Origin of the sequence: Prosthecomicrobium sp. N25, from assembly GCF_037203705.1 — a bacterium.
Taxonomy (GTDB): Bacteria; Pseudomonadota; Alphaproteobacteria; order Rhizobiales; family Ancalomicrobiaceae; genus Prosthecodimorpha.
Window position 1 is genome coordinate 2,429,651 of the sequence record NZ_JBBCAT010000001.1, and the last position, 55,455, is coordinate 2,485,105.

The window sequence follows — 55,455 nt, forward strand, 5'->3', positions numbered from 1 at the left end:
AAGGTCCAGCAGGCCAAGGCCAAGCCGACCATGATCGGATGGTTCGTCGGCCAGGTCATGAAGCAGACCGGCGGCAAGGCGAACCCGCAGGCCGTCAACGAGATCCTGAAGGGCAAGCTCGGCATCGAGTGAGCGTTGTCCGGCCGGGCCGTGCCCCCTTCGCGGGACACCCGAATCTCGCCCGCGGCCCGCGGCTGCACGGCCGCGCGCCTTGCCTCACCGATCCTTAACCACGGCGGCCGATGGCCCGGACGTGGTAAATCCCGGCCGCCCCCTGGGTAACGCTTCCTTGTGGGTTAATGGGGAATATCGGCGTCGACGAAAACTGTGCGTGTCGGACGGCGTCGGGTAGGCTTCATGGATTTCGCGACCTTCATCGGCATCGGCGGCGGCTTCGGCGTGCTGGTCATCGCCATCTTCATGGAAGGGTCGAAGCTCAGCCAGTTCATGGACCTGCTGGCCACCAACGTCGTCATCGGCGGTGCGCTCACCACCACCATGGCCCGCTTCACGCTGGGCGGGTTCATGGCCGCCTTCACGGCCGGCCTCAAGGCGGTGACCTTCAACCACCATGTCTCCGCCCGCGACATGATCGAGAAGATCGCCGAGCTCGCCGACGTCATGCGCAAGCAGGGCCCGCTCGGCCTGGAGCAGGTCGAGATTCACGACGAGATGCTCGCCAAGGGGATGCGCATGGTGGCGGACGGCTTCGACCTCGCCGTCATCCGCGAGAGCCTGGAGCGCGAGCGCGACCTGCAGCTGGAACGGCTGGAGGACGCCCACAAGCTCTTCAAGTTCCTGGGCGATGCCGCGCCCGGCATGGGCATGGTCGGCACCATCATCGGCCTGATCTCCATGTTCAGCCACATGGACGACCCCAAAAAGATCGGCCCCGGCATGGCGGTGGCGCTGCTGACGACACTCTACGGCGCCGTGCTCGCCAACGTCGTGGCGCTGCCGATCGCCGACAAGCTGTCCATCAAGTCGACCGAGGAGGGCATCAACATGACCCTCGTGATCGACGGCGTCCTGATGATCCGCGAGAACAAGAGCCCGGCGGTCATCCGCGACATGCTGCTGGCCTACCTGCCGCAAAAGCACCGCGCCGCCATGCAGGAAGCGGCCTGAGGAGAGTTCCGCCATGTCGGGCAAGAAGAAGGGCGGAGGCGGCGGTCACGGCGGCGCATGGGTCATCACCTTCGCCGACCTGATGGCCCTGCTCATGGCCTTCTTCGTCATGCTCGTCGCCTCGGCCAACCAGGACAAGCAGAAGCTCGCCGACGCGGCCGGCTCCCTGCGCGAGGCCTTCGGCGTCCAACCGGAATACCGCAAGGCCGGCATCCTGGAGCGCGACGGCCTGCCGGTCCGCCAGTTCCTGAAGGAGTCGAGCCCGGTCGAGAAGAAGCTCGACGCGTCACACGCCTCCGAGCGCAACGACCAGCACGCCAAGCAGGGCCCCGAGTCCAACACCCACGACTTCGAGCGCGCCGCCGAGGAGAAGCCGCGCCAGTACCTGACCGCCGCCGCCTCGCTCCGACAGGCCCTCGCCGACATGCCGGATATCGCCGAGATCTCCAAGCACGTGCTCTTCGAGGAGACCGACGAAGGGCTGAACGTGCGCATCGTCGACCAGGACGGCCGGTCGATGTTCCCCGAAGGCTCGCGCACGCCCTACGACTACACCCGCAACATCGTGGCGAAGCTGGCCCCGGTCATCGCCCGCATGCCGCATCGCGTCCGGGTCAGCGGCCATACCGCGGGCGGACGGCGGGGTATCGGCAACTCCGCCTCGCCCTGGAGCCTGTCGGCCGGCCGGGCGGTCGCGATCCAGGAGATCCTCGCCGCCAACGGCGTGGGGCACGACCGCTTCGATTCGGTCGTCGGCCGCGCCGACTCCGACCCGCTCTTCCCCAATGAGCCGTTCCTGGCGGCGAACCGGCGCATCGACATCCTGCTCGTCCACGAGCCGCCGCCGATGCCGAACAGCAGCCTGCGCTGACCGGCCCTGCGCCGCCGGGCGATTGATCCGGCGCTCGCCCCCGGCGCATTCTGCCGGCTCGCCAGTCCCCGCGTCCCCGCCCCGGTGATCCGATGTCCGACCTCGTCCTCCGCCGCGCCACGCCCGACGACGTGCCGCGCCTCGTCGAGCTCTATGCCGAGGACATGCTCGGGCAGGGGCGGGAGGCGACCGGCGCCGACGACCTGCCGGTCTATCGCGAGGCCTTCGCCCGGGTGGACGCCGACCCCTCGACGACGCTCTTCGTCGCGGAGCGGGAGGGCCGCGTGGTCGGCACCTTCCAGCTGACCATCACGCCCGGCCTCGCCAGCCGCGGCGTCGTGCGCGCGACCGTCGAGGCCGTGCGCATCGAGGCCGCGCAGCGCGGCCGGGGCCTGGGCTCGGCCATGATGCGCCTCGCCGTCGAGGAGGCCGCCCGCCGCGGCGCCGACGCCGTCCAGCTGACGTCCAACAAGGCGCGCACCGAGGCCCACCGCTTCTACGAGACGCTCGGCTTCAAGCGTTCCCACGAGGGCTTCAAGCTCGACCTGCCCCGTCGCCGGTGACGGCCGGGGCGGCGCTCGACCCTCAATTCTCGAGATCGAAGAAGTAGTCGTCGTCGTCCTCGTCGGCGGGCGCCTGCCGCCCGCCCGCGCCGATCGCCGGCTGGGGCTCGCCCGGCCGCGGCGGCCCGGCCAGCGGCCGCTCGGGGCCGCCCTGATGGCGCGGCTCGACCACGACCGTGTCGGACCCGACCGGAATGCGGTAGGCCGCGATCAGCTGCGCGGTGACGCAGGACTTGGCGAACACCCGGAACTCGTCCGTGAGCTTGGTCAGGCCCTGAGCCTTGGCGTCGCGCTTGCAGGCCTTCCGGTAAGGCTTGGTCCGCTCCTTGATGCAGGTCCGGAGCACGGACGCATCCTCCGCGCGCGGGCCGAGTTCGCTCCGGCACTGGCCGGCGACGTACCGGATCGCCACCCGCGTCCGAGACTTCTCGGCCTGGACGCGCGGATCCGCCGCGGCGCCCTGGGCGGAGGCGCCGGACGCCATCGTGATGGGGAGGGCGAAAAGGAGGGCACCGAGGACGAGGCCTGACTTGCGCATGGTCGGATGGATCCGTTCGGAGGCGGGGCGGGCGGATGCGCCAAAGGCCGGCCCGTGCCGGGGCGGCGGACCGCGGTCGCATGCAGGGAGGCGGATCCGCCGGACGTGGACCGTCCGGCGGGCCCGCTCGCGATCACATGCACTTGGCCATGAAGGTGAAGTAGGCCTTCCAGCCCTTGGCCCCGGTCTTCTCCTTCTCGGTCTTCCACTTGGCGTCGCAGGCCTTTTTCTGGTCGGCCGTCGAGGGTTCGTCCTCTTCGTCGGCCTTGCTGGCCGCCGCCTTGGTGGCGGCGGGCTTGGCCGGCTGCGTGGTGGCGGCCGGCTTGGTCTGGGTCTGGGTCTGCGCGAAGGATGCGGTCGGCGCGGCGGCGAGCGCGGCGGCGAGGACGGCGATCAGGATGCGGGTTGACATGCTGCTTCCCCCTGAAGCTTGCGACGGCCGCGTTTCCCTCGTCCTGCCCCCGCCGGACGCCGCGACCGCGAACCATGAGACGCGGACGATGGTGTCGAACTCGTGGCGAATCGTGTCCACCCCGCGCAGAAGATCATAGCCCTCCGCGGCCGGCATTGACCCCCGGCGTCGCTTATGCCGTGGAGGAAGCCCTGGTCCTGGCGAATGCGCGGCCCTTCGCGGCCCGAACGCCGTCAAGACTTCCTGTCATCGTCAACGAATCCCTATCGCGTATCGCCAGCGATTCTGCCCGCACTACTGCAATCATTGATGAATTCGGCCCGAAGGGGTAAACCGATCGTGAAATGAAAGAAAGGTTTCCGCTGGCTTCGGACAAAATTAATCCTGCACATTAACTGCCGTTTCAAGGGATCAGTCCAGATTTTCACGTGAGAGCGGCGCCATGGATCACCTGGTGACGCTGACAATGAAAGTATAGAGAAAGTACAGGAGTACGACGATGGCCCGCTACGAAGTCCGCGAACCCGATCTCGCCGTCATGGGGCAGCAGAACGTCACCCCGGACATGTTCTTCAAGCTCGGCATCGACTATTCGGTCGGCCGCGGCGTGTGCCCGGATCGTGTCGCGGCACACAAGTGGTTCAACCTCGCCGCCGCCCGCGGCAACCGCGACGCCGCCCGGCACCGCCAGGAGATCGCGGCCGAGATGACCGCCCACGAGATCGCCGAGGCCCAGCGCCAGGCCCGCGAGTGGCTGAGCCGGCACTGAGGCGGATCTTCGGATCGTCGGTCCGCGGGCCGTCCCGCGAGGCCCGGGGTCGAAGCCCTCAGTAGGCCTGGCGGTCGTTGACGACCTTCAGCGCGGTCATCACGATGATCCTGAGGTCCAGCCAGATGGACCAGTTGTTGATGTACCAGAGGTCGTGGTCGACCCGCGCCTCCATCAAGGCCACATCCCTCGTTTCGCCGCGCAGGCCGTTGACCTGCGCCCAGCCCGTGATGCCCGGCTTGACGTGGTGGCGATACGCGTAAGTGGCGATCAGTTCCTCGTACTGGTTGTCGTGCGCGATCGCATGCGGACGCGGCCCGCAGATCGACATCTCGCCGCGCAGGACGTTGACGAGCTGCGGCAGTTCGTCGACCGACGTCTTCCGCAGGAGGCGGCCGAGCCTCGTTACGCGCGGATCGCCGCGCTGCGCCTGAAGCACCGTCGGCCCGTTCTCCTGGACCGTCATCGACCGGAACTTGAGGATCTCGAAACGGCGCCCGCCGAAGCCCCGCCGATGCTGCCGGAACAGGATCGGCCGGCCGGTTTCGAGGAGGATCGCGAACCCGGTCAGGACCAGCAACGGCGACAGGATGAGGAGCGCCAGCGAGGCCACCGTCAGGTCGAGCAGGCGCTTGGCCGCCCGATCCGTCCGGTCGAGCGGGGCGCGCTGCATTTCGAAGCCGAACAACGGTCCGAAGCGCAGCCGGTTCTGCCGCAGGATGCGCCCCGCCGGCTTGTCGGCCATCAGAAGGACCGGGAGTGGGAGCGGCGCCAGAGCCGCGAGCAGCTCGCCCGCCTGGCGCTGGTCCGACCAGGGAGCGAAGACCATGATCAGGTCGCAGCGCGTCGCCGCCAGTGCGGCGCGGACGGTCTGGCAGGCCCTGAGCGCCTCGACCGAGACGGTGCCGAGGTTCGGCGCGATCAGGTGCGCCGCCACGACCTCGATGCCCCGGTCGACGAGAACCCGCCGATGGTGGTCGTATTCGCTCGGCTCCGCGATCGCGACCACCACCGCACGGCGCAGCGAGACGAGGCCGGCGTCGATCCGGCGTCTCAGCCAGACGGACACGGCAAGATGCCAGGCGACCAGCGTGACGCCGCCCAGCGTGAAATAGGAGAGCACCGCGACCCGCGAGTAGCTCGACCCGATCTTCAGCAGGAACGCCGCCCAGGCCGCGATGCCGAAGGCGACGAGCCACGCCCGAGCGGTATGCCGGATCTGGTGGCCGGCGTCCGGAAGGCCGTCGAGCCGATAGCCGCCCTTCGCCAGCATGGCGGCCGGGAAGATCAGCGCCACCGTGCAGAAGACGGACCACAGGTCGTCCTGAACGTCCGGCTGTCCGCTCAGGAGCGCGGCGAGAACCAGCCCGGCTGCGCCGATCAGCACGAGATCCGAGGCCAGCAGGAGGCATTGCAGCAGTTCCGCCCGCAGGCGCAGCTTCGGGAGGGGGGAAGACTCGCCGGCCCGGGAACTGAAGGGCAGGTCTGGACGCGGAATGTCGCTCATGTCTTCCAGTCTCGCTGGTCCGGCCCTCGGCGAAGGGAGGCGGCCGGGAGGACGAAAAGAGGTGCGAATCGAACCGGCAGCGCGGTCACGGTGGCGGTCGCGCGAAACGTCCGTCAAGGCGGGGGCGGTCGGGCGGGCCCGGCCCCGGAAAGGCGCGGACCCGCCTTGAAAGGGGGTGCCGAGGTCGTGCGGCCTCGCCGGCCGTCGGCGCGGCTTCCGGCCTCTCTCGGGCCGTCCCGCATCAGGCAGGATCCGAGCCCGCTGCCGAGCAGTACCGCGAGGTAGACGGCGAAGCCGGGGATCTGCAGGGAGAAGTCGACGAGCGCATGGGTGGCCGCCACCGCGACCATGCCGCCGGTCGCGGCGGCCACGAAGCGGTAGCGCTTGCGGCTGCGCCACCCGTGCCGCACCGCCCAGACAAGCGCCGCGAGCCCGGTCCCGAGCAGCGCCCCTCCGGCGAGCCCCGCCGACTGCAACGCCTCCAGATAGGTGCTGTGCGCCTTGTCCCAGTAGCCATGGATGTCGCAATCGAGGTCGCGATAGGCCGGGAAGACGTCCTGGAAGGTCCCGAGCCCCGTGCCGAGGATCGGATGCTCCAGGAAGATGGCGATCGTCGCCGCGAAGGTGCAGGCCCGGCTGCTGTCCACCGTGCCCTCCGCATCGAAGCGGGAGAGCACGAGCCCGCCGAAGATCCAGACCGCGGCCGTTGCGATCGCCCCGAGAGCCGCCAACGCGGGCCCGCGCGCCCGCCCGGCCAGGTGAGAGGACCACAGAACCGGCACCCAGAAGACCGCGAGGCCCAGGAGCGTGGCCACGAGGCCGGCGCGCGAGCGGGTCGAGACCAGCGCCACGAAGAGCAGGGCGAGCGTCGCCGCGTGCAGCACCAGCAAGGGTCGCGGCCGGCTCCCGCCGGGCCCGGCATCGGGAATGAGCGCGCCGAGGTCGAACCCCGTTCGGCGCCAGTCCCGGTAGAACAGGGCCGACGCCGCCAGGAGCGTCACCCCCAGGTGCGTCGCAGCGGTGTTCCGGTTGATGTAGGTGAGGGTGAAACTGTCGGTGTAGTAGAGCTTGGGCGCCCAGAGCAGGGTGCCGGGCGTCAGATGGCGCTGCGCCAGGGTCACGAGGGCGAGCGCCGCTGTCGTATGGACGAGGTGTCGCCAGGTCGCGAGCACCGCCTCGTCGTTGCGCGTAAGCGCCAGCGCGGCGGCGAACAGGCAGACCGGCGCCGCACAGCCGGGAAGCGCGCGCAGGGGCTCGCCCGCGACCGCGGCGATCGATCCCGGCACGGGACCCAGCACCGCGCGCGCTTCCGCCCAGGCCGGGTGCTCGGGTCCCCCGATCGGGGTGGGACCGGATTGCAGGAGGGCCAGTCCCGCCAAGAGGAGCACCAGCAGCATCGACAGCGCGAACAGGCGGCGCGCGAGCCGGCTCGACGGCGCCGCCAGGGCCGTGACGACCAGAGCGAGACCTGCCGCGACAGCCAGCATACCGGCGCCGAGGGGTGTGTTGGAGCCGAAGAAGAAGGGTCCGAGGACGGCGATGACGGTGAGCAGCGGTCGACCGACCGTGGTTGCGGCCTGATCCGGGAGGCCGCTCCAGGACGGCGTCGGGGCGCTGCGGGCCACGCTCACGGACCGACCCCGCCTGTCGCCGGACGGCCCGCCGGCGCGGCCGCAGGACGGCTATGGTGTCCGGTAGACGCCATCGATCTCGGCCTGTCGTTGGATCCGGCTCATGCGGTCTTCGCCGAGTGCGGCCCACATGGCTTCCTGCGCGGCCCGCGCCGCCGGCCCCGCCGCCGCGTAGAGGGCGACGATCTCGTAGACCCGGGCTCGGCGCATGTAGGTCTCCGCCTCGGACGCGAAGAGGGCCTCGGCCTCCAGGATCCCGCTTTCCACCAGCGCGCCGAGGAAGCGCACCCGCGCCGCCATGATCCAGTCCTCCGCGGGCGCGAGCCGGATCGAGCGGCGGAGCAGGTCCTCCGCCGCCGGCGTGAAGCCGTCGCGCGCGACCGCCACGACCGCCAGCCTCAGCCAGAGATTCCCGTCGATGGGGCGGCAGGCCAGCGCGGCCCGCAGGGTCCGGTCCGCCGCCGCGATGGCTTCGGTCGCGTCCTGTGCCTGGACGGCGGCCGTCTCCAGCCGCGCAACCCGGAGCGTGGCCGCCGAACGCACGAGATCGCGGCTGCATCCGGGGGCGTCGAGAACGGTGCCGCTGCGCCTTTCGGCCCGCTCGAAGAAGCTCGGGTCACCGACGCCCTTGCGCTCGATCTGAAGGGCGACGTCCCGCAGGGGAGCCGTGGTCGCCTCGCCGGACACCGCCGAGACGCCGCCTGCCGCCAGCGCGAGCCCTACCGTCACCGCCAGGGCGCGCAGGACATGCCACCCCGCCGAACCCGCCATCAGGCCCGGTCCACGTAGTAGTCGGTGTAGCGGCCGTAATAATACTCCTTGGAGCGGTCCGCGGCATAGAGCTTGAGCTTGGCCGCGTCCACCTTGTTCAGGACGCCGCCGAGGCACTTGCGCTTGATCAGCCGGTCCTGGTCGAGCGCCGCCCTCACCACCCGGCGGGCCGTCTTGCCCCACTCGGCCACGAACAGGAAGGCGTCGATGTTGCCCTCCGCCGCGCGCGCGTCGACCACCGGGCCGATCGGCGGGAGATCCAGGATGATGTAGTCGTGCGATGCCCCGGCCTCGGCCAGGAAGGCCTTCATGCCGGTCGAGGAGATGAGCTCGGCGGTATGCGAGATCCGCGTCCTGACCACGGCGGGCAGGAAGCTCAGGTTCGACCCCGGTTCGGACAGCAGGACGGACCCGTAGGGCTTGTTCTCGAGGACGACTTCGACCAGGCCTTCCTGGGCATGCGGGGCGAGCGCGCGGGTCATCGAGGGGTTGCGCAGGTCGGCGTCGACGAGCAGCGTGCGCGCCCCCTGGTGCGCGAGGAGCGAGGCGAAGTTCTTGGCGACCGTCGTCTTGCCTTCGCCCGGCAGCACGGAGACCACGCCGATGATCTTGGGCGAGCGGTCCATGAGCGCCAGGTCGGACGCGAGCTTTGCCGACCGCAGCGTCTCGGCGAAGCTCGACAGCGGCTTGTCGAGCACGTGCCGCATGATCGCCGCGTCGTTCATGATGCGGTGCGACTCCGATCCGTCCTGTCGTCGCTCGGACCGGGGCGCGTCTCCCTCCTTGACCGCCTGCATCATCCCGAGGAACTCGATGCCGAGCATGGAGCGGACCTGCTCGCCGGTCCGGAAGCCGCGGTCCCGGTACTCCCTGTAGGCACCGAAGCCGATCCCGGCGACGCCGCCCAGGAAGCCGGAAAGCGCGAGGATCAGGATCTTCTTGGGGTGGCTGGGCCGCTCGGGCACGCTCGCCCGGGAGATGATCCGCGCTTCGGTGATCGGGAAGCTCTGCTGCTGCAGGGTCTCCTGATAGCGCTGCAGGAAGCTCTGGTAGAGGTTCCGGAAGGTGTCCGCCTCGCGCTGCATTTCGCGGAGCTGGACCTGGTCCTCGTTCTTCTCGGCGCTCACCGTGATGAGGCCGGCGAGACTCTCCTCCAGCGCCTTCTGCTTGGACTTGGCGATCTCGACGTCGCTCTTGTAGCTCTGGGCGATGCGCGTCATCTCCAGGAAGATGAGGCGCTGGTACTCCTTCATCTCGTTGCGCAGGTTCGCGGCCTGGATGTGGTTCGGCCCGAGCACGGAGGAGATCTCCGACTCGCGCTTGGACGCGGTGACGAACTTGGCCCGGAGCTGCTCGATCACCGTGTTGTCGATGCTGTCGCTCACCGCCGCATCCAGCTGGCGCGTCTCGACGATCGTGGCGATCCGCTGGTAGCGGGCTTCGGCGCGTGCCGTGTCGCCGCGCGCCGTCACGAGCTGGGTGGTCAGCTCCGCGAGCTGCTGTTCGCTGAGCAGGTTCCCGCCCGCCGACACCAGACCCTTCTCGGTCTTGAACCTCTGGACCGCGAGATCGGACTCCACGGCCTTCTGCTTCAGTTCCGAGAGCCGCTCCTCGAGCCAGGTGCTGGCCCTGCGGGTGGCGTCGTATTTCGATTCGAGCTGGTCCGTGAGGTACGCGTCCGCGAAACCGTTCGCCACGCCCGCGGCGGTGCGGCGGTCCGGCGAGGTGAACGAGATCTCCAGCGCGAGGGTCCGGCCGACGCGCCGGATCGCGAGCCCGTCCCCGAGCGCCCCGGCGATCTCCTCGGTCCGCCGTTCGTCCTCGTCGAGCACCAGGTCTTCCGCTTCGCTCCCGGCCACCTTGCGGAAGTCCAGGGCCGCCATGACTTCCGCCAGAATCTTGGCGGCGAAGCCGGGAGGACGCGGCGCGAAGGCGGCATCCTTCTTCAGCTCCAGGCCGTTGATCACGGACACCGCAAGGCTCTTGGACTTGAGCACTTCGACCTGGCTGTCGACCGAGGTGCTGTCCAGCGCCGGCGCGGTCAGGTCGTAGGCGTCCTGCACGGGCCGAACCTTGCGGTTGTCGATCAGCAGGGTCGCGGTCGCCGTGTACATCGGCACGGCCGTGATCGCGTAGGCGAGGCCGGCCGTCACCCCGAGGATGCCGAACAGGACCACGATCCGGCTTTGCCGGCGCGCCGCCGCGAGCAACTGGTCGAGCTTGATGTCGTCCTTGGAGTCCTCGTCGCCCTCGGGTTCGAAGGCGGACGGGGTTATGTCTCGGATGATCCGGGTCATCAAGCTGACAAAACTCGCTGTGCAACGCAGCCCGCGGCTGCCTTGCACGCACAGGAGGGTCCGGACGGCGCCTGTGGCGCACATCCGGCGAGGCGGGGCTCGGCGGTCCCGGAGGAGGGCCGCCTCCGCAGGCGGACCTCGGGGTCAGCCCCGGGCAATGGGCGAACGAGACCGTCCGGGATCGTCAGTTCGGGCTGACCTGCTCCGGATGCACGCCACCCTTGTCGGCCGGTCCCGGACGGACGCCGCCTTCGCCGGTCTTCGGCTTGCCGGGGTCGACGAACACGACGCGCGTGGCCCGCGTCGCCGGCGGGCGCTCGCGCGGGGCGGCGACGCGCGGGACTTCTCGGCTTTCCCGCGGCGCGGCGGTCCGAGGCACTTCCCGGCTTTCGCGCGGCGCCGCGGCCCGAGGCACTTCCCGGCTTTCGGCGGGCTTCTTCACCGGCACGGCGGGCTTGGGCACATCCGCGAGAGCGGGCCCGCCGAAGGCGGCCAGCAGCGGAACGACGAGGGCGAGGCGGACAGTGTTCATCATACGACTCCTTGTCTAGACGGATTACTACCGTAACGGAAGCTATAGTGCAACCTTCACAGTGATCAATCATTACTCACCTGAAGATCTAAGGATGCTGCATGTCTCGGCAGAACAGCCAAGAATGGTGGTATCTCGCATAGTGGATAACTTTTACGTGTAACCTGTTCGACCGCCTGCCTCGGCGGCCCGCGCCTCGAGGGGGCTGCCGGGTCCCGGCCGCCATCGAGGCGTCAAGGCGTGGCCGCGCAGTCGGCACCCGCCACGCGGGTGATCTCGAAATACGTCGAAGGCCCTGTTGGTAGCCGCGCCGTGTCGATGTCCGCTTCCGTCCGCCCCTGCCGGTCCGTCAGGGCCACGGGTGCGGTGCGCCGTCCGTCCGGCCCGAGCGCGAAGGCCCGCCAGCAGCCGCCGTCCCCGGTGCGGCCCGCCAGCGCGACCCGCACCACCCCGGCCCGGACGAGGATCGGCGCGGTGCCGACCGCCACCAGTTCGGACCGGCCCGGCCCGGCGAAGCGGGCGCCCGTGTTGATTGCATCGGTGGCGTAAATCAGGAGCAGGCGCCGCGCCGACGCCAGGTCCTCGCCGTCCAGGCCGATCAGGAAGGCCGACCCGTCCCCCTCCACGAGGTCCAGCATCGCGCCGCCGGCCTCGACCCGCCCGCCCGCGCGTCCGGCCACGCCGATACTGCGCGGCGTGACGACGGTCAGGATTCTGGACCGACGGTCGAGCCGGATTTCCCGCGTCCGGCTGACGAGGCGGCCGGACCCCAGGTCTGCCGGGACATCGGCCGGCAGGGCGCCTCGGGTCTGCAGCGCTTCGAGCAGTGTGCGCCCGCCCGCCTCGGCCTCGCCGAGGATCACGTCGGGTTCGCCGGCGGCGTTCGCTTCCGGAGCGTCGCCGCTCGCCGAGGCCCCATCCTCGACCAGCCGGATCCGCACCGGTCCGAGGAGCGCGACCAGCGACAGCGGCTCGGGAACGCCGCGCTGCGCGGCGGCCCCGAACGCCGTTTCCCGCCGGAAGCCGACGGTGACCGGCGCTCCGCCGTCCGTCGCCACGTCGCCCCGCCGGTACAGGAACGCGATCACGGTCTCGCTCGCCCGCAGCACCGGGTCGATGGCGACCTGCCCCGGCATGAGCTGCCGCGTCCGCTCCGACCGGCCCGGCGTCTCCAGCCCGACCGCGAGCGGCTCGCTGAACCGGCAAAGCGCGCTCCATCCGTGCAGCGCCGCATAGGCGCCCGCGACGGCCCCGAACTCGTGGCGGTGGCTGTTCCAGTAGGGATGCCCGATCTCGCTCACGATCAGCGGGGCGCCCGCGTGCTGGCCCCAGGCGAGCCGCCGGATGTAGCCGGCCGCCGTGTCGAGGGAGCTGGTGTCCTCCATCCGCCCGCCCGGCTCCAGCGAGGAATGCACGGTGTGGTACTCGTGCAGGTCGAGCGACGCCATCCGGCTCCGCCCGAGGTCCGAGTGCAGGCCGGTGTTGGTGTTGTAGGTCGCGACCGGGCCCCGGTAGCCGAGCCCCCGCAGGTGGGCCTCCTGTTCCCGGAAGAGGTCGAGTTCGAGCTCGGCCGTGAAGCGGTGGAAGTCGCGCGAGCGGGCGGACGTCTCCCGCCGGCCCGGCAGCGAGATCCGGCCGGCGGCCAGCGACTCCCCCTCCGGCAGCGCCCCCCAGGCCGCCCGCAAGGCCGCCTCGCTCCCGTATTGCCCCGCCAGCCACCGGGCGAAGGCGGGGCCGAGCGTCGCCTCGAAGCGCTCCGGCTTCATGACCAGGCGCTGGAAGTCGAGGCCGTTCTCGTTGGCCAGGTTGACCCCGGCGAGCGCGGGGTCGGCGAGCGTCGTGGCGCCCGTGTAGGGATTGACCCGATCGTGCAGCGTCTCGACCAGCCCGCGCCAGTGCGCGCGCGCCTCCGCGGACACGAAGGCCTCCGCGTGGCTGTGCGCGCCCACCCAGCGGTGCGGGAAAATGTTGCCGCGCGCGCCGTTCCACGAGCTCTGCAGGTCGACGATCCAGTAGAGGCCCGCCGCCTTGGCCTCCGCGAGGAAGTAGAAGTAGCGGTCGAGCAGGACGGGATCGTAGTCGAAGTCCGCGCGCCGCCCGCCCATCAGGACCGCATCGATGAAGTGGATGCGGACCGCGTCGTAGCCGCCGAGCTTCAGCTGCCGCACCAGCCTGGCCAGGGTCGGCTTGTCCGGCAGCCCGCCGGCCGGCGGCACGAAGGTGGCCTGGCTGCAGTTGAACCGCACCGGCCGGCCCGGCTCTCCGGCGAATTCGAGGAACCCGCCGCCCGCCGCCACCCGGACGGGCCCCTGGGCGCCGGCCGGCCCCGGCCGCGTCAGGCCCGAGAGGTCGAGCGGGCTGCCCGGCACGACCTCCAGGGACGCCGCCGGCATGGGGAGCCATTCCGCCGCTGCCGCGGCCACGGCGACGGCCGGCACGGCCAGCATCGCGGCCGCCGCCAGGGCGAGACGGACGACCGCCCTCACTCGCCCTGCACCGCCGCGACCGGACGGGCCCCGCCCGCCGCGCCCGCGGGCGCCCCGACGAGCGCCCGGTAGCGCGCCGCCAGCCGGGCGGCCATCGCGGGATAGCTCCGCTGCGCCAGCACATAGGCGGGCCCCGCCGCGCCCATGGCGCGCCGCATGTCCCCGTCGCCGAGGAGCCGCGCGGCCGCCGCCGCCAGCGTCTCCGGCTCGAAGGCGGTGCAAAGGCCCGCGCCGCTCTCCGCCAGGACGCGACTCTGGTCAGGATGCGCGTTGGCGACCACCGGCAGTCCCATCGCCAGGTATTCGACGAGCTTGGTCGGCGTTGTGGAGTCGAGCAGGGGATCGGGCGCCATGGGCGCGAGCGCCACCTCGGCTCGGGCCATGGCCGCCTGCGCCGCCGCGCTCGGCAACCAGCCGGTCCTGAGCACGTGGCCCTCCACCCCGCAGTCGCGGATGCGCGCGTCGAGCCAGGCCCGGTCCTCCGCCTCGATCGCGTCGCCGACGACGAGCAGGAAGGCGTCCGGCACCGTCCGCCGCAGGATCGCCAGGGTCTCGAACAGGACGTCGATCCGCCGCACCCGCTCGCAGGTGCCCAGATAGGCGATCACCCGCCGCCCCGCCAACGCGGCGTCGAGCGCCGGGTCGGCCGGCCCGGCCGGTCCGGTGAAGCGCTCCGGGTCCACGCACATGGGCACCGCCGTCATCCGCTCGCGCGCGATCCCGAGCGCGGCGACGTCGTCGAGCATGCGCTCGCTCTGGACGAAGACATGGTCCGCCCGCGGCAGGACGAAGCGGTAGAGCAGGTGCCGCCCGCCTGTTCCGCGCAGGCGCAGGAAGACATAGCGCGCGAGCCCGAGCGACAGCCCGTGCGTGCGCGCCACCGCCTCGGCGGCCTCCGCCATCGGGAAGGACATCCAGTAGAAGAAGGGGACCCCGAGCCGTCGGGCCTTCAGGAGCGCCAGGGCGGCCAGGAACGGCTTGTCGCGCACCTGCAGGGCGTCGCAATCGCCGCGGCCGAGCCGCGCCAGCACCCGGAGGCAGCCGGCCGCTTCCCCCATCTGCCGGCGAAGCCGCCCGCCGCGAGTCCGCAGGCCGATGAGCGCGCCCCCCGCCCACGGCGCCCCCGCCTCCGCCCCCTCCGGAACGACCGCCACGAGATCCGTCGCGACCCCTTCCGCCGGCAGCGCCTTGCCGAACAGCACCGCCACGTCCGGCCGGTAGGTCGGCCACCCGTCCGGGATGAACTGCAGGATGCGGAGGGGAGTGGTCATGGGCGCGCCTCCGCGACGGCCGCCGTCCGGGCGCCGGGGCGCAAGGCGGCCGCGCAGTAGCTCGCGAACCCGCCGAGGAGCGGGAGGAGGGAGGCCGCCTCGCCTTCGGCCCATAGCCAGCGGGCATGCCGGAGCATGGCCCGCGCCGCGATGGCGGAGTGCCCGGCGAAGACCAGGTGCTTGGCGAGCAGGGCGCCGTAGCCGCGCGCGTAAAGCCGCTTGTGCCGCCCGATCCCGTCGGGCTTGCGGCCATGGTGGTGGCGGACCGTCGGCGCGGCCAGGTAGCCCCCGCCGAAGCCGCGGCAGTTCAGGCGGTTGCAGAGGTCCGCGTCCTCCCCCGTGAAGGCCGCCCCGGCCCCGAACATCGGATCGAAGCCGCCGACCGCCAGGAAGGAACGCCGCCGCACCATGAGGTTGGCGCCCTGCACCAGGGAGGGAATGACCCACCCTCCCGGCGGCACACGGACCGGGACGCTGGACTCGTTGATCGTCAGGGGCGCGTCGGTCGGGTCGTGCAGGACGATGCGGCCGCCCGCGAAGTGCAGGTCCGGATCCGCGAAAAGGCGCCGGACCTCGTCGACGTGGTCGGGCTGGACGTAGCAGTCGTCGTCGACGAAGGACAGGACCTCACCGTCCGCCTGCCGCGCCCCCGCATTCCGGCCCGCACCGTTGCCCGGAGCCTCGCAGGGGACGAGCCGCGTCGGGACACCGGGATGCCGCGCCGCAAAAGCTTCCACGACCGCCGCCGTCCCGTCCGTCGAGCCGTTGTCGACGACGATCAGGTCCCACCGCACCGCCGACCGGATCGCCCCGACATGCTCCAGGGTCGTCCGAAGCCGCTCCGCGCGGTTGCGGGTGCACACGATCAGGGTCACGACCGGAGGCATGGCGGTTCAGCCCTTCGGGTGCCGGCTGCGGCGGTCATCCAGCGCGGCCGTAGGTCTTGAGGATCCGGCCGGCACTGGTCTCGAGCTTCTCCAGGGCGCGCTCGAGCGAGGCATCGGAGCTGAGCACCGGGTCCTGGCGGGAGAGCCGCTCGAGGCTGCGGGCGGCTCTGTCCTCGAGACGAGGATCGATCGCCGGCGCCGCCAGACGGGTCGCGGCCGCGATCAGGGACGCGCCCTTGCCGCCGGGCCTGAGCCAGATGCGCGCCTCTTCCGCCGAGGCGGGCGGTAGCCGGTGCTGAACCAGGTTCAGGTCGAGTGCAAGAGCCCAATCCTGCCACTTGAAATGATGCCGGCGATGGAACGGGAGGACGGCGAGCCAGGGGGTTCTGAGGGCATCAGCCACGATGGCGCCGTGCATCGCCTCGGCGATCACCATTTCGCAGGCCTGGATCATGTCGAGCACGCGCTCCACCGGCCAGCGCGGGTCGATGAAGGTCACGTTCGCCATCCCGCAGACCTTTGCCCAGTCCGCCCGCATCAGGCTCTCCCAGTGCGGGATGTAGCCGGCGCGGTATCGCTTTCCGGTCGGTTGCCTGAGGTGCCTGTTGGCCAGTATGGCGGTGTCGGCGGCGACGCACTCCGGCGGCAGTCCGAGAGCCTGCGCCGTCAGGGGGCCGCGCACACAGTGGACATCCCAGGTCGGGTCTAGGTCGGGCGGGGGAGTATAGCGGCCGTAGCCGGAGCCGAACACGACCTTCCGGGCGCGCCTAGGAAAGTCGTTGAACAGGACCGAACCGATCGCAAGGAGAATCTGGTCTTCGTTCTCGTCGAGCAGACCCGGCAGCACCTTCGGGATGAGCAGGCGGTTCAGTTCGTCGCCGAAGTTCGGGAACTCTCCCCGGAATGCGTAAAGCTTCATGTTCGCGGCTCGGGTCCGGTCATTCGGTCAGGGGGACGGAGAGCCCGGCCTGGCGAGACCGCCCGAAACCATGGTGCGGGCAACCCCGAAGACGATCGGTCCGGCTATGGCCGCCGCACCGCAAAGGCTCATCGCCAACGTGAGGACGGGGGAGAGACCTGTCTGCAGTCTCATGATCTGATCGGCCGCCAGCGCCGCCCCTCCGGCGGCAAGCAGGCCCGGGCCGAGGGCGCGGGCGTAGCCGGCGGGGCCGGGGGCGGAGACGGGGCGGGCGAGGCGGGCGCCGAGGAGGAGGAGGACGAGGCCGCGGACGGGCTGGAGGGCCGCCACCCCGAGGAGGCCCCACCAGGTCCCGGCGGTGGTCAGCGCCACCGTCGAGGCGAGGCTCGCGAGGCTCAAGAGGACGGCGTTCCGCTTCGCCCCGTTCGCCAGCAGGAGGCAGTTGAAGTAGACGACCACCGTGCCGAGGATCGGCAGCAGGCAGAGGAGCTGCATGGCCGGCACGGCGGGCGCCCATTGCGGGCCGAAAAGGAGCGGCATGTGCAAGGGCGCGGTCGCCGCCGCGACGGCGATCGCGGGGGCGGCGAGGAGGGTCGTGCCGGAGAGGAGCCGCCGGTGCAGCGCCGTCGTCCGCGCGAGGTCGCCCGCGCAGGCGACGAAGTGCTGGAACGCCACCGTGTAGATGATCCCGTTCGTCATCTCGGCGATCAGCTGCGTGATGCGCACCGCCACCGCGTAGTAGCCGAGCGTGACCGGGCCGAGGATCGAGCCGACGATCACGAGGTCGATCCGCTGGCTGGTCGCGTCGAGCAGCCGGCTCGCCAGGACGCTGCCGCCGAAGGCGATCGCCTCCCGGCCGAGCGCGTAGCGGAAGCGGAGCCGCGGGCGGAACCCGCTCAGCCGGAACGCCAGCGCGACCCTGAGCACGATCTCGAAGAGCTGCTTGGCGACGAGGCACCAGACCCCGAAGCCGGCGAGCGCCAGCCCGATCCCCACCGCGCCGCCCGCAAGCGATACCATCAGGGTGCGCACCGCCAACTGGTCGAAGCGGAACCCCCGCCGGAGCAACGCCTCCGGCACGCGCTCCATGGCCGAGAGCGGCACCACCAGCGCCAACCAGGCCGTGATGGCGGCGGCGTCCGGCCGCCGGAGAAGCGCCTCGCCGGCCAGGAGCCCCCCGGCGGCCACCACCGCCCCGACCAGCGCCCCCAGCCCGACCTGCGTCCAGAAGACGGAACTCTCCTCCTCCGCCGTCGTGGCCGGCTGCCGCACGATCCATTCCCCGAGCGCCCCTTCCGCGAAGGTCTGCGCGAAGAACAGGAAGGCCCCCACATAGGCGAGCGCCCCGATGTCGGCGGGCGGCAGCAGCCGCGACAGCACGACGAAGACGAGCAGCGACGTCAGCCTCTCGCCCCAGGTCCGCAGGGCGGACCAGGCGAAGTGCCGGAAAATGGAGGCGGAGGCGGTCAGGGGCTCGGATGTCGCGGCTGAATGGACAAGGCTTCGGGGGAACGGCAGGTCAGGACGCGGGCGCCGGTACGCGCGCCGGCCGCCCGGATGCTTGCATTGCGTCCTTGACCAGGGCCTGGAAGGCCGTCTCGCTTCTGATCCAGAGATAGGCGGCTCCGTCCCGCGCGGCGGATTCGGCGAGCCGCCGCCGCTGCGGACCGAGCGCGGCGAAGCGCAGGATGGCTGCCGCGAAGTGGTCGGCGTCGTAGTCGAACACCAGCCCGTTCTCGCCGTCCCGAACATAGGCCGTGTGGGTCCGGATCCGGCTCGCCAGCACCGGCACGCCCGCCACCAGGAACTCGAAGAGCTTGGTCGGGGGATTGAATCGCCAGTACGGCCTGTCCTCCCAAAGACAGATTCCGCCGTCCGCCTCCGCGATCCGGTCGGGCACCGCGGAGATCGGGATGCGCCCCTCCACCGAGACCGCCCCGCCCAGGCCCAGCTCTTCGATCCGGGTCCGGCAATAGTCGATCTGGTCGGAACTCGCCCCGATCAGATCCAGCCGGACGTCGACACCCCGGCTGCGCGCGCGCGCCAACCCTTCCAGCATGACATCCCGGCCTCGCTCCGGCGCGACCGTGCCGGCGTAGAGCAACCGGATCGGCGACCCGGCGTCGCCGCGGGCGGCCCGCCGCCCCGGCCTTGCGCCAAAAGCCTCGACCACGCCCATCGGTACGACCGGGCAGCGGTCGCCGGGCACGCCGTGGTCCATCAGGTCGTCCCGCATCATCGCGCTGATCGGCATGGCGAAGCGCGCCCGTCGCGCCCCCGCGAAGCAGAGGCGCCGGGCGGCGTCCTTGGCGAATTGCTTCAGCCGTCCGGCACGGGATTCGAAGATGTGCAGCGGGTGCTCGTTCCAGTAGACGAGCGCCGGGGTGCCGGGGATCAGGAGCGGCAGCATGGAGACCTGGGTGCCGAGGCAGACGACCACCCGCGGCCGGGCGCGCCGGACGATGCGGGCGGCGGCGGCGAGATAGCGGACGATGCCGGCGAGCGACTCGCTGGGATTGTCGATCACCTGCTGCACGAAGGGGATGTCCCGGAATTCCGGCAGTTCGGCGATGTCCTGGCGGGACACGAGCAGGACGCGCCCCAGGCCGGCGAGGCTCGCCACGCGCTGCGCGAAGTCCCCGAAGCCGACCTGATGGGGATAGAAGTAGGTGACGACGACGATGTCGGTCTCCGTCGGGGCGCCGGGCAGGGGCCGCGGGGTCGGGGAGGCGGGGCAGGGGTGCGACATCGTCCGGACGGTTCAGGCCCTGAGAAGGCTCGCGACCGGCACCGCCGCGGGGACGCGTCGCCGCGCCCGGGACGGGAGAGAGGTCAGGAACACGAGGGCCATCAGGAACGCTACGAGGAGTTGTTCGGACGGGCGGTCCGTGAAGTAGCGATTGTAGATGCAGGACAGCAGCGGATAGAGGCCGACCGCGTAGAAGGTCATCAGGGAACCGCCGAGGTCCGCGTTGGCCTTCTGCCCGGCCAGCCGGTAGAGCGCCGCCGGGATCGCCGCCAGGAAGGCGAGGAACAGGGCGGCGCCGATCACCCCGCTGTCCCACAGGAGCTGCGTCAACATGGTGGAGGCCACGTCGATGCCCTCGAAGAGCGCCGCGGTCCGCCCGTTCGCGATCGTGCTGTCGGCCCGCGTCGACCCCGCGCCGTTGCCGAGCAGCATGACGACCGGATCCTTCGTCGCCGACGACCACCAGACCGCCAGGGATGCCCCCCGGCTGACCTCGCCGGTGTCGTAATTGATGTAGTCGTCCTCGAAGAAGTAGCCCAGGAACTGCTCCAGGCGAGTCCCCTCTCGCGTGAAATACTGGTCGTTCTGCGACCAGTAGCTGTTCTCGTAGACCGCCATCCCGATCGCCGAGAAGAGCAGGACGGGCAGGGCGAGCATGGGCAGCAGGAGCGGGTTCTTCAGGATCAGCCTCTGGTTCGCCAGGACCAGCAGGACAGGCAGAAAGAGGAAGACCGCCTTCACCTCGCCGAGGAGGATGTTCGCCGTCGCCACCCCGCAGACGAGGCCGAGAGACGCCGCGCCGAGCCGCCCGCGCCGGAAAAGATCGATCGCGACCAGGATCGAGATGATGGAGGCGAGCATCAGGCTGGCGTTCGACCCCCCGCCGTTCATGTTGCCGCCGAACGTGCCCACGATCGCGTCGAAGGACGACACCCCGCGCGTCGGCGCGACGAAGAAGTGCTGGTGCGCCGCGAAGGGAAACTGCAGGAACGGTAGCGCCAGGAAGAATCGCTCCGCCCCGGCGATCAGCCGCTCCGCGCTGCCGACCGCGATGAAGGCGAAGGTGGCCAGGAACATCGGCACATAGATCTTCAAACCGACCGCCAGGCCGCCGGCGCCGTTGAAGTTGGCGAGCGACACGACGACGAGGTAGACGACGAAGAGCCCGTAGAGGAAGAAGCAGGCCGGGATGTCGCCTCGCCGCAGCCCGCGGCTGCCGAGGATGTCGAGGAGGCCGAGCGCGCCGAAGCCGGCGGCCGAGAGGAAGGACAGCCAGAGTATGGCCCGGTTGTCGAGGTAGTACTCCCCGAGGCCGACCACGACCGTCACCACCGCGACCAGGGCCAGGCAGCGCAGCGACGGCGGCGCGATCAGCATCAGGAACCCGAGCACAGGGACCAGGACGGCGGCAGCCGCGATCAGCACGGACCCGACCCCCTGCCCAGGGACGCGTCCGGCCGGGGCGTCCCCGGCAGCCTGTCCCGGCCGGGCGTGGGGCTCGGACGGCCCTGCTGGAGCATCCCGGCCGCGATGGCGTCGATCGCCGCCTCCCAGGCGACGGCCTCGCCCCGGACCAGATCCCGCGCCCGCGCGGCGTCGTAGCGCACGCGGCGGCCGAAGAGCCCGGCGAGCCCGGGGGTGATCGGCGGCGGCACGGCGTCGGCCCGACCGACCCGGCGCGCCGCGATTTCGGCCGCCCGCAGCACCGGCGCGGCGAGCGCCCGCTCGAGCGCCAGCCGCCGCGGTGTGATCCGTTCGACCGGCACGGCGCCGAGCCGGCGTGCGAAATGCATGAGGTACCGGTTCCAGGTCGGCGGGTCCTCCGGCGCCAGGTTGTAGACCCGGTGCGCCGGGGCCGGCTCCTCCAGCGCCGCCAGCACCGCCGCCGCAACCGTGTCCACGTGGACGAGGTTGCAGAAGCCGTCGCCCGACGCGCCGAGGTCGCCGAGCCGGCGCGCCTGCAGGAGCCGGGCGATGCGCGTCACCCAGAGCGGCGACCCCGGTCCGTAGACGAGGGCCGGCCGCAGGATCACCGCATCGAGGCCGCGCCCGCGGGCGGCCGCCACGATCCCCTCGCAGCGCGCCTTGGCGCCGCCGTAGCGATCGTGGGCTGCGAGCGGCGCGTCCTCGCCGACAAGGCCCGTCTCGGCGCCGTAGACCGCGATGCTGCTGATATGCACGACGCGCGTCGCCTCGCCCGCCAGGGCGCTCTCGCAGACCGCATGGGTCGCCTCCGCCATGCTGCGCGGATCGGCCATCACGCAGTTGACCACCGCGTCCGCGCCGTCGACGGCCGCCGCCACCGCCGCACGGTCGGTGGCGTCGACGGAGAGGACCTCGCCGGCTCGCAAGCCGCCGGCGCGTCGCGGATCCCGGACCGCGGCCACGGCCCGGTGCCCCGAAGCGGCCGCTCGCTCGATCACCGCCCGGCCGATGAAGCCGGCGGCGCCCAGCACGACGATCCTCATGCGGCCACCCGCGGCAGTCCGGCGAGATGGTCCGCGAGGCGCAGCGCCAGGGCCACGATGGTCAGGGTCGGGTTGGCCTGGCCCGAGGTCGGGAACACGGCCGAACTGGCGACATAGAGGTTGGCGAGGCCGAACACCCGGCAGTCCGCGTCGACCACGCCCCGCTCCGGCGTGTCCGCCATGCGGGCGGTGCCGATATGGTGGCCACCGAAGGCCCCGTCCCGCAGCATGTCGGCCTCGACGGCCTCCGGATCGAACGTGAGGTCCGCCAGGCCGCGCGCCGCCAGGTCCTCGCCGAGTGCCCCGATGGCGGTCCGCACCGTCGCGATGTCGACGGGCAGATACCGCCAGTCGACGCGCACCCGGGGCATGCCGAACGGGTCCGTGCGCGTCGAGAGCGTCACCCGGCTGTCGCGGTTAGGGGCCTGCTCGGAATGAACGTCGATCGTGTAGGCCCCGTTCTGCGGCTGCACGACGAGCGAGGGGAACTTGCGCGCCGCGAAGGTGCGCCGCCGTGCCCAGCCGGCGAGGAACCGCCCGACCTCGACGCCCTCGCCGAGAACGTTCAGCGCGTGCCGCACCGCCAGCCGGGCCGTGAGGGGCGTCCCCCCGTGCAGCCGCTTCGCGTATTCGTAGCCGATGAAGGGCCGCGCCAGGTAGATGAGGGAGAGGATCCCGCGCCCGTGGGCCGGATCGGGCAGCCGGGGATGGTGCAGGCGCAGCACGATGTTGCCGACCCTGAGCCGCCGCTGCGCCTCGGGGGCGAGGTGCAGCCGGCGGCGCACGTAGACGCCGTCCCAGGTCCGCGCATAGCCGTTGTCGATGCCCGCGCCGCGTGGCTTGAAGCGGACATCGGCCGTGGATCCGGCGATGTGGCACATGTAGGTGCGCCCGACCCAGTCCCGGGCGTTGCCGATGCCGCGCGGGTCGTATCGCCGCGAGGCGAGGAGAAGGCGCGGCACCTCGAGCCCCCCCGTGGCGAGCACCACCCGGGCGGCCGCCAGCGTGAAGGCTTTGCCCGCCAGGGTGCGGATCTCCAGGTGGTCGACGCGGGTCCCGTCGGGGCTGGTCACGATTTCGGTGACGTTGGCGTCGAGCAGCACCTTGAGCCGCGGGTTCTCCGCCAGGCGCCCGGCCCAGCGGCGGCCGAAGTCGGTCGGGCAGCTGAACCGCTCCAGGTTGCCCTGGTCGAACACCTCGGACCGGTACCCCTCGATCATCGGCGACATGCCGCCATCGACCGCCGTCTCGGGCCGGTAGTCGCAGTCGCCCGCCTCCGCGAGCGCCAGCGCGTCGGGATAGTAGGCGGCCACCGTTTCGTAACGGATCGGCCAGCCGCTGTAGGGGATCCAGTCTCGCGCCTCGAAGTCGATCGGGTCGAGCGGCACGCAGCGCCCGCCCCAGGTGGCGGTCGACCCGCCGAGCACCCGGTGCCGGTAGTGGTCCGTCGGGCTGTGCAGAGCGGGGGCCGCCACCTCGCCGGCATAGAGCCCCTGGGCGGCGCTCGACCGGCGCCGGCCGCCGGCTTCCAGGAGCACCACGTCGAGGCCCCGACCTTCCAGTCGCAGCGCGAGGGCGATGCCCGCCGCCCCGCCGCCGACGATGCAGACGTCCGCCCGCAGCCGCGCCCCGCTCGGGAGCGTGTCGATGGAGGCGATCACGACGCCGCGCCCCGGTCCTTGCGGTCGGCCGCCTCGAGGCCGAAGCTGCGGTAGATCGCGAAAAGCGCGCCCAGGAAGGCGTCGATCGAGAAGCGCCGCTCGTAGAGCCGCCGGCCCGCCGCCGCGACATCCTCGCGCAAGGCGCGGTCGCGGATCGCCGCGTCGAGGGCGCGCGCCAGGCTGTCCCTGTCGCCCGGCCGGCAGAAGAGCGCCGTGTCGCCGTCCGTCAGGACTTCCGGGATGCTGCCGACCGGGGTGCAGACCACCGCCGCCCCGGATCCGAGCGCCTCCAGGATGACGAGCGGCAGCCCCTCGTCGTAGGAGGGCAGCACCAGCACGTCCGCGCAGCCGAGAAGCCGGCGTGCCGCGTCCTGGTCGACCCAGCCCTCGAACGAGACCCGGCCCGCGACGCCGAGTTTCTCGGCCAGCGTCCGATAGCGGGCGACGTCGCCCCCGCCCGCGAAGGCGAGCCGCCAGTCGGGCAGGGCCGGGTCGAGGCTCGCCGCCGCAGCGATCAGGTCGGAGACGCCCTTGCGCTCGAGCAGGTTGCCGAGGAAGAGCAGGCGCACGGGCTCGCCCGCCGACGCGCGGTCGCGCCGGTCCGCGGCGTCCACCGGAACGCCGTTCCAGAGGACGTCGACCCGATCCGCCGGGACGCCCAACTCGACGACCACCCACGCCCGCCAGGCCTCGCCGAGGACGGCCACCCGCGTCGCCGCCCGGAACGGCAGCCGGATGAGCGCGCGGAGCAGGCGGCCGCCGCGCGCGTAGGCGTGGTGCAGCTCGACGGCGTGGAGATGCAAGAGCGCCGGCCCGCCGACGAGCCGGGTGGCGAGCACGACGGCGCCCTTGCGCGCCGCGCTCGCCTTGTCTCCGAAGTTCACGTGCACCAGCCCCAGCCGGCCGGTGAACCGCGCCGCCCAGATCAGCGCGATGGCGCGCAGCGTGAGGAGCAGCGACCGGACGAAGCCGCCGTCGTCGCGCGTCACCAGGGGCACGATCCGCAGGCCGGCGTACCGGCCGGCGCCGTGCTGGACGATATAGTCCTTCACCCGCCCCATTCCGCCGCCGGACTGCCCGTCGGGCGCGACCACGAAGCAGATCCGCTCCGCGGCGTGGCCCGGGGCGACGCCCCGCCCGGCCGGGCGCTGTCCTCGACGGGGCTCGGGGCCCCCCCGGGACCCGGCTCCGTCCAAGGCGCCCGTAGGACGGCTCGTCATCACGCCGCCGGAACCGGGTGGGCGATCGTCCCGCTCTCCGGGGCCGGGAAATGCCGCGCGATCGCGGCCGCCGTCTTGCGGATGTTCTCCCGCCCCGACGCCCCGAAGACGATCGCCTCGACCCGCTTCAGCCCCGCCACATACGCGATCGCCTCGTCGGCCGGGATCGCCCCCGAGGCCAGCACCGACATGGCGATCGGCCGGAAGCGCCGCGTCGCGATCGTCTCCTCGTAGAGCGCGATGCCGCCGCTCATGCGGAAGCCGATCTTGTTGATGTTCGAGCAGACGATCGGGTTGTCGATGCCGAGCCGGTCCAGCACGTCGAGCAGGCGCGGCGTGTTCATGGTGATGAAGCCCGGCTCGGCGCCGTAGGCCTCGCCGACATGGTCCGCGAAGATCCTGAAGGCCTGGTCGAAGCCCATGCCCAGGAGAAGGTCGGTCACCACGTTCTGGATGAAGATCACCGGGGTGCTCAGCCCGCGGAACATCGACATCTCGGCATCGATCAGGAGCTTGGCGATATTCGTCACGTCCTTGGTGGCGAGCGAGGTCGCGCCCCTCAGGAGCCCGGAGAGCGCGCCGCCCTGGGGAAGGAACCGTCGCAAGGCCTCCAGCATGCCGTGCTCGGTGACGGCGTTGGCGTATTTGTGCGCATAGGGCATGCAGGGGTAGAAGACGAAGTCCCGGTACCGGTCCGGGTTGGCCCGCACGTGGTCGCAGATCTGGGCGATCCGGTCGTGGGTCGTGCACATGAAGGTGCGGATGCCCTCGTCATAGGCCATGTCGAGAACGCGGATGATCTCGCCGAAGTCCTGGAACCGCATCGCCTGCGCGCGCGCCTTCTCCTCCGACATGTGGTTGACCCCGAAGAACTGATTGTCGCCGAACAGGATTCGGTCCACGGGCTGGCCTCCGGATGGGATCGACGATGGATCAGGAAAAACGGAAGACGCGCTTGACGAGCCCGCCTCGGGCGGGGCGCGCCGCCGCCGGTTCCGCGCGCTCGCCGAGCGCATCGCGCTGGATCTGGTGGATTACCGTGTCCGTCAGCAGGGCGGAGGAGAAGGGCGAAACGTTCTCGATCGACCGATTCTCGATCGACGAGAAGAAATGGTCCATCTGTGCGGAGTATTCCTCGCCCCGCAGATAGTAGCTGACTTCGGAGGTCAGATCCGTCGTGTAGCGGACGTTCCAGCCGCTGTTCAGCCCCAGGGCGGCGCCGTTGCTTCCCCGGTAGAAGACCTGGATCTCCTGCCGGTCGGCCGTGATGCGGCCGTCCGTTCCCCAGACCGTGATCTTCATCGACATCTTGCGGAAGCTCTCGTCGCTCCAGTTGGCGGCGAGCTGCCCGCGCATGCCCTGGCCGTAGTCGAAGGTGGCGTAGACCTCGTCGTCGACGTCCGCCGAGTAGATCCGGTTCAGCACCGACCCGGAGACTGCCCGGGGCGGACCCACGAGGTAGTTCATCAGGTCGATCGCGTGCGAGGCGTAGTCGTAGAGGCAGCCCCCGCCCTCGCGCTTGTTGGCCCGCCACGTCGCCCCCTTCGGCTGCAGGACCACCGGTCCGTAGGCCTCCGCGCGAACATGGTGGACGCTCCCGATCGCGCCGGCCTGGAGCAGACGGTGCGCCTCCTGGAAAGCACCGACGAAGCGGTAGTGATACCCGACCTGGTTGACCACGCCCTGTGCCCGCGCGAGATCGACGAGCGACCGTGCTTCGTCGAGGTCGAGGCAGAACGGCTTTTCGCAGAAGACGTGCAGGCCGCGCTCCAGGGCGGCCCGGACGATCTCGCCGTGGTAGCGCGACGGCGTGGAGATCACCACCGCGTCGAGCGCCTCGGAGGCGAGCAGCGTCTTGTAGTCCGTATAGGTCTTCAGGCCGGTATACTTGGACAGCACGTCCAGGAGATAGCCGGCCGTGTCGCAGACCGCGACCAGCTCGACCGACGGGTGCGAGCGGACGATGGCGAGGTGGGAGATGCCCATCTTGCCCAGCCCGATCAGGGCGACACGGATCATGGCTCAGCCTCGCGTCAAGGTGGAGTTGGAGGAGGGTTTCGGCGGGTCCCTGCGGACCGCGTCCGCGATGGCGCGCCGGAGGCGGTCCGTGAAGGCTCGGGGCGCGGTCTTCGAGAAGCCGTCCCCGCTGGGTCTCAGCCCCCGCCCTTCCGCGATCTTGGCGGCGAGGTCCTCGTCCTTCTCGCAGACCACGATCCCCGGCTTGCCGCGCAGCCAGGCGGCCGTGTGCAGCTGGTGGTCGGTCGTGTGCTCGCGGAGCGCCGCGTAGCGGGGCACGATCACGATCGGCTTGGCGTGCTCGAAGGCCGCGAACACCGTGCCGGTGCCGGCATGGGAGACGATGAGCGAGGCCGAGGCGACCTTCTCCTCGAAGCTCCGCCCGTCGAGCATGCGGCTCCAGGGCACATGGACCGGCTCGTAGCGACCCGTACCGATCTGGATGTGCGCCTCCTCTTCCGGATGGGCGGCCGCCCATGCGTCGAAGCTGCGCACCAGCCGGTCGAACGGCAGCATGGAGCCAACGGTTACGAAGATCAGAGCACCGCCCCCCAATGCTGGGGGCCCTTCGGGCCGGCGAGATGGGGCCATTGGGTCAGCCACTCGTCCGCGAACCAGCGCGCGGCCGACCCCGAGGAGGACAGCCGATCGCAATTCGCGATGCTGTCGATCCAGATGGTCTTCGACCGCAGGAGCAGCTTCGCCAGCGCCATGCACAGGAGGGCGGGCGCCGACCCGGTGGTGACCACGACCGCCGGGCGCTCGCTCCAGAGGATCTTCAGGAGCCGCAGGGTCAGCAGGGGCAGGGAGCCGAGGGCGAAGCGGCTGAAGTCCGGGAAGGTGTGGAAGCGCATGCCCGGCACGTCGGCGCGGGAGGTCTCGAGGACGGTCGCGTAGGCGACGTCGAAGCCCTCGAAGGCCGGCATGATCCGCCGCATCTCGATCCAGTGTCCGCCGCCCGATGCGATCGCGAGCACGGTTCCTTGACGGGATGTCCGAAATGGCATGGGGCGAGGACGAGGGGATCTGGCGAGGGGGCCGGGCGGCGCGGTCGGCCGCGGGACGGAACGGGGGTGTCAGGCCGGGATGAGCGCGTCGAGGGTTGAGGTGACCCGGAAGCCGCCATTGAGGACGTCGAGGAGCAGCTTCACCCGCCCCTTCCCGTCGAGGGATTGCAGGACGCCGAGCGCGTCAGCGAAAGGCCCGGACACGAGCCGGACGCGATCGCCCTCCTGCAGACCCGACCGGAAGCGGATCAGTCCGCCGTCGTCCGCCGAGGCGATCAGGCTCTCCACCACGCCGCCGAGCACCGGCTTCGGGCCCTCGCCCTCCATGATCAGCGACGTCACGCCGATGGTGCCATTCACGGACCGCCAGCGCTGCCGGCCGGTGTCCAGTTCCACGAAGACGTAGCGGGGAAAAAGCGGCGCCCGGATCTGCTCGAAGCGCCGGGCATGCCGGCGCGTCGCCGTGATGCGGGGCAGGAAGGTCCGGAAGCCCTGGCGGGCCAGGTTCACCTCCGCGACCGCTTCCTTGTGGGGCAAGGTCGCCGCCACGTACCAGCGTGTCGTCCCGAGGGCCACGCCGGGCGCCGCCGGCCGGCCGTCCTCCGTCTCGCCGCTCATCGCATCCCTCCGGTGCCGTCCGCCCGGGTGCCCGAACCACCTCCTGCGCCCCTGTCGCGGTCGACTCGCCGGGCGACCCGCGACGCCTGGACAGTGCAGCGAGTCCCCGGCCCGTCCGGTGCGCGAGGGGCTCGGCGGCGCGCTCGCCCGCCGCTGGCAGCAAGCAAGGTTGCAGTAATCATGATCTACGAACGCGTGAAAACGAAGTTGATCGCATCGGCGGTCATAGGCGCCCGCGGGCTCGTCATGAGATGGATCGACCCCGCCGTTGTGGTCCTACGGGGCGATTCCCGACATCCCGGGGACGCCCGCGTTTGCAATGCAGCATGGCGCAAGGTTCGGCGTGGATCGGTGGTCCGGCGCTCCGTCCCAGTCCGACTTCGCGCCACCGACCGCTTTCGCCACGCTACCGCCATCGGGGTGACTGCCCTCCAGCCGCCCTGTGTGACGCGCAAAATTTCAGGCCGGAGCCTGCCGAAAAAGGGACCGGGATCACCCGTTGTGGAGGCGTGGGCCGCCTCATTCTCGGGAGTTCCCGACGCAGCCGTATGCAAGAAGGCCCGTGAGGAACCTCCATTACGTTACGGTAGCAGCAAGAAAAGCGGCCTTGGCGCTTCGACACAATACCCCAAACGGTGTAGAGCTGGCTAAGAATTGGGCGCGGTCAAGAATTAAGCGGTCGATTGGCTCGCCGCGGCCCCGTGACAGGGCGGCTGCCGCGCGCCGGCGGGTGACCCGGCGTCGGCTCACACGGGGCGCCCGGCCCTGCCCGACGGCGGGTTCAATGCCGCAAGACCCTGGCGAGGGTCCGCGTCGACGGCGGGTGACGAGCATCGCCACCCGAAGCCTTTCGGTCAAGCCGCGTCGCTGCGTCGCAGCATTGAAAAGCCCCGCGTCTGACGCGCGACGTACAACTCAGGCGGGATTCAGAGGATAAAGCATCCATGGCGAGTTATTCTCTGTCACATCTTGCATGTGAGAAAAAGGGACCTTGTCTTTCGAGGCAATCCGAAGAAAATGAGGGAACGACAGAGATGTTGCTTCAGAATTTGCGTGAAAAACTTTAGGCAAAGTGGAATATGTTGAGGGATACGCACTCCGTCACGGCGCGATCGCGGCCGGCAGCGATGGCCGGGTCGGCTTCGCCGTCGAACGAACGGGACGGTCCGACGGGTCAGGCTCCGCGGGGTCTCCGCGCCGGCGACGGGACAAGGTCGGTGGGGCAGGGTGCGGGTCTCCCGGAGGATGCGCGTGTCCGGATCGATGCCGCGGACGACCTCCAGATCGTCGCGGAGCTGTCTGAGGCCATCCTGGCGGTAGGGGCCGATCCGACGCGGGCGGACGCCGCGCTCGCGCTGCTGCTGGCCCGTCTTCCGGGCCTGGCGGGGGGACTGTCCGGCCGTCCCGGCTCCGCGCTGGAAAGCCTCGCCGCCCTGGCGGGAGAGCCTGGCTCGCCCGGCACCGGGATCCTGAGCCCTCCTCCGGACCGGGTGCGGACGGGCCGGGCCGACGGCGACGGGCCGGCCCTGGCGGTTCGCGACGGCCCGGATGCGATCCGGATCCTGGCCGCGCTTCGGCCGAGCCTCCGTGCGGCCCTGCGCCTCGGCGGCCCGAACTCCGTGGGTGCGGAGGCCGGCCTGCCCGATCTGCGCCGCATCGTCGAGGCCATGCCGCTCCCCTGCCTCGCGGTCGATGGCGTCGCCCGCATCCTCGGCGCGAGCCCATCCGCCATCGGCCTGCTTGCCGGAACGGGCCCGCTCGCCGACCAGGACGGCCGGCTCGTGCCGCGCGGGCCTGCCCTCCCGGCGGACGAACTGACGGCGGCGATCCACGGCGCCCTGCGCCCGGGCGCGACAGAGCACCGGCTGCCCGTCCGCGATCCCTCCGGCAGGCTGCGCGGCCTCGTCTGCGTGGCGCCGCCCGCCTGTCCCCCGCCCGTCCCCGGGGAGGCGCCCGCGGCCCCGGCCGGCTTCGTCGTCGTCGTCCTGCGCGGCTTCGACCCGCCCGGTCCGGAGCTCCGCAGGTCTCTCGCCGACGTGTTCGGGCTCACGCCGTCCGAGGCGGAGATTTCGCTCAGGCTGGCGAACGGACAGACCCTGGCCGAACTTTCGAACGACCTGGGCATATCGACCCAGACCGCGCGAAAGCACGTCAACAACATCTTTGACAAGACGGGCTGCCGGCGCCAGGCCGAGCTCGTCGCCAAGGTCCTCCTGCTGGCCTGAGGCGGCGATCGCCCGTACGGCCACCTCTCGTCCGGCGCCCGGGCCGAGCCGCCCCCTCCGCGCCCGATCTCCAGGCTCGCGTCGGTCTCCTTGACCTGGACGAGCGGCGCACGGGAGCGCGACGGGCCCACCCGTTCTCGAGCCGCGTCCTCAACCGCCGACCGCCGCCGCGCCCCGTCCCGGTCCGACCCGCTTCCGCTTCCCGTCACGCTTTCCGCGTAATCCGGCGGGATCGGGTTGACCGCACCCCGACGCTTCGTCTAGGGATTTCGTCGTCGGAGCCGTGGCCGAGAGGCTGAAGGCGGCGGTTTGCTAAACCGTTATACGGGCTTAAACCCGTATCGAGGGTTCGAATCCCTCCGGCTCCGCCATTCATCACGGCTTCTGACGCTCTGATGCGCTCGCCGAGACCGGAGGACGTCGAAGCTCTCCGGGCCGGCGGCGCGCCGGGCGCGCTCGACGACATCCCTACCCACGATCCCCGCCTGGTTGGAACCCCGAGTTTCGCGCCCGCCAAGAACCGCCCGGGCTCACGCAGGTCAGTTTGCTGGACCAGCTTTTCGTCGGCCTCCAGCCCCCGACAAGGTTGAGCCGGCTGACGCCGTCCACCACGTGGACTTCCCGTCTCCGAGCGCGTCAGCAACCGCGATCCACCGCGTACTCAATCGCGCCGCGAGAGAGCCCCATGTCGGCAAGCAGGCGGTCGTCCATCGCCTCCAGCCGCTTCATGTCGGAGCGGTGCCGGAGGGACTTGGCGATCCGGGCGGCCGTACGGGCCAGCCAGTTCGCGTGAATGGGATCTTCGGTGATGGTTCCGATCAGTGTGGCGGTGCTCATGGCAATTCCTCTCGCTGTTGGGGCGAGCGGAATAGCAAACTGCCGACGAACCTCGCCTGAAGCCGCCGTTAAGCCGGTATTCAAGTCGGCAACATCAAAGGAGGCTGCCCATGCGAGAAGTGCGAGCGCCTACGTCACGAAGCACTGCATGGTCTCGACGATGGAGACGCGCCGGATCGGACCGAACCCGACGCCGCGCTCGGCCTCTTCGATCTACGACTACCCAAACGTGGCGGTTCTTGAGGATTTGGGTACCGCCCGGGAAGCTTGAGAAGCTCGCGGGCGCGGCTAGAGATGCATCGGTGGTGTTACATATGACTTCCGCGCCGTTTGCGCCGATGATGTGGGTAGAGCCGGGAATGTCAAATTGGGCCTACCGCGATCGCGTTTCATACCCGCGCTGGGCCAACGAAGACCACATTGAGCCGGTCCCTGGCAGCGCCGTCGACTTTAACCAAGTGGAGCAGTGCATCCGGGATCTCTGCGATCGCTTCGACGTGCGAGACTTCGCCTTCGATCCGCAACTCGGGCCGCAAATGTTGACGGGCCTGCAGGAAGACGGCTTTCTGGTCACTGCAATGCGCCAGGTTCTGACCGCCGCGATGTCCGCTCCACCAGCTTGATCGCGCTCTTGGCGAGCCCAAGTCCCTGCGTGCCGGCAAAGGCCGGTTGAGAGGGCGCAAGCCTAACGAGGCGCCGATACGGGACGCGACGCGCGGGCGAACTGATCCGCCCGGGCGAGAAGCCGCTGCGCGTTGCGGTAGGCCGGCGGCTCGATCCAGAGACCGTCGACGAGCGCGCGGTCCTTGCCCTCCGCCCGCGCGGCCTCGAACCCTGCGACGACGCGACGGGCCGCCTCGATCTGTTCCTCGCCCGGCGTGAGCACCCGGTGAATGGCGCCAACATGCGCGGGCGTGACGGTGCTCTTGCATCGGTAGCCGAGACGGCGGGAGCGGAGGGTCTCTCGTTCGCAGCCCGCTTCGTCGGAATAGGTGTAGGGAGCGTCGATCGGCTCGATTCCCGCGGCCCGGCACTCCAGCAGGAAGCGTCGGCGGGCGTAGGCGAGTTCGTCGCCGTCGGGTCCGCGCTCGGCCATCAGGTCGGCGGCGAGGTCCTCGGCGCCGAGCAAGCAGCTCCGAACCCGCGCGCTGGCCTGCGCCATTTCCTCAAGCCGGACCACGCCGAGCGCAGTCTCTGCCGTCGGGACGATCTCAATGCCGCCCGGCCGCAACCCTTGTGCGACCTCCCGCTGCTCGATCGCGTCGGCGAGCGCGATGATCTGCCGACCACCGTCCGCCTTCGGCAACAGGATGAGCGCCGGCTCGCCCGCGATGACGGCATCGAGATCCTCGAGGCCGCCGTCGTCGAGCCGGTTCACTCGCACAGCCACTATGCTGCCCGCCGCCCGGGCCCTCGCGAACAGCGCCGAGGAGCGCCGCCGCGCCTCGTCCTTCAGAGTGGGCGGTGTGAAGTCCTCCAGGTCCTGCACCAAGACGTCGGCGCGGGCATCGATCGCGTCGGCGTGCGCCCGAGCATCCGCTCCGGCGACGAACAGCACTGAACGGCGGAGGTCGGGTGGTCGATCCATGAACGCCTCCCTTCGACGGGTAATCCTACGAGTTCGGGCCGCCGCTGTCATCGCGCTCATACCACAACTTCAAGTTAGGCCTTTGGGCACGATGAGGCCGCGCAGGTCAGGCGCCGGAGAGAGGCACCAGGCCGTCGCCACGATTTTTGAGCGTATGGCCGCTTTCCCGGCCGCTCGCGGGAGAACTGAGCCACAGCACGGCGTTGGCGACGTCCTCCGGATGTCCCGGGCGTGCTGTGAGGGTGCCCGGTTGCAGCATCCGTTGCCGGATGGTCTCGTCGATGCCCGCCTCGGCATGGTTTCGGCGTTCGATCTTTAGCGTCGAGAGCCAGATAACAAGCGGAGCCGCTCGCGCTCGGCGGGCGAGACAGTGGTCATCACGAAGCGGCTCTTGTCGCTTGCCCGATCGAAGAAGGGATGCGGCCAGGTCCACCCGGAGAGGCGCCACTTCAACACCTTGGCGATCGCCCGTGCCATCAGCCAGAGCGATATGCCCCTGGAGCCGGGCGGCGTCTCGCCGACGGCGAATTCACCCTTGATCGCGCCGATCGGCGGGCGGAACACCGCATCGGGGTCCTGCCCGTCGGTCCTAAACACCGCCGCCATGACGCCGACGAAAGGGATGGTCGGACTCACCATGTTGCCGACCGGCGTATTGCAGCATGTCGCGTAGTATCGGTGAAGCCCGCGCGACGTCAGTCGTACGCCGCCGATTTTCTCTTCGCCCTTGGTGAAACTCATAGCGGCCGGCGCCAGCTGGACAATGTCGGAGCCTCCGTGGTCATCGAGCAGGTCCGCCCGGTCGAGCCAATGCGCGAAGGCTTGGCAGTCGTCGCAGTAACAGATGACGCGGTTGACGGAGGCGGGCGCGGCTCGGACGACCATGCCCCGAACCTCACCGCAGCGGCAGCCAAACGTCACCGTCGTCTCGTTCCTTGGCATCGGTTGGGCTCCTCGTTCGTGTCCGGATCTCAGTCCGTTTCTCTATCACCGCCGCCGCGATGGCCGGTCCCCAGGGCTTCCGCGCTCCGTCCACCGAAATACTAGTTGAACCAAATGGCTGCGGTCGCTGTTCGTGCCGTCCTGCCGGTACTTGTTCCCGAGCCTGCGATGCCCTCTGTCCCGGCCCGCTATTATCGGTCAGAATGTTGGCACGCCGCTGTCTGGACTTTCATGCCGATGGATACACAGGAACGACGGCTTGTCGCCGTGGTGGCGGCTGACGTGGTTGGCTATACGCGCCTCATGCAGGCGGACGCCGCCAGCACCTTGGCGGCGTTGCGTGGACTGCGTTCGGAACTCGTGGAGCCGCAGCTCCGCCGTTGCAATGGCCGGCTCGTCAAGCTGGTCGGAGACGGTTTCCTGGCCGAGTTCCGCTCCGCCCAAGAGGCGGTCGACTTCTCGAAATCCCTGCAGGCGGCGAACCGCGAGCCGGAGGTGCCGCCGCCCGAACAGCAGCGCTTGGTGCTCCGCATCGGCATCGGTCTCGGTGACGTCCTGGTCGAGGATGGGGACATTTTCGGCGACGGCGTGAACATGGCAGCCCGGCTTGAGCAGGCGGCCGATCCGGGCGGCATTCTCATATCGGCCGCCGTCCACGACCAGCTCGACCGCGCCGCACGCGCGGGCTTTGTCTTTGCGGGCGCGCTCAGCCTCAAGAGTTTCGAGAAGCCCGTCGACGCCTACCGCCTTGTCGGCCAGTCGACGGGGGCGAGCCCGCGCGCCACGAGGCACGCCGAGCGGCCGACGGTGGCGGTGATGCCGTTCGAGGACGGGAGCCCGGAAGGCGGCGAGGCGTGGTTCAGCGATGGCATGACGGACGATGTCACAACGGAACTGTCTCGGTTCCAGGATGTCCGCGTCATCACCCGATCGTCCACGTCGGCGCTCCGCGGTCGCGGCCTAGACCCGGTCGAGACCGGACGGCAGCTCGGCGCTGGCTATGTCCTGGAGGGGACGACCCGCCTCACGACGAACAGGGTGAGCATTACGGTGCGCCTCCTCGACACCGCGGCGGGGACGCAGGTCTGGGCCGATCGGTTCGATCGTCCGAGGGCCGATCTTTTCGACATACAGGACGAGATCTGCCGCTCGATCGTCGCCAAGGCGGCGCAGCGTGTCGTCCAACACAGCGAACTGACGGCGCGGCGCCGGCGACCGGAGGACGTCCGCGCCTACGAACTGTTTCTCCAGGGGCTCAAGGTCTCCGACGGCTTCACGCCGGAGCACGAAGCACAGGCCGCGGCATTCTACCGACAGGCGCTTGCGCTCGATCCCAATCTGGCACGCGCGTGGTCGGGTCTCGCCTTCCTGGAAGCCAACAAGGCGCTGGAGGTGGTCGGCGAAGTCGCCACGGGCAAGGCTCACCTTACCGAGGGCCTGGCCTTTGCCGAGAAGGCGAGAGAACTCGACCCCAACGACGCGCGCACCCATATGGTCGCCGCCAGCATGCGATTTCACCTGCGGGAATTCGATGCCGCCGTCCGGGCCGTGGACACGGCGAGGTCCGTCAATCCGAACGACCCCCTGGTGCAGCTGTTCTGGGGTTGGATTCATGGCTCGAATGGCGACCACGCGGAGGCGGTAGAGGCGAGCTCGCTCGCCCTCGAGCTCACGCCGCTTCACCCACGCTGGTACGATACCATTCACGGACGGCTGTTGTTCCTCGCCGGCCGCTACGCCGAGGCCGCCAGCCACCTGTCGGGACGAGCTTATCGATCGGATGCACGTCACTTGCGCGACCTCGGATTTCGTGCTGCCGCCTTGGCACTCGACGGGCGGGGAGACGAGACCGACGCCATCGTCCGCGAACTCGAGCAGGGACTGATCTCCGCGTGGCGCGGGAACCCTGCCGCGACACTGGGCGAGCGGTTGCGATGGGTTGCTCGGGCCGCGGGGCTGCGCTTGCCCGAGGACGAGCAACGCTTGCGCGATGGGTGGCAAAGGATCGGTCTGCCGGTGGCTGATTGACTTGATCCTAGCAGGCACGCAGCGCCGTATTGCCGCTTGCTGGACCAGCGCGTCACTGGCAATCGGTCTTGGGCTCCCGCGTTGGGAGACTGTTTATTCGCCTAAAGAGCTTTGCAACATATCCGATTAGATCCGTCAGAACCGCTCACGGCGGCGGCGCAAGCTTGACTGTGATGACCATGCAGGGTGCCCTTGCGACGTGGCCGGAAACGCTCCCCATTAGCAGGCGTTCCACGCCGCCGAGCCCACGGGTGCCAACCACGAGCACGTCCGGCGCTTCGGCGATGACGAAGTCGACGAGTTGGGCACCTGGACTGCCGGTCAAAAGACGTCGTTCAATACTTGTGACGCCCGCCCTCTGCGCGGTTGCCTCGGCCGCCTCTAGCAAGCCCTCGCCCACCACCCCGTTCATGGCGGCTGACCAGTCGCGATCGGCGCTGATCGCATCTTCGGTGATCTCGACGGGCACATGTCCGCTTCCCAGAGCAACGTCGCGAAGCCGCGCCGCGATCTTGTCACCGAATTCAGTGACGGCAAACCGAAATGCATTGCCCCGAAAAGGCTCGTCGGTAACAGCATGGCAGACGAAGAGCTGCGCTCCGTTCTTTACGGCTAAGTCACAGGCCACACCGAGTGCAGCATTTGCGGAATCGGAACCGTCAACACCCACCGCTACCTTTTTCATGACGACCTCCCAATCTTAAACTATAAAAACACACCTCAGTCACAACAGCATTGACAGACCGCAAAAGGAGGTCGACCGTTTGACGGATGCCGTGCTTGACCGCAAATTGCGAGATCTTCAGTTCGGTTCTGATCGCTTCCAAAGCCACCTTGGCTTTGAACTCGGCCGAATGCCGCTTCTTTTCCCCGTCATCGGGCCCATCCTCCCATCAGGGCGATCCAAGCTTAGCTCCCTTTCCTGTTATCAGCCGTCCGTTCTCGAGCGGCGGTTGCCCGCCCATCAAGATACCCTTCTTCTTCGAAGCCGCGATCTTGTCGCGGATCCGTTCGCCGATCACCTCACGCACGAACGGGGCGAAGGAGAGAAGAACGTTGAGCGTCAGCCGGCCCATCGACGAGGTGGTGTAACGCGGTCACCTACATCCATCGCGGCCATGTGCTCATCCCGCGCTCTGCGCCGTGGCTCGAGGACTTCCGGAAGGAGATTTCGGCTTTCCCGCACGGCCGCAATGACGACCAGGTCGACACTTTCGTGCAGGCCATTTTAAATGTTAAGAATCCGCATCTGAGGAGGGCGCGTGTGCCGTTCATGTAGAGCATTTTCGTACAGTGTTGCGAAGGCACTCAAAGTTCGCAAACAGGGCCTCTGTTCGGAGGAAGTGGAACGAGCTGGCAACTTCTAAGACTTCGACCCCGTTCCATCGCGTAGACCTTTCACTGCTTCGCCGCCCTATTCAATCCGTGCGAACGGGCCGACTGCCTGAGGCCGTCCGTCAGGACCGCCAGCACGTCGAGGCGGCATGCCCCGCCCTATTCGGTGCCGCCAGAGGAGGGAGCGGATTGCCGGCGCCTTCTTCGCTGCGGCCAGGGTGGAGAAATAGCCACTCTGAGCGCCGGGCTTGCCGAAAAGGTGGTGATGCGCTCCGACGGCGGCGGCAAGGTGCTCGCCTTCCTGAACCAGACTGTCAGTGCGGAGCGGGTAGTCCGGCGCTACGGCGGCCTCGTCCACAAGTTCGGTCGCGACCACCTGGAACTGATCCGCCCCGCCCGAAGCGACGGCCTGCCCGGCTTCATCAGTCGCGAACGCGGCTGCCTCCTGCAGACGACGGCGCAGGCGTTCGGATCGTCGACACCTACATGCTCCGCAACCGGAGAAGCTCGGCCACGTGGCTTTCCTGATCGGAGCCCCGCCCGGCGGCGCGTGGGAGCGCTGAGGGATGCCCCACGTCAGGGCCGGGCCCGGGATTCGCGTCCGGGCAAGACGAGGACGACGCCCGCCGCGATCAGAGCGGCCGCCGCGTAGGCCGAGATCGGGATCGCCTCGCCGAAGACGAGGGCGCCGGCGGCGAGGCTCACCACGGTCGCGACGTAGCCGACCTGGCTGGTGTAGACGGGGCCGGCGACCGCCTGCAGGACGAAGAACAGCACGAAGGCGACCGCCGATACGGCAGCGTGGGCGACGGCGAGACCGACTGGTACGGTGGCAAGGTCGGCAAGGCCGCCTCCGGCGGCCGCCGCGAGGCCGAGCAAGGCGGCGCCAGCCCCCATCGCGCCGGCAGCGTTGGCGAGCGGCACCGATCCGGCCGGCCAGATCCGGGCGCGCAGCACGTTGCCGACCGCGACCGACAGCGGCACGGCCATGGCCAGCGCCATCCATTCGGATTGGACGCCGTCGGCCGAATGGCCGCGCGGCAATAGCACGAGCAGCGCGCCGCCGAGGCCGAACGCGAAGCCCAGGATGCATCTCGGCGACGGCCGGACCATGCCGATCAGCGCCGTGATCGCGAGCGTCAGAATCGGCGGCAGCGTGTAGCCGATCCCGGCGAGGCCCGCGCCGATCATCGGCACGACCAGCGCGAGCAGCAGCTGTGGCAAGGCGATCGAGAACAGGCCGACGGCGCCGTAGTAGGCGAGGTGGTCCCTGTCTGTCCGGACGGGGTTGCCGCGCAGCATCGCCGCGCCCGCAAGCAGCACGGCGGCCGTGCCGGTCGAGGCGAAGGCCCAGCTCAGGGTCTGTGCGCCGGCGAGGCTCGCCAGACGCGTGATCGGAACGGCGGCGCCGACCAAGGCGCCGGTGGCGGCGAGCGCCGCGATCGGGGCGGCGCGGTGGAGTAAGGACGAGGGCATGGCACGATCCGGTCAGCGCATCACCCCGAGGGCGACGGCGAGGAGGAGGACGGATGGATAGGCGGTGGCGTCCGCGACGACGGCGGCGGTGCGACTCTGGGGAGAGCGCCGCCGCGCCGCGGCTTGGGCCGACGGACCGGGGTCGGTGCTGGCCGTCGACGGCGGCGCGCAGAGGGGTGTGGGCGTGCGCGCCGGCCCGACGAGCTCCGGGCCGGGTCGCTCCGGCCGCGACGAATGGCTCAGGCGCGCTCCTGTAGAGGGAGGACGGAATGAGCCCGGGCCGCCACCAGCACGGCCGGGCCGGGGTCAGGCGGCTCGGGCGGTGGCGGCGGGGTAGTCGACGTAGCCGCGAGCTCCGCCAGCGTAGTGGGTGGCCTTGTCGCTCGCGGCTAGGGGAAAGCCGAGGCGAATGCGTTCGGGAAGGTCCGGATTGGCGATGAAGGGCTCGCCGAACACAGCGCCGTCGGCCCGGCCGGTCGCGAGCAGGCCCGCCGCCCCGGCCGGGGTGAGGCCGCCCCCCACTAGCCATGCGCCGCCGAACAGCGGCCGCAGGCGGTCGGCGAGCCCGTGTGCGCCGTAGTCCACGATCTCGACGAAGGCCGCACGTCGGCGCGCGACGGCGGCGACCAGGGCCGTGTAGGTTGCGACCGGGTCGTCGTCAGAAACGTCGTTGAAGGTCATCTCGGGCGTGATCTTGATGCCGACCCGGTCGGCGCCGATCCGGTCGATCATGGCGTCCAGAACCTCCACGGCGAAGCGGATTCGGTTCTCCAGGGTCCCACCGTAGGCGCCGATGCGGCGGTTGGTGCCAGTGGAGAGGAATTGCATTGGAAGGTAGCCGGAGCCGGCGTGGAGCTCGACGCCATCGAAGCCCGCGTCCATAGCGCGGTCCGCCGCGTCGGCGAAGGCGTCAACGATGGCACGGATCTCCGGGACCGTGAGCGCGCGTGGGGTCTCGTGGGGAAGGACCCCGTCCTCCGTCCAGGTTCCGCCGGCCGGGCGGATGGCGGACGGGGCGACGGGCGTCTCGCCGATCAGCCGACGGTGGCTGATCCGGCCGACGTGCATGATCTGGGCTGCAATCCGGCCTCCGGCCGCGTGCACCGCGTCGGTGACGCGCCGCCAGGCCGCGACCTGGGCAGCGTCGGCAATGCCGGGCGTCCGCACGTAGCCTTTGCCGGTCGCAACGGGGTAAAGGCCCTCCGTCAGGATCAGGCCGGCGCTGGCGCGCTGGGCGTAGTACTCGGCCGTCAACGGGCCGACGAGGCCGGCGTTGTCGGCGCGACTGCGCGTCATCGCGGCCATCACGATGCGGTTGGCGGCGTCGATCGCGCCGAGGCGGAACGGGGAGAAGAGGAGGTCGGTCATGAAGCGGCTCTCGGGTTCTGCCGGCAGCTCTGTGAGACGACTGCCGCATACCCAAGAGATCGGTCATTCAGCCTTCCGGTTGTAGCCGCTCCTCGGCAGATGGATCATTCGCGATCCGTGAATGATCGATCTCCCAGGGCGGCCGCGCGAAGGCCGCTGCCATGAAGTCGACGAAGGCGCGGACCTTCGGCGAGAGATGCCGCCCACTCGGATAGACCGCATGGACCGCGACGGTGCCGATGTCATGGTCGGCCATGAGACGGCGGAGGCGACCGGTGGCGAGGTCCGCGGCGATGTAGCAAAGCGGGAAGATGCTGAGGCCGAGGCCTTCGAGCACCCCGTGGCGCAGTGCAAGGCTGGAGTTGGTCGAGAGCACCGGGTCCGGGACGTGCACGATTGCCCGGCCGTCCTTGTGGAAGGTCCAGCGCCCGGGCTCGGTGGCCAGCGTGTAGACCAGCGTCCGGTGGCCGGCGAGGTCGTCGGGCGTCGCGGGTTCGCCGGCCCGCGCGAGGTAGTCCGGGCTACCGCTAAGCACCAGTGGCATGGTGCAGAGGCGACGCGCGATCAGGCTAGAGTCCGGCAGCGCGGCACGCACGCGCAGACTGACGTCGAAACCCTCCTCGACCATGTCGACCGTGCGGTCGTTGAGGACGAGGTTGACCTTCACTTCAGGATGGCGGAGGCCGAAGCGCGCGATCGCCGGCGCGAAGGCCGTGACGCCCATCGCCATCGGCGCGTTCACCCGCAGCAGCCCGCGCGGGGCCGCCTGGAGCGCGCCGAGCGAGCGCTCGACGTCGTCGATCTCGTCCAGGATCCGGACACAGCGGTCGAAATAGGCGCGACCCGGTTCGGTCAGGCTCACCTTCCGGGTGGTACGCACCAGTAGGGCCGTGCCGAGCGCCTCCTCCAGGTCGCGGACGTGACAGCTCACGGCCGCGTTGGAGAGGTTTAGGGAGCGCGCAGCCGCCGCGAAGCCGCCACACTCGACCACCTTGCGGAAGGTTCGCATCGCAGTGAACTTATCCAACGAGCCCTCCATCCACTGGGACAGGCGTCGTGGAAGCCGCCCTGCTTCACGGGACCGTCGGGACGACGCGCAATCCACCTTACCTTGCGAATTGTAGACCGTCGCGGCCGCGGATCCTGGAAGCAGGTCTGGCCAAGGTGCATGCCGCGGCCATCTGGCCCGGGAGGGCCTTGAACCCGGCCCGGGCCGTCTGCCGTCTCGCTTGGTAACCGAGGTGGTCGGTACCCGAGGTGGTCGTGATGGAGCCGTTCACGCGGTCGGTCCCAAACGTGACCTAGTCGCCCGACCGTCACCTGCTTGAGGAAGGGCGGGGTCGGCGAAGAGGAACACCATGGTCACGGCATCCATGTCGAGGTTCAGGATCGGCGCGTTCTTGCTCGTTATCTTGCCGGCGGAGTTGTTGATCTTCTTGATCTGCCTGGAGACGGGCTAGGCCTGGGCGGCTACCCTCCGCATGACCTGCCCCGATTTTGCCCTCGCGCAAAACGAGAATCCGTTCTGGTTGTGAGCTGCCCCACATCCTTGGGCCGCCCGGCTCGGCCGTCCCCAGCGGGTCTCGGTCAGGGCGGCCCGTGTGCCGCTGACCGTTTTAGAAGCGCGATCGGATAATTTAAGCAACTCAATGACCTATGCTTGTTAACTGGCGGAGTTAAAGGCCTGCGGACTAGCCTATCCCGACCTTTTGGTAGTCGGTAGCCAAGCCGGCCTAACTCCTGAACGACTGTAATCCGAGGAGCGCGGCAATACAGAATTGCCGCGTTATACCCTTGCAGGTAGTCCGATCAGCAGGCTCGTTGGCAATCCGGCCCGCTGCCCTGAAGGAGCGCTTCCTCTCCCACCGCGTCTTCAACGTCGACGGCTCCGTCAAAGCCCAGAACGACCTCGTCGCGGAGACAAGACGTCTAGCCAGCCTCACTGCCTGCCCGTACCTCAAACAGGTTTGTACTTCACGAAATTGGTATAAGCTCCTGCGCTGGACACCTCCCCATCGTCGAGGTTGCATGCGGCAGGCCCAACCTACTTCTGTCGAACGCTTCAGACGCCGGGTTGTCGTCATCTGGAACACGCATCCGCGCGTGTTCGTCGCGACCGGGGTGGCCATTGCGGTCTATCTCATGTTGCCCGCGAGCCTCGACCTCTCCTCTAAGCTTCTGATCGCCTGGAGCATCGGCGGGTCCCTCTACATCGTGACCACTTGGTGGATGATGACAAGCGCCAGCGTACAGCAGGTGCGCCGCCGCGCGGTGGAGCGGGACGAGCGGGATGGGGTGATCGTCCTGATCATCGTGGCGGCGTCGGTGTCGAGCCTGGCGGCGATCGTCGCCGAACTCTACGGCCTGAAAAATGAGGCGACCCCCGCCGCCCCATGGCGGCTTGCTCTCGCGAGCCTGACGATATTCATTTCCTGGTTCCTCGTGCATACGACGATGGCGTTGCACTACGCTCACGAATACTACGGCGAGGGAAATATGCGCGCAGGCCTGGATTTCCCCGGGGATGAGAAGGATGTGGGCTACTGGGACTTTCTCTATTTCTCCTTCACTGTCGGCGCCACAGCGCAAACCTCGGATGTCGCAGTGGTCACGCCCGGCATGCGCAAAGTAGTGTTGATGCACGGCATCCTGTCGTTCCTCTTCAACACGACCATCCTCGCCCTGCTGATCAACGTAGGCGCCGGAGCCCTGTAGCGACCTCCCGCCCGGGCAGACGGCGATTGCGTCAGGCAGAAGAGGGCATGCGGACCCTGACAGGACCGGGGTCGCATTCGGATCGTCGTCTGACAGCGCGACCACGGTGTGCCGCACAAAGCCATGGTCCTGGTTGTTACACTCAAAGCGTGCTTTGAAAAGTTGCATAGCCCAGACTGTCTGGAGCTGCCGTTAGTGCTGCACAGGTTGACCTATTGTCATCATGAACGTTGCGAGTGCAGTCTATCGCGGTATGGTCGAATTGCGCCAGAACAGCTGAGACGGTTCCTCGACCGACCTCCAACCAGGTGACCGTATACCGCCGCAGATGGCAAGCGAAACCGCCGCGAGTTCTGTTCCGACTGCGGTTGGTAGTGGCCACGCCGCCAGGACAAGGTGACCGACATCGTTCGGCCGGCTTTCCTGGCAGCGGACCGACCGTACCCAGTCGTGGTCGGACATCGTGGGCAATGACTTGGATTCGTAACGCTTCGCACCGACCTCTCGCCACTTGAGCTAACGCGACCGTCATCATCGACGGGCTGGCGACCTGTTGCTGTCCACGAGAGATTTGAGATCTGCGACGCGGCCAGTCGCAATCGTTCGCACATGGGCAGTGATTTGTTCGATCGGCCAATCCCACCAGGCGAGATCGAGGAGATCGGCGATGTCGACATCCGAATGACGGTATCGGACCACACGCGCCGGATTGCCGGCCACGATGGCATAGGGCGGGACATCTGCGCTGACCACACTCTTGGCGCCTATCACCGCACCATGGCCGACGGACACGCCTGGGAGAATGGTGGCACCGAACCCGATCCAGACGTCATGGCCGATCGAGATGTCTCCCCGGTCGGGCCACTCGCTCGGCATCGAAGTCTCCCATCCTCCGCCGAATATCGCGAAGGGATAGGAGGATACCGTTTCAGTCAGGTGGTTGCCGCCATTGAGGATGAACGTCGCCCCGTCTGCGATGGAGCAGAACCGACCGATGACGAGCTTGTCGCCCACGAACGGGAAGACGTAGAGGACGTTGCGCTCGAAATCGAGCGGATCGCCGAAGGAGTGGTAGTAGGTGTACTCGCCTACGGCGATCTGCGGGTTCTTTATCAGAGGCTTCAGGAAGACGACCGACTCCTGGCCCGAGATCGGGTACAGGCAATGCGGATCAGGGCCGAAAGGCATCGCGGACCATCCAAGGTTCAGCATTTTCGAGACGGATGAATGCAGACGATTGACCGCGGCCAGCGGCAATGCTCTGCGAACGCGCTCGTCAATGCTTCATGGATGCATCCTCCCAAGAGCGGCGTAGCTACCACAACTGAAATCACGAGCCAAGTCACGCCGTCTGCTCCCTGTGAGCGCCCTCCTTTTTGATAGGCGCCGACCCATCACTCCGGAAAAGTCGGCTTGGCGTTAGCAACCTCGTCGAGCTGCAGGCGGACGAAGCGGTCGAGGCTCGCCCTTTGACCCTGCGGCTCCCAGCCAACTTCCGCTGCGATCTGCTGGCCGTAGCAGTTCGGCAAGTTCACGCACTTGTCTCGGACCAAGTGCACGAACGCGGTCAGGATGCGCCGGACATCGTCGCGATCGACCGTCTCATTTGTCGGCGACAGGCCTGGGCTCACACATGGGCCGGTTCGTTGGGAGGATGTCGCACCTGGGAACCCGCTTCCGCGCCGAGTCTTTGGACCTATGGCCGGGTCTTTTTTGCCCCTGCTCGAATGAGAACCATAACTGTCCGGCCTGGCCGGCATACCCAGGGCCTCAGGTCCGGGCCCTCGTGATTCTTGCGATGACGGCGTCGAGAGAAGCCCGACCGGGCCCGTACTTCAGGACGAAGAGCTGACACACCGCCCAAAGTCCATGCACCGCGTAGGCGTCCGGGTAGACGAAGATCTCGATCACCAGCGTCATGCCCAGCAGAACCAGGGCTGCGAAGCGGCTGGCCAGTCCGAGCACGAGCAGGACCGGCATGACATGCTCGGTGACGAGCGCCAAATGGGCGGCGATCCCCGGGTCGATCAGCGGCAGCCGATACTCTTCGCGGAACAGGTAGACCGCCGAGTCCGACAGGGTGAGCCAAGTTCCGTCCTCGACCTTGGTGCGGGCCGAGGACCAGAAAACCGAGGCAACCGAGATCCGCGCCACCAGGGCGATCAGCGAGTCCGGTATCAGCGTGCCGCCGGCGCGGACGAGGTCGGCGGCGCGGCGGGCGAGGGGGGCGGGGGGTGTGTGCAGGGCGAGCAGGCTCATGGTGGTCTCCTCAGGCGTCCAGGGACAGCGCGGCACCCGCGCGGATCAGGGTGGCGACCGCGGCCGGCGGGTCGAACCGGGGATCGACGGCGAGGCCGGCTTCCAGGGCGCGGGCGAGAGGCTCCCCGCGCTGCAGGAGATCGAGGAAGACGGCCTCCCCGGTACCCAGGCACTCGACGCGCACGGCGAGGCGGGGCCGCGTGACGAGCGCCGCCTCGGGCATCCAGTCTTGGAGGCTCGCTGGTTCGCCGACGCCCTCCTGCATCGACCAGATCGTCACGATAGGGTGACGGGATCGCACCAGGCGGGCCGCCGGGTGCATCCGCACCCGGACCGCGTCGAGACGGTCCGGCGGGACCGCGAGCGCCTCCGGGCCGGCGGGACGGGCGTCGGCAGCATGGTAGGCCTCGCCTCGCGCCCATTCGAGCCGCATCAGGTCGCCCAGATACGGGACGGGATCGGCCGGCGGGAAGCCGTCGACGAAGGCCGGGAAATCCGCTCCATAGGCAAAGAGCATCGGCGTGTGCGGCGGGAAGGCGCGCACGTAGAGGCACGCCATCGCCCGGAAGAACCTATCCCCGAGGATCCGGGCGGCGACGGGATAGCGGGCGGCGAGCGCGTTCACGAGGCCGCCGACCACGTTGTTGCGGTACACGGCGAAGCGCGCTTCGGCTTCGTCGGCTGCGGTCGCCGCCGAGCGCACGGGGCAGGGTAGGCCCGGGTCCAGGAGTGCGGCCGCGAAGCGGTCGTGGGCGGAGGGCATCATGGCCGGCCTCCTTCCTCAGGCGGCGAGCCCGACGCTCGCGCGAGCCATCACGGCTTCGGCGAGGGCGGCTTCGGCGGCGAGCACGCGCCAGGGCGGCACGTCGTTATCCCATTCGATCAGGGTCGGGCAGGGCCCGATCCGGCGGATGGTGTCGAAATAGAGGGCCCAGACCCCGTCGCCGACCGGGCGGTCGTGCGTGTCGATCGCCAGGCGGGCTCCCGTCGGCAGCGTCTCTGTCGCGTGGCCGGCGAGGTGGATCTCCGCGACGTGGGCGACGGGTAAGCGCGCCAGGTAGGATTCCGGCCGGAAGCCGTGGTTGGTCGCCGAGACGACCACGTTGTTGACGTCGAGCAGGAGTCCGCAGCCCGTAGCCCGGGCGACTTCGCCGAGAAACTCGGTCTCGGGGATCAGGCTCTCCGGAAACACGATCACGGTCGCGGGGTTCTCCAGCAGCATTCGCCGGCCGAGCCGCTCCTGCACCTGGTCGACGTGGTCGATAACGCGCGCCAGGGTCGCCTTCGTATAGGGCAGGGGCAGGAGGTCGTTGAGGTACGCGTCGCCGTGGCTCGACCAGGCGAGATGCTCGGAGAACATCTCCGGCTGATAGAGGTCGACCAGTCGCGCCAGCCTGGCGAGATGGTCCTCGTCGAGACGCCCGGGACCTCCGATGGACAGCCCGACCCCATGCAGCGACAGGGGATAGCGGTCCCGGATCTCACGGAGCGCGGCGTGGGGCGCTCCCCCGGCGCCCATGTAGTTCTCGGCATGAACCTCGAAAAAGCCGATGTCCGGCTCCCGGTCGAGGATCTCGTCGAAATGCTCGGCCTTGAGGCCGACGCCGGCACGGTTGGGCAGCCCGGACCAGCTGCCCTGGCACGATGGAGACGGCATAGCGCTTCTCCCGATGGTGGGATGGGGAGCCGGACCCGGCGGTGCGCGCCGGCTCCGGCAAGGCCTTCAGGCAGGACGCTTGACCGGGTCGAGGGACCCGGGTCCGAACGGAGTCGAGAGCGAGACGCAGGTGCCCTTGGGCACGAGCTTCCAGGCGTTGCCCTGGTAGTCGACCTTCGAGGTGCCGGCGCAGGTCGTGCCCGGCCCGGCGGCGCAGTCGTTCTTGCCCGCCAGGGAGACGCCGTAGCACTTCTCCTTGGAGGCGTCGTCGGCCCGGGCGGGGCCGGCGAGGAGCGTGGCGGCGCCCGCGAAGGCAGCCGCGAGGGCGACGGAGGTGGCGATCTTGGTGCTCATGGTCGAGATCCGTGGTTGGCGGTGGAAGCGGCGTCCTCGGCTTGCAGGCCATGCGGATCGCCGCCGACGCCCTGGATCATGCCGGCCGGATCGGCCCCACTGAAATGCCGATAAGCTGCCAATTCCATAGGGGACTGCTATGGTGCCGTCCTGCGAAGTCCGAGTATCTGATCGCGGCGGGAGGGGGTTCCCGTGGAGATGCATCAGATCCGCTATTTCCTGGCAGTCTGCCGCACGCTGAACTTCACGCGCGCGGCGGAGAGCTGCCATGTCGCCCAGCCGTCCCTGACCCGCGCCATCAAGCTCCTGGAAGCGGAACTCGGCGGCGACCTTTTCCGGCGCGAGCGCAACCTCACCCACCTGACCGACTTCGGCCAGCGCATGCTCCCGCTCCTGCGCCAGTGCTACGACAGCGCAGCAGCCGCCAAGACGCTCGCCACGTCGATGCGCACCGGTGTTTCCGCCACGCTGGCCCTCGGTCTCTCGCACACGGTGAGCATGGCCCTGCTGGTAGAGCCCCTGGCGGAGCTGACGCGGGTCTTCCCCGGCCTCGACCTGCGCTTCGTCCGCGGGACGGCGCCGGAACTGGCCGAAAGCCTCAAGAAGGGTGACGTGGCGCTGGCGATCGCCGGCCCGCTCGGTGAGACCTGGGAGCGGCTCGACCGCTGGCCTCTCTTCGACGACGCCTTTCGGGTCGTGGTCGGCCCGGGGCACCGGCTCGCCGGCTCGCCGTCTGCGAGGCTGGAGGATCTCGCGGCCGAGCGGCTGCTCGCCCGGTCCTACTGCGAGTCCATGGCCGACTTGGACGCCTGCCTGCGCGACCGCGAGATCGACTGGGCCCGCCGCCACGAGGTCGTCTCGGACCCGGATCTCCTCCAGCTCGTGCGCGCCGGCCTGGGCATCGCCATCCTGCCCGAAAGCGCCGCACCGCGGGATCTCGATCCGGTGCCGATCGACGGGCTCGACCTGCGCCGCTCCGTGGCGCTCTATGGCGTCGCCGGCCGCGAACGCTCCCCGCCCGCTACCGCCCTCCTGAAGCTCCTCCGCGCCCGTGACTGGGAGACCGCGCTGGCGGCGGCCTGAGTCCGGAGTTCAGGCGAGGGCGGCCAGGATGGCGTCCAGGTCCATGCGGTTGCGGAAGTCCGGATCGACGAAGCGGGCCCGCACGAGCCCGTCGCCGCCGACCACGAAGGTCGCCGGCAGGGGCAGCAGCCAGGCCGCGTTGCCCTGGAACAAGTCCAGCGACCAGCCCCGCCCCGCCATGAGCGCGCGCAAGCCGTCCCCGACCCACATGGCGAGGCCGAGGGAGAGCGCATAGGCGTTGTCGAGGTCGGTGAGCACCACGATCCGGTCCCCGAACCGCGCCTGCAGCGGCGCCGTGTAGGTCTGGTGTTCGGGCATGATCGACACGATGCGCGCGCCCAGGGCGGCGAGCGACCGCTGCGCGGCCGCCAGCGCCTCGAGTTCCAGGGCACAGAACGGGCACCAGTGGCCGCGGTTGAAGCTGATGACGGCGGGGCCCTCCGCCAGCACGGCCTCGAGGCTGACCATCGAACCGGCCGGGTCCGTGAGCAGGAATGGCGGCATCCGGTCGCCCGGACCGGGGGCTTGGCTGCCCGCCTCCCCGGCGGCGAGACGCCTGACAAGCTGGTCGTACTCGGCGACGAACGGGGAGTTCAGCCGCCGCATAGCTGATGAATAGGCAGCGAGCCGCTCGCGGAGGGGCACCTCCATGGCGAAGATTTCCGCCAAGGCCTCCGGCAGGGTCGACGCGACGGTCCGGGTCATGCCGACCGGCCCGCCGCCAGCGCAGCCACGATCTCGGACAGCTCCATCCGCATGCGGAAGTCGGCTTCGACTCGTCGGGCCAGGACACGCCCGTCCGGGCCGACCACGAAGGTCGCCGGGACGGGCACGACCCAGCCGTCCGAGCCGTGCACCGCCGCGAGGTCGAGCCCCTGGCCGAGCATGAGCCCCTTCAGCCCTTCGCCGAGCCACATGCCGAGCCCCAGGGAGAGCGCGTAGGCGCAATCGACGTCGGTGAGAACCGAGAGCCGCCCGGTCACGGCGGCCGGAAGACGGCCCGCGAAGGCCTGGCGGTCCGGCATGATCGAGACGACCCGGGCCCCGAGGGCCGCGAGATCGCGATGGGCCTCCGCCAGCGCCGTGAGCTCGATGCGGCAGAAGGGGCACCAGTGGCCGCGGTTGAAGCTGACGACGACCGGCCCCGTGCGGTTGAGGTCGCCCAGCGAGACGAGCCGCCCCGACCGGTCTGGGAGGAGGAAGTCGGGCATGGGGTCGCCGACCTCCGGGGCCGCCTCGCCGACCTCACCCGCCCGCAGCCGGTCGACGAGCTCCTGGCCCGCCGACACGAAGGGGGACCCGGCCTCGGTCTGGCGCTCGACATAGAGGGCGAGCCGGCGCCAGAGCGGCGCGTCCAGAGCGCAGATTTCGGCCAGCGCATCGGCCAGGCTGGGGGTCCTTGTCACATCGAGCACCGGACGCGCCGGAGAGGCGCTTGTCGAGACCAGAATGCACGCTTCCGACGGCCGCCGCCAATAGCCGTCCTCTATCGAAACCGGAGAAGGCCGGCATTTCTCTTTCGATCCGCGCGCCCGTCGACTGGGGGGCGAAGGCGGCCGCCGGGACAGTCCCCGCAGGCCCGAGCCGATCGGAGGACCCAGTCATGCCCACATCCGCCAAGGCCCGGCCGAAGCCCGGGGCCGTCCCCAAGGTCGTCATCATCGGAGCGGGTTTCGCAGGACTGTCAGCCGCCCGCGGCCTCGCCCGGGCGCCTGTCGACGTCACGATCGTCGACCGGCAGAACCATCACCTGTTCCAGCCGCTCCTCTACCAGGTCGCGACCGCCGCGCTGTCGCCGGCCGACATCGCGGCCCCGATCCGGACCATCCTGCGCGACCAGGCGAATGCGACCGTGATCCTCGCCGAGGTCACCGGCATCGACCCCAAGGCCCACGAGGTGGTCACGACCGACGGCCGGATCCCCTACGACCGCCTGATCGTCGCCACCGGCGCGCGGCACGGCTACTTCGGCCGCGACGAGTGGGCGGTCCACGCCGCGGGTCTGAAGCGGATCGAGGACGCAACGGAACTGCGGCGCAGGATCCTGCTCGCCTTCGAGCGCGCCGAAGCCGAGACGGACCCGGTCCGGCGCCGCGCGCTGCTCACCTTCGTGGTGATCGGCGGTGGTCCGACCGGGGTGGAGATGGCCGGCGCCATAGCGGAACTGGCCCGGACCGGCCTCGCCCGGGAGTTCCGGCGCATCGACCCGCGCTCCGCCCGCGTCGTGCTGGTGGAGGCCGCGGACCGCCTTCTGGCGTCCTTCGATCCCGCGCTCTCCGAGGCCGCCCTCTCCGCGCTCGCCGGGCTCGGCGTCGAGGTTCGGGTGAACCATCCGGTGACGGACTGCGATCAGCGGGGTGTCTCGCTCGGCGGCTATCGGATCGACGCCGAGACCGTGGTCTGGGCGGCCGGCGTGATGGCATCGCCCGCCGGCCGCTGGCTCGCGGCCGCCACCGACAAGGCCGGCCGCGTGCTCGTCCGGCCGGACCTTTCGCTGCCGGGCCGGCCGGAGGTCTTCGTCATCGGCGACACCGCTAACGTCGCCGGGCCGGACGGCCGCCCCTTGCCCGGCACCGCCCCGGTCGCCAAGCAGCAAGGCCGTTATGTCGCCGCTCTCGTCGGCGCGCGTCTGCGCGGCCGGGACGTCCCGCCGTTCCGCTATCGCGACCTCGGCATGATGGCGACCATCGGGCGAAAGCAGGCGATCGCCCAGTTCGGCCGCATCCGGCTGAAGGGCGGCGTCGCCTGGGTGCTCTGGAGCGCCGCCCACATCTACTTCCTGATCGGATTCCGCAACCGGCTCGCGGTCGCGCTCAACTGGGCCTGGAGCTACGCGACCTACGCGCGCGGCACGCGCCTGATCACCGGGGCCGTCGCACAGAGCGCCGGGCCCGGGCCGGAGCGGCCCCACCGGCCGCCGGTCCCGTCCAAGTCCTGACAGACCGCTCCCTGCCAACGCGTCGCACGCCCCTCGGACGGGGGCCCGCCCGCACCCTTCCCCCATGCTCACCAGGAGGACCACCATGAATATCCCCGTCATCGACACCAGGCCGACCGCCGCCGCCCGTCTCGATGGAAAGGTCGCGCTCGTCACGGGCTCGACCAGCGGCATCGGGCTCGGCATCGCCCGCGCCTTCGCGGAGGCCGGCGCCCGCGTGGTCCTGAACGGCCTCGGCGACCCCGGCGAGGTGGAGCGGCTCCGGGCCGATCTCGCCGCCTCGACGGGCGCGACCGTCCACTACGCGCCGGCCGACATGTCCCGCCCGGACTCGATCGCCGCCATGATGCAGGATCTCCTGGACCGGGCCGGCGGGGTCGACATCCTCGTCAACAACGCCGGCGTCCAGCACGTGGCGCCGCTCGACCGGTTCCCGCCGGAGAAGTGGGACCAGATCCTGGCGATCAACCTCAGCTCCGCCTTCCACACCACGCGGCTGGCGCTCCCCGCCATGCGGGCGCGCGGCTGGGGACGCATCATCAACGTCGCCTCCGCGCACGGGCTTGTCGCCTCGCCCTTCAAGTCGGCCTACGTGGCCGCCAAGCACGGGATCGTCGGGCTCACCAAGGTGACCGCGCTCGAGACCGCCGAGGACGGCATCACCTGCAATGCCATCTGCCCCGGCTACGTCTACACGCCCCTGGTCGAGGCGCAGATCGAGGGGCAGGCGCGCGCCCACGGCCTCCCGCGCGAGCGCGTCGTGCGCGACGTCCTCCTCGCCCAGCAGCCCAACAAGCGCTTCGCGACCGTGGAGGAGATGGGCGCCATCGCGGTCTTCCTCGCCGGCGCGCCCTCGATCACCGGCGTCGCCCTGCCCGCCGACGGCGGCTGGACCGCCCACTGACCCCGAACCCGTCAACACAGGAGGGAACCATGAACACGATGTCCCGCATCGGCGGTCCGGCCGACACGATCCTGTCCGAGGCGACGCCAGTCCCGGAGCGCCCGCGACGGGGCCGCCCGGATTGCGGCCAGATCGTCCTCGTGCTGCAGGGGGGAGGCGCGCTCGGCGCCTACCAGGCCGGCGTCTACCAGGCCCTGCACGAAGCCGGCATCGAGCCCGACTGGGTGATCGGAACCTCGATCGGCGCCATCAACGCGGCCATCATCGCCGGCAACGAGCCGGCGGATAGGCTGGAGCGACTCCGGGCATTCTGGGACCGCCTGGCGCAGAGTCCGGTCTTCGACCTGATGACGAGCCTGCCCTGGGTCGGGCGCACGCTGCCGAACTGGACGACGCTGGCGGGCGGGATCTCGGGCTTCTTCAAGCCGAACCCGCTCGCCTTCCTGGGACTGCACGTGCCGCTCGCCGCCGACGCCGCGGGCTACTACTCGACCCGGCCGCTCGAGGCGACGCTGTCCGAACTCGTCGACGTCGAGCGGCTCTCGCACTGTGCCCCGCGCCTGACGGTCGGGGCGGCGAACCTGCGCACCGCGGCCATGCACTACTTCGACAGCCGCGACATGCCGATCACCCTCCGCCATGTGATGGCCTCCGGGGCGTTGCCGCCGGCCTTCCCGGCCGTGCGGATCGGGGAGGAGCTCTTCTGGGACGGCGGCATTCTGTCGAACACGCCCGTCGAGGCCGTCTTCGACGACAACCCGCGCCGGAATTCCCTCGTCTTCGCGGTCCACATCTGGAATCCCGAGGGGCCCGAGCCGCAGAGCATCTGGCAGGTGATGAGCCGTCAGAAGGACATCCAGTACTCGAGCCGCGCGGTCAGCCACATCATGCGGCAGAAGCAGATCCACCGGCTGCGCCACATCATCGGCGAACTCGCCGCGCGGTTGCCGCCCGACGAGAGGGGCGAGCCGGAGGTGCGCGCGATGGTGGCCTACGGCTGCCTCACCCGGATGCACGTTGTCAGGCTGCTTTCACCTCGCATCGAGAACGAGGACCACACCAAGGACATCGACTTCTCGACCGCCGGGATCCGCAGCCGCTGGTCGGCCGGCCATGCGGACGCGATGCGGGTGCTGGAGGCCGCTCCCTGGGAGGGTGACCACGATCCGCACGAGGGCTTCTACCTGCATGAGCTGCGCCGGACGACTCTCGAGATGGCTTGAGCGCCGCCGCCAGGGGAAACCAGAAAGGGCCCGGCCGCTCGGCCGGGCCCTTTTTCGCGCCGCCGCGGTCACCGGCCGGCCGGCAGCCGGAGCCGGGGCGCGAGCAGCGCCGCGGCGGCGAGAGCCGCGCCGATGCCGGCGACCGTGGCGGGCCATCCGAGCCCGTCGAAGGCGGCGCCGAGCAGCGCCGTCCCGGCGAGCCCGCCCAGAAAGTAGCTCGCCAGGTAGAGGCCGCTCGCCGCACCCCGGTCGACCGCCGCGGCGCGGCCCACGAACCCCGTCGCGACCGCCTGGGCGAAAAAGGTCCCGACGGCCACGAGCGCGAGCCCGCCGATGGCGAAGCCGAGACGGCCGGCGAGCAGCAGGGGCAATCCCGCGCCCGCGACCGCGAGTGCGCCGACCAGCGCCCGTGCGATCCCGTAGCGGGCCGCGATCCGGCCGGCCAGCAGCGTCGTCGGGATGGAGGGCAGGAACACGAGGTAGACGAAGCCCAGCCCCATCGCATCGAGGCCGATCGGCGCGGCGACAAGGACGAAGTTGACGAAGGTGAACGTGCCCAGGAAGGCGAACAGGATGGCGAAGCCCACCCCGAAGGCTGCGGCCAGCGCTGGGTTCGTAAGATGCGCCCGGATCGCCGCACCCGCACCGGCGGTGTCGCCGGCAGGTGGACGGCCGCTCCGGACCGTCGCCCAGGCCAGCGCGGCGCCGGCCAGGTTGAGACCGGCGAAGACGCCGAAGTTCGCGGCCAGGCCGAAGTGGTCGGCGACCGCGGCCGAGAGCAGCCGGCCGAAGAGGTTGGAGGCGACGTTGCCCGCGATGTAGGCCGAGAAGGCGGCCGCGGCCGCCCGGCCGCTGCAACGTTCGCCGAGGTAGGCGAGCGTCAGCGTGAAGGCGGTGGCCATCAGGAGCCCTTGCAGGACCCTCAGGGCCGCGAAGCTTGCGAGGCCTGGCGCCACCGAGAGCAGCAGCGTCGGCACGGCCAGCAGCGTCATGGCCGCGACGATCCCGCGGCGGCGGTCGATGCGCCGGCTGAGCACCGCCGTCGCCAGGCTCGCCACCGCCATGCCGAGCGTGCAGGCGTTGACCGCGAGCCCCATGGCCGCCGGGCTGACCCCGTAGGCGGTCGTCAGCCGCGGCAGGATCGCCTGCGTGGCGAAGAGATCGACGAGGGTCAGAAAGGCGATCAGGGCGATCACGGCGTTGCGCCGGAGCGCCTCCGCGCCGGCGCGGTCCTCCGGATCGGCGCGGGCTGGGGAAACCACGAGGCTGGGCATGGCGGATCCTTTCTGGGCGATGGAGATAGAAAAGGGGCGCCCGCGGCCTGGACCGGGGCGCCCAGCGCGGGCTCACGAACTGGACGGCCGCTCACATGTTCTGGTCGTTGGGATCCTTCAGCAGGTCCGCGGAGAGGAGCACGACCGTCTCGCGCCCGGTGTTCTTCCACCAGTGCGAGGTGGCGTGGGTCTCCGGCGCGACCTCGCCGGCCTTGTGGAGGATCGGCACGGCGCAGTTGCTGGCGTACTCGGTGATCTCGCCCTGGACGATGTAGATGATCGCCGGGCGATCCATGTGGCTGTGCCAGGGCACGATGCCGCCCGGCTGGATGACCAGTCTGCGCAGCCGCATCTTGCGATCCTGGATCTGGGCCGGCTCGCGGGCGAGGTCGATCGAGGACAGCACCGTGTCGGTCACGCCCTTGGCGGCGAAGTCGACCGGCTTGGTGGCGTCGGCGATCTGCTTGCCGGCCGGGCACTGGCCGGCGCTGGCGGTGCCGGGGACGAGCGCGGCGGCGGCGAGCGCGAGGGCGGCGAGGCCCGTCCGGGCCGGGAGACGAACGAGGGTCTTCATGGGTCCTGCTCCTTTGATCCTTCGGGGCCGGCGCCCGGCCCCGGTGACAGGCGAAGGATCCCGGACCGCGCTCACACTTTGAAATATCGGCTCGCTTCCGGTTCGATAGCGGCGCTCTATCCCGCCGGGCATAGGCCGGGACGCGACGAGGCCCGCCGCGGGATCTCCCCGGGGCGGGCCTCGTGGGATGCGGGCGGAACCGGGGTTACCGGCCGGCGACGCTCGCTGTGATCGATCCGATCACCGCGCTCGCCATGGCGAACTGCGGGTCGAGGTCGGTGATACCGTACCGCCGCGCGATCCAGCCGAAATCGGTGTATACGGCCCAGACGGTGCCGTCCGGATCCTGCCGCA

Annotated in this window: 54 protein-coding genes, 1 tRNA gene and 2 pseudogenes (2 of these 57 only partly in view); 14 read left to right on the plus strand and 43 right to left on the minus strand. The window is 70.0% G+C overall.

Features of this window, described 5'->3' with window-relative positions:
* From gatB to WBG79_RS11070, 4 genes are all read left to right on the plus strand, one after another.
* Positions 1-132 carry the 3' portion of an Asp-tRNA(Asn)/Glu-tRNA(Gln) amidotransferase subunit GatB gene (gatB, locus tag WBG79_RS11055; protein ID WP_337357160.1) on the plus strand. 1,350 nt of this gene lie to the left of the window's left edge, so the window shows 132 of its 1,482 coding nt (coding positions 1,351-1,482); its start codon lies beyond the left edge, outside the window; the stop codon is at positions 130-132.
* Positions 133-357: 225 nt separating this feature from the next.
* On the plus strand, positions 358-1,128 hold the full coding sequence (locus tag WBG79_RS11060) for a motility protein A (protein WP_337357161.1): 771 nt from the start codon (positions 358-360) through the stop codon (positions 1,126-1,128).
* Between the two features lie 13 nt (positions 1,129-1,141).
* On the plus strand, positions 1,142-1,999 hold the full coding sequence (locus tag WBG79_RS11065; protein WP_337357162.1) for an OmpA/MotB family protein: 858 nt from the start codon (positions 1,142-1,144) through the stop codon (positions 1,997-1,999).
* A gap of 92 nt (positions 2,000-2,091) precedes the next feature.
* Positions 2,092-2,562: a GNAT family N-acetyltransferase gene (locus WBG79_RS11070; RefSeq protein WP_337357163.1), complete on the plus strand. Its 471-nt coding sequence runs from the start codon at positions 2,092-2,094 to the stop codon at positions 2,560-2,562.
* 22 nt (positions 2,563-2,584) lie between these two features.
* Here the strand turns inward: WBG79_RS11070 and WBG79_RS11075 are convergent, their stop codons facing one another.
* Positions 2,585-3,100, minus strand: coding sequence for a hypothetical protein (locus tag WBG79_RS11075; protein ID WP_337357164.1), 516 nt, complete (start codon positions 3,098-3,100; stop codon positions 2,585-2,587).
* 133 nt (positions 3,101-3,233) lie between these two features.
* On the minus strand, positions 3,234-3,512 hold the full coding sequence (locus tag WBG79_RS11080) for a hypothetical protein (RefSeq protein ID WP_337357165.1): 279 nt from the start codon (positions 3,510-3,512) through the stop codon (positions 3,234-3,236).
* A gap of 499 nt (positions 3,513-4,011) precedes the next feature.
* On the opposite strand from WBG79_RS11080, the gene WBG79_RS11085 reads away from it, so the two are divergent.
* Entirely contained in the window at positions 4,012-4,281 is a 270-nt protein-coding gene (locus WBG79_RS11085) for a hypothetical protein (protein WP_337357166.1), read from the plus strand.
* Between the two features lie 58 nt (positions 4,282-4,339).
* Here WBG79_RS11085 and WBG79_RS11090 read toward each other — a convergent pair whose 3' ends face one another.
* From WBG79_RS11090 to nusG, 20 genes are all read right to left on the minus strand, one after another.
* Positions 4,340-5,788, minus strand: coding sequence for an exopolysaccharide biosynthesis polyprenyl glycosylphosphotransferase (locus WBG79_RS11090; RefSeq protein ID WP_337357167.1), 1,449 nt, complete (start codon positions 5,786-5,788; stop codon positions 4,340-4,342).
* Positions 5,789-5,901: 113 nt separating this feature from the next.
* The gene (locus WBG79_RS11095) at positions 5,902-7,419 is read right to left on the minus strand and encodes an O-antigen ligase family protein (protein WP_337357168.1); all 1,518 of its coding nucleotides are present in this window, start codon (positions 7,417-7,419) and stop codon (positions 5,902-5,904) included.
* 51 nt (positions 7,420-7,470) lie between these two features.
* Positions 7,471-8,190, minus strand: coding sequence for a hypothetical protein (locus WBG79_RS11100; RefSeq protein ID WP_337357169.1), 720 nt, complete (start codon positions 8,188-8,190; stop codon positions 7,471-7,473).
* Positions 8,190-10,487, minus strand: coding sequence for a GNVR domain-containing protein (locus WBG79_RS11105; protein WP_337357170.1), 2,298 nt, complete (start codon positions 10,485-10,487; stop codon positions 8,190-8,192). The genes WBG79_RS11100 and WBG79_RS11105 overlap by 1 nt, the downstream gene beginning before the upstream one ends.
* 184 nt (positions 10,488-10,671) lie before the next feature.
* Positions 10,672-11,019, minus strand: a complete 348-nt coding sequence (locus tag WBG79_RS11110) for a hypothetical protein (RefSeq protein ID WP_337357171.1) — start codon at positions 11,017-11,019, stop codon at positions 10,672-10,674.
* Between the two features lie 233 nt (positions 11,020-11,252).
* Positions 11,253-13,505 (minus strand): hypothetical protein, encoded by a 2,253-nt coding sequence (locus WBG79_RS11115; RefSeq protein ID WP_337357172.1) that lies wholly within the window; start codon positions 13,503-13,505, stop codon positions 11,253-11,255.
* Positions 13,502-14,776 (minus strand): glycosyltransferase, encoded by a 1,275-nt coding sequence (locus WBG79_RS11120; protein WP_337357173.1) that lies wholly within the window; start codon positions 14,774-14,776, stop codon positions 13,502-13,504. The genes WBG79_RS11115 and WBG79_RS11120 overlap by 4 nt, the downstream gene beginning before the upstream one ends.
* On the minus strand, positions 14,773-15,663 hold the full coding sequence (locus WBG79_RS11125; protein ID WP_337357174.1) for a glycosyltransferase family 2 protein: 891 nt from the start codon (positions 15,661-15,663) through the stop codon (positions 14,773-14,775). The genes WBG79_RS11120 and WBG79_RS11125 overlap by 4 nt, the downstream gene beginning before the upstream one ends.
* Positions 15,664-15,697: 34 nt before the next feature.
* Positions 15,698-16,582, minus strand: coding sequence for a polysaccharide pyruvyl transferase family protein (locus WBG79_RS11130; RefSeq protein WP_337357175.1), 885 nt, complete (start codon positions 16,580-16,582; stop codon positions 15,698-15,700).
* A gap of 27 nt (positions 16,583-16,609) precedes the next feature.
* A complete protein-coding gene (locus WBG79_RS11135) occupies positions 16,610-18,199 on the minus strand; it encodes a lipopolysaccharide biosynthesis protein (RefSeq protein ID WP_337357927.1) in 1,590 nt (529 codons plus the stop codon).
* Positions 18,102-19,331 carry a glycosyltransferase family 4 protein gene (locus tag WBG79_RS11140; protein ID WP_337357176.1) on the minus strand — a complete coding sequence of 410 codons (1,230 nt, stop codon included), beginning with the start codon at positions 19,329-19,331 and terminating at the stop codon, positions 18,102-18,104. Before WBG79_RS11140 ends, WBG79_RS11135 begins: the two co-directional genes overlap by 98 nt.
* 12 nt (positions 19,332-19,343) lie before the next feature.
* On the minus strand, positions 19,344-20,756 hold the full coding sequence (locus tag WBG79_RS11145; RefSeq protein WP_337357177.1) for a hypothetical protein: 1,413 nt from the start codon (positions 20,754-20,756) through the stop codon (positions 19,344-19,346).
* Positions 20,750-21,799, minus strand: a complete 1,050-nt coding sequence (locus tag WBG79_RS11150; RefSeq protein ID WP_337357178.1) for an NAD-dependent epimerase/dehydratase family protein — start codon at positions 21,797-21,799, stop codon at positions 20,750-20,752. Before WBG79_RS11150 ends, WBG79_RS11145 begins: the two co-directional genes overlap by 7 nt.
* Positions 21,796-23,460, minus strand: a complete 1,665-nt coding sequence (locus tag WBG79_RS11155) for an FAD-dependent oxidoreductase (protein WP_337357179.1) — start codon at positions 23,458-23,460, stop codon at positions 21,796-21,798. The genes WBG79_RS11150 and WBG79_RS11155 overlap by 4 nt, the downstream gene beginning before the upstream one ends.
* A complete protein-coding gene (locus WBG79_RS11160; protein WP_337357180.1) occupies positions 23,457-24,554 on the minus strand; it encodes a glycosyltransferase family 4 protein in 1,098 nt (365 codons plus the stop codon). The genes WBG79_RS11155 and WBG79_RS11160 overlap by 4 nt, the downstream gene beginning before the upstream one ends.
* Positions 24,555-24,679: 125 nt before the next feature.
* Positions 24,680-25,582, minus strand: a complete 903-nt coding sequence (locus WBG79_RS11165; RefSeq protein WP_337357181.1) for a hypothetical protein — start codon at positions 25,580-25,582, stop codon at positions 24,680-24,682.
* Between the two features lie 31 nt (positions 25,583-25,613).
* Positions 25,614-26,699 carry a Gfo/Idh/MocA family protein gene (locus tag WBG79_RS11170; protein WP_337357182.1) on the minus strand — a complete coding sequence of 362 codons (1,086 nt, stop codon included), beginning with the start codon at positions 26,697-26,699 and terminating at the stop codon, positions 25,614-25,616.
* Between the two features lie 3 nt (positions 26,700-26,702).
* On the minus strand, positions 26,703-27,287 hold the full coding sequence (locus WBG79_RS11175) for a glycosyltransferase (RefSeq protein WP_337357183.1): 585 nt from the start codon (positions 27,285-27,287) through the stop codon (positions 26,703-26,705).
* Positions 27,233-27,673 carry a UDP-N-acetylglucosamine--LPS N-acetylglucosamine transferase gene (locus tag WBG79_RS11180; RefSeq protein ID WP_337357184.1) on the minus strand — a complete coding sequence of 147 codons (441 nt, stop codon included), beginning with the start codon at positions 27,671-27,673 and terminating at the stop codon, positions 27,233-27,235. Before WBG79_RS11180 ends, WBG79_RS11175 begins: the two co-directional genes overlap by 55 nt.
* A gap of 99 nt (positions 27,674-27,772) precedes the next feature.
* On the minus strand, positions 27,773-28,321 hold the full coding sequence (gene nusG, locus WBG79_RS11185; RefSeq protein WP_337357185.1) for a transcription termination/antitermination protein NusG: 549 nt from the start codon (positions 28,319-28,321) through the stop codon (positions 27,773-27,775).
* A gap of 1,217 nt (positions 28,322-29,538) precedes the next feature.
* Here nusG and WBG79_RS11190 point away from each other — a divergent pair.
* Positions 29,539-30,546: a helix-turn-helix transcriptional regulator gene (locus WBG79_RS11190; protein ID WP_337357186.1), complete on the plus strand. Its 1,008-nt coding sequence runs from the start codon at positions 29,539-29,541 to the stop codon at positions 30,544-30,546.
* 277 nt (positions 30,547-30,823) lie between these two features.
* Positions 30,824-30,917: transfer RNA gene (locus WBG79_RS11195), tRNA-Ser, on the plus strand.
* Positions 30,918-31,182: 265 nt separating this feature from the next.
* Here WBG79_RS11195 and WBG79_RS11200 read toward each other — a convergent pair.
* The gene (locus WBG79_RS11200; RefSeq protein WP_337357187.1) at positions 31,183-31,383 is read right to left on the minus strand and encodes a DUF1127 domain-containing protein; all 201 of its coding nucleotides are present in this window, start codon (positions 31,381-31,383) and stop codon (positions 31,183-31,185) included.
* Between the two features lie 314 nt (positions 31,384-31,697).
* Here WBG79_RS11200 and WBG79_RS11205 point away from each other — a divergent pair, with 314 nt between their 5' ends.
* Positions 31,698-32,006 carry a hypothetical protein gene (locus WBG79_RS11205; RefSeq protein WP_337357188.1) on the plus strand — a complete coding sequence of 103 codons (309 nt, stop codon included), beginning with the start codon at positions 31,698-31,700 and terminating at the stop codon, positions 32,004-32,006.
* Positions 32,007-32,068: 62 nt separating this feature from the next.
* Here the strand turns inward: WBG79_RS11205 and WBG79_RS11210 are convergent, their stop codons facing one another.
* Both WBG79_RS11210 and WBG79_RS11215 read right to left on the minus strand, forming a co-directional pair.
* Positions 32,069-32,971 (minus strand): HpcH/HpaI aldolase/citrate lyase family protein, encoded by a 903-nt coding sequence (locus tag WBG79_RS11210; RefSeq protein WP_337357189.1) that lies wholly within the window; start codon positions 32,969-32,971, stop codon positions 32,069-32,071.
* Positions 32,972-33,286: 315 nt separating this feature from the next.
* A complete protein-coding gene (locus WBG79_RS11215) occupies positions 33,287-33,913 on the minus strand; it encodes a DUF6151 family protein (protein ID WP_337357190.1) in 627 nt (208 codons plus the stop codon).
* 237 nt (positions 33,914-34,150) lie between these two features.
* On the opposite strand from WBG79_RS11215, the gene WBG79_RS11220 reads away from it, so the two are divergent.
* Positions 34,151-35,941: an adenylate/guanylate cyclase domain-containing protein gene (locus WBG79_RS11220; RefSeq protein WP_337357191.1), complete on the plus strand. Its 1,791-nt coding sequence runs from the start codon at positions 34,151-34,153 to the stop codon at positions 35,939-35,941.
* A gap of 145 nt (positions 35,942-36,086) precedes the next feature.
* Here WBG79_RS11220 and WBG79_RS11225 read toward each other — a convergent pair whose 3' ends face one another.
* The 7 genes and pseudogenes from WBG79_RS11225 to WBG79_RS27610 all read right to left on the minus strand — a co-directional run bounded on the left by WBG79_RS11225 (position 36,087) and on the right by WBG79_RS27610 (position 41,561).
* Positions 36,087-36,626, minus strand: coding sequence for a universal stress protein (locus tag WBG79_RS11225; RefSeq protein ID WP_337357192.1), 540 nt, complete (start codon positions 36,624-36,626; stop codon positions 36,087-36,089).
* Positions 36,627-36,699: 73 nt separating this feature from the next.
* Positions 36,700-36,813: pseudogene (locus tag WBG79_RS11230) on the minus strand (IS3 family transposase); the annotation flags it as partial.
* Positions 36,814-36,885: 72 nt separating this feature from the next.
* Positions 36,886-37,029: pseudogene (locus WBG79_RS11235) on the minus strand (recombinase family protein); the annotation flags it as partial.
* Positions 37,030-37,852: 823 nt separating this feature from the next.
* Positions 37,853-38,752, minus strand: coding sequence for an EamA family transporter (locus WBG79_RS11240; protein WP_337357193.1), 900 nt, complete (start codon positions 38,750-38,752; stop codon positions 37,853-37,855).
* A 306-nt stretch (positions 38,753-39,058) separates the two neighbouring features.
* Positions 39,059-40,120: an alkene reductase gene (locus WBG79_RS11245; RefSeq protein WP_337357194.1), complete on the minus strand. Its 1,062-nt coding sequence runs from the start codon at positions 40,118-40,120 to the stop codon at positions 39,059-39,061.
* A 67-nt stretch (positions 40,121-40,187) separates the two neighbouring features.
* Positions 40,188-41,147 (minus strand): LysR family transcriptional regulator, encoded by a 960-nt coding sequence (locus WBG79_RS11250; RefSeq protein ID WP_337357195.1) that lies wholly within the window; start codon positions 41,145-41,147, stop codon positions 40,188-40,190.
* Positions 41,148-41,396: 249 nt separating this feature from the next.
* Complete coding sequence (locus WBG79_RS27610) at positions 41,397-41,561, minus strand: copper-binding protein (RefSeq protein WP_443147452.1); 165 nt, start codon at positions 41,559-41,561, stop codon at positions 41,397-41,399.
* Positions 41,562-42,148: 587 nt separating this feature from the next.
* On the opposite strand from WBG79_RS27610, the gene WBG79_RS11255 reads away from it, so the two are divergent.
* Positions 42,149-42,835: a DUF1345 domain-containing protein gene (locus WBG79_RS11255; RefSeq protein ID WP_337357196.1), complete on the plus strand. Its 687-nt coding sequence runs from the start codon at positions 42,149-42,151 to the stop codon at positions 42,833-42,835.
* 531 nt (positions 42,836-43,366) lie between these two features.
* On the opposite strand, the gene WBG79_RS11260 is transcribed toward WBG79_RS11255, so the two are convergent.
* The 6 genes from WBG79_RS11260 to WBG79_RS11285 all read right to left on the minus strand — a co-directional run bounded on the left by WBG79_RS11260 (position 43,367) and on the right by WBG79_RS11285 (position 47,105).
* The gene (locus tag WBG79_RS11260; protein ID WP_337357197.1) at positions 43,367-44,023 is read right to left on the minus strand and encodes a CatB-related O-acetyltransferase; all 657 of its coding nucleotides are present in this window, start codon (positions 44,021-44,023) and stop codon (positions 43,367-43,369) included.
* 206 nt (positions 44,024-44,229) lie between these two features.
* Positions 44,230-44,370 (minus strand): hypothetical protein, encoded by a 141-nt coding sequence (locus WBG79_RS11265; protein ID WP_337357198.1) that lies wholly within the window; start codon positions 44,368-44,370, stop codon positions 44,230-44,232.
* Positions 44,371-44,605: 235 nt separating this feature from the next.
* A complete protein-coding gene (locus tag WBG79_RS11270; RefSeq protein WP_337357199.1) occupies positions 44,606-45,094 on the minus strand; it encodes a DoxX family protein in 489 nt (162 codons plus the stop codon).
* Positions 45,095-45,104: 10 nt separating this feature from the next.
* Complete coding sequence (locus WBG79_RS11275) at positions 45,105-45,860, minus strand: DNA-binding domain-containing protein (protein ID WP_337357200.1); 756 nt, start codon at positions 45,858-45,860, stop codon at positions 45,105-45,107.
* Between the two features lie 15 nt (positions 45,861-45,875).
* Positions 45,876-46,751: an MNIO family bufferin maturase gene (bufB, locus tag WBG79_RS11280; protein WP_337357201.1), complete on the minus strand. Its 876-nt coding sequence runs from the start codon at positions 46,749-46,751 to the stop codon at positions 45,876-45,878.
* 66 nt (positions 46,752-46,817) lie between these two features.
* Positions 46,818-47,105, minus strand: a complete 288-nt coding sequence (locus WBG79_RS11285; protein WP_337357202.1) for a BufA1 family periplasmic bufferin-type metallophore — start codon at positions 47,103-47,105, stop codon at positions 46,818-46,820.
* A 198-nt stretch (positions 47,106-47,303) separates the two neighbouring features.
* Here WBG79_RS11285 and WBG79_RS11290 point away from each other — a divergent pair, with 198 nt between their 5' ends.
* A complete protein-coding gene (locus WBG79_RS11290; protein WP_337357928.1) occupies positions 47,304-48,188 on the plus strand; it encodes a LysR family transcriptional regulator in 885 nt (294 codons plus the stop codon).
* 9 nt (positions 48,189-48,197) lie between these two features.
* Here WBG79_RS11290 and WBG79_RS11295 read toward each other — a convergent pair whose 3' ends face one another.
* Positions 48,198-48,893 carry a redoxin domain-containing protein gene (locus WBG79_RS11295; RefSeq protein WP_337357203.1) on the minus strand — a complete coding sequence of 232 codons (696 nt, stop codon included), beginning with the start codon at positions 48,891-48,893 and terminating at the stop codon, positions 48,198-48,200.
* Positions 48,890-49,594, minus strand: a complete 705-nt coding sequence (locus WBG79_RS11300; protein ID WP_337357204.1) for a peroxiredoxin-like family protein — start codon at positions 49,592-49,594, stop codon at positions 48,890-48,892. Before WBG79_RS11300 ends, WBG79_RS11295 begins: the two co-directional genes overlap by 4 nt.
* Before the next feature lie 197 nt (positions 49,595-49,791).
* Here WBG79_RS11300 and WBG79_RS11305 point away from each other — a divergent pair, with 197 nt between their 5' ends.
* The 3 genes from WBG79_RS11305 (at position 49,792) to WBG79_RS11315 (ending at position 53,253) form a co-directional block, all read left to right on the plus strand.
* Positions 49,792-51,126, plus strand: a complete 1,335-nt coding sequence (locus WBG79_RS11305) for an NAD(P)/FAD-dependent oxidoreductase (RefSeq protein WP_337357205.1) — start codon at positions 49,792-49,794, stop codon at positions 51,124-51,126.
* 85 nt (positions 51,127-51,211) lie between these two features.
* Positions 51,212-52,030 carry a 3-hydroxybutyrate dehydrogenase gene (locus WBG79_RS11310; protein ID WP_337357206.1) on the plus strand — a complete coding sequence of 273 codons (819 nt, stop codon included), beginning with the start codon at positions 51,212-51,214 and terminating at the stop codon, positions 52,028-52,030.
* A 29-nt stretch (positions 52,031-52,059) separates the two neighbouring features.
* Entirely contained in the window at positions 52,060-53,253 is a 1,194-nt protein-coding gene (locus tag WBG79_RS11315; protein ID WP_337357207.1) for a patatin-like phospholipase family protein, read from the plus strand.
* 68 nt (positions 53,254-53,321) lie between these two features.
* On the opposite strand, the gene WBG79_RS11320 is transcribed toward WBG79_RS11315, so the two are convergent.
* The 3 genes from WBG79_RS11320 to WBG79_RS11330 form a co-directional block, all read right to left on the minus strand.
* Entirely contained in the window at positions 53,322-54,527 is a 1,206-nt protein-coding gene (locus WBG79_RS11320) for an MFS transporter (RefSeq protein ID WP_337357208.1), read from the minus strand.
* A gap of 91 nt (positions 54,528-54,618) precedes the next feature.
* On the minus strand, positions 54,619-55,101 hold the full coding sequence (locus WBG79_RS11325) for a cupin domain-containing protein (protein WP_337357209.1): 483 nt from the start codon (positions 55,099-55,101) through the stop codon (positions 54,619-54,621).
* A gap of 205 nt (positions 55,102-55,306) precedes the next feature.
* A protein-coding gene (locus WBG79_RS11330; RefSeq protein ID WP_337357210.1) for a DUF302 domain-containing protein crosses the window boundary here: on the minus strand, positions 55,307-55,455 show its 3' end. Its footprint extends 334 nt past the window's final position; 149 of the gene's 483 nt are visible here — the last part of the coding sequence; its start codon lies beyond the right edge, outside the window — the gene reads right to left on this strand; the stop codon is at positions 55,307-55,309.

Bases quoted from the DNA above. Each gene is read 5' to 3' on its own strand.
- WBG79_RS11060 (WP_337357161.1), top strand. From the start codon at position 358: ATGGATTTCGCGACCTTCATCGGCATCGGCGGCGGCTTCGGCGTGCTG.
- WBG79_RS11065 (WP_337357162.1), top strand. From the start codon at position 1,142: ATGTCGGGCAAGAAGAAGGGCGGAGGCGGCGGTCACGGCGGCGCATGG.
- WBG79_RS11070 (WP_337357163.1), top strand. From the start codon at position 2,092: ATGTCCGACCTCGTCCTCCGCCGCGCCACGCCCGACGACGTGCCGCGC.
- WBG79_RS11075 (WP_337357164.1), bottom strand. From the start codon at position 3,100: ATGCGCAAGTCAGGCCTCGTCCTCGGTGCCCTCCTTTTCGCCCTCCCC.
- WBG79_RS11080 (WP_337357165.1), bottom strand. From the start codon at position 3,512: ATGTCAACCCGCATCCTGATCGCCGTCCTCGCCGCCGCGCTCGCCGCC.
- WBG79_RS11085 (WP_337357166.1), top strand. From the start codon at position 4,012: ATGGCCCGCTACGAAGTCCGCGAACCCGATCTCGCCGTCATGGGGCAG.
- WBG79_RS11090 (WP_337357167.1), bottom strand. From the start codon at position 5,788: ATGAGCGACATTCCGCGTCCAGACCTGCCCTTCAGTTCCCGGGCCGGC.
- WBG79_RS11100 (WP_337357169.1), bottom strand. From the start codon at position 8,190: ATGGCGGGTTCGGCGGGGTGGCATGTCCTGCGCGCCCTGGCGGTGACG.
- WBG79_RS11105 (WP_337357170.1), bottom strand. From the start codon at position 10,487: ATGACCCGGATCATCCGAGACATAACCCCGTCCGCCTTCGAACCCGAG.
- WBG79_RS11110 (WP_337357171.1), bottom strand. From the start codon at position 11,019: ATGAACACTGTCCGCCTCGCCCTCGTCGTTCCGCTGCTGGCCGCCTTC.
- WBG79_RS11120 (WP_337357173.1), bottom strand. From the start codon at position 14,776: ATGACCACTCCCCTCCGCATCCTGCAGTTCATCCCGGACGGGTGGCCG.
- WBG79_RS11125 (WP_337357174.1), bottom strand. From the start codon at position 15,663: ATGCCTCCGGTCGTGACCCTGATCGTGTGCACCCGCAACCGCGCGGAG.
- WBG79_RS11130 (WP_337357175.1), bottom strand. From the start codon at position 16,582: ATGAAGCTTTACGCATTCCGGGGAGAGTTCCCGAACTTCGGCGACGAA.
- WBG79_RS11140 (WP_337357176.1), bottom strand. From the start codon at position 19,331: ATGTCGCACCCCTGCCCCGCCTCCCCGACCCCGCGGCCCCTGCCCGGC.
- WBG79_RS11150 (WP_337357178.1), bottom strand. From the start codon at position 21,799: ATGAGGATCGTCGTGCTGGGCGCCGCCGGCTTCATCGGCCGGGCGGTG.
- WBG79_RS11170 (WP_337357182.1), bottom strand. From the start codon at position 26,699: ATGATCCGTGTCGCCCTGATCGGGCTGGGCAAGATGGGCATCTCCCAC.
- WBG79_RS11175 (WP_337357183.1), bottom strand. From the start codon at position 27,287: ATGGCCCCATCTCGCCGGCCCGAAGGGCCCCCAGCATTGGGGGGCGGT.
- nusG (WP_337357185.1), bottom strand. From the start codon at position 28,321: ATGAGCGGCGAGACGGAGGACGGCCGGCCGGCGGCGCCCGGCGTGGCC.
- WBG79_RS11200 (WP_337357187.1), bottom strand. From the start codon at position 31,383: ATGAGCACCGCCACACTGATCGGAACCATCACCGAAGATCCCATTCAC.
- WBG79_RS11205 (WP_337357188.1), top strand. From the start codon at position 31,698: ATGACTTCCGCGCCGTTTGCGCCGATGATGTGGGTAGAGCCGGGAATG.
- WBG79_RS11210 (WP_337357189.1), bottom strand. From the start codon at position 32,971: ATGGATCGACCACCCGACCTCCGCCGTTCAGTGCTGTTCGTCGCCGGA.
- WBG79_RS11215 (WP_337357190.1), bottom strand. From the start codon at position 33,913: ATGCCAAGGAACGAGACGACGGTGACGTTTGGCTGCCGCTGCGGTGAG.
- WBG79_RS11220 (WP_337357191.1), top strand. From the start codon at position 34,151: ATGGATACACAGGAACGACGGCTTGTCGCCGTGGTGGCGGCTGACGTG.
- WBG79_RS11225 (WP_337357192.1), bottom strand. From the start codon at position 36,626: ATGAAAAAGGTAGCGGTGGGTGTTGACGGTTCCGATTCCGCAAATGCT.
- WBG79_RS11240 (WP_337357193.1), bottom strand. From the start codon at position 38,752: ATGCCCTCGTCCTTACTCCACCGCGCCGCCCCGATCGCGGCGCTCGCC.
- WBG79_RS11245 (WP_337357194.1), bottom strand. From the start codon at position 40,120: ATGACCGACCTCCTCTTCTCCCCGTTCCGCCTCGGCGCGATCGACGCC.
- WBG79_RS11255 (WP_337357196.1), top strand. From the start codon at position 42,149: ATGCGGCAGGCCCAACCTACTTCTGTCGAACGCTTCAGACGCCGGGTT.
- WBG79_RS11260 (WP_337357197.1), bottom strand. From the start codon at position 44,023: ATGCCTTTCGGCCCTGATCCGCATTGCCTGTACCCGATCTCGGGCCAG.
- WBG79_RS11270 (WP_337357199.1), bottom strand. From the start codon at position 45,094: ATGAGCCTGCTCGCCCTGCACACACCCCCCGCCCCCCTCGCCCGCCGC.
- WBG79_RS11275 (WP_337357200.1), bottom strand. From the start codon at position 45,860: ATGATGCCCTCCGCCCACGACCGCTTCGCGGCCGCACTCCTGGACCCG.
- bufB (WP_337357201.1), bottom strand. From the start codon at position 46,751: ATGCCGTCTCCATCGTGCCAGGGCAGCTGGTCCGGGCTGCCCAACCGT.
- WBG79_RS11285 (WP_337357202.1), bottom strand. From the start codon at position 47,105: ATGAGCACCAAGATCGCCACCTCCGTCGCCCTCGCGGCTGCCTTCGCG.
- WBG79_RS11290 (WP_337357928.1), top strand. From the start codon at position 47,304: ATGCATCAGATCCGCTATTTCCTGGCAGTCTGCCGCACGCTGAACTTC.
- WBG79_RS11295 (WP_337357203.1), bottom strand. From the start codon at position 48,893: ATGACCCGGACCGTCGCGTCGACCCTGCCGGAGGCCTTGGCGGAAATC.
- WBG79_RS11305 (WP_337357205.1), top strand. From the start codon at position 49,792: ATGCCCACATCCGCCAAGGCCCGGCCGAAGCCCGGGGCCGTCCCCAAG.
- WBG79_RS11310 (WP_337357206.1), top strand. From the start codon at position 51,212: ATGAATATCCCCGTCATCGACACCAGGCCGACCGCCGCCGCCCGTCTC.
- WBG79_RS11315 (WP_337357207.1), top strand. From the start codon at position 52,060: ATGAACACGATGTCCCGCATCGGCGGTCCGGCCGACACGATCCTGTCC.
- WBG79_RS11320 (WP_337357208.1), bottom strand. From the start codon at position 54,527: ATGCCCAGCCTCGTGGTTTCCCCAGCCCGCGCCGATCCGGAGGACCGC.
- WBG79_RS11325 (WP_337357209.1), bottom strand. From the start codon at position 55,101: ATGAAGACCCTCGTTCGTCTCCCGGCCCGGACGGGCCTCGCCGCCCTC.